Annotated in this window: 48 protein-coding genes (1 of these 48 running past the window's edge); 18 read left to right on the plus strand and 30 right to left on the minus strand. The window is 33.3% G+C overall.

The window, feature by feature from the left end; translation table 11 throughout:
• Positions 1-685 precede the first annotated feature (685 nt).
• The 3 genes from HM984_RS00005 to xerA all read right to left on the minus strand — a co-directional run bounded on the left by HM984_RS00005 (position 686) and on the right by xerA (position 3,352).
• Complete coding sequence (locus tag HM984_RS00005; protein ID WP_179347612.1) at positions 686-1,534, minus strand: hypothetical protein; 849 nt, start codon at positions 1,532-1,534, stop codon at positions 686-688.
• A 151-nt stretch (positions 1,535-1,685) separates the two neighbouring features.
• Positions 1,686-2,159: a hypothetical protein gene (locus HM984_RS00010; RefSeq protein ID WP_179347613.1), complete on the minus strand. Its 474-nt coding sequence runs from the start codon at positions 2,157-2,159 to the stop codon at positions 1,686-1,688.
• 65 nt (positions 2,160-2,224) lie between these two features.
• Positions 2,225-3,352: a site-specific tyrosine recombinase/integron integrase gene (gene xerA / locus HM984_RS00015; RefSeq protein WP_179347614.1), complete on the minus strand. Its 1,128-nt coding sequence runs from the start codon at positions 3,350-3,352 to the stop codon at positions 2,225-2,227.
• A gap of 83 nt (positions 3,353-3,435) precedes the next feature.
• Between xerA and HM984_RS00020 the strand changes: the two genes are divergently transcribed.
• The gene (locus tag HM984_RS00020; protein WP_179347615.1) at positions 3,436-3,816 is read left to right on the plus strand and encodes a hypothetical protein; all 381 of its coding nucleotides are present in this window, start codon (positions 3,436-3,438) and stop codon (positions 3,814-3,816) included.
• Between the two features lie 139 nt (positions 3,817-3,955).
• Here HM984_RS00020 and HM984_RS00025 read toward each other — a convergent pair whose 3' ends face one another.
• From HM984_RS00025 to HM984_RS00045, 5 genes are all read right to left on the minus strand, one after another.
• Positions 3,956-4,702, minus strand: coding sequence for a YebC/PmpR family DNA-binding transcriptional regulator (locus HM984_RS00025; RefSeq protein WP_179347616.1), 747 nt, complete (start codon positions 4,700-4,702; stop codon positions 3,956-3,958).
• A 360-nt stretch (positions 4,703-5,062) separates the two neighbouring features.
• Complete coding sequence (locus tag HM984_RS00030) at positions 5,063-5,350, minus strand: 4a-hydroxytetrahydrobiopterin dehydratase (protein WP_218844993.1); 288 nt, start codon at positions 5,348-5,350, stop codon at positions 5,063-5,065.
• Positions 5,351-5,524: 174 nt separating this feature from the next.
• The gene (locus HM984_RS00035) at positions 5,525-6,364 is read right to left on the minus strand and encodes a sugar nucleotide-binding protein (protein ID WP_179347617.1); all 840 of its coding nucleotides are present in this window, start codon (positions 6,362-6,364) and stop codon (positions 5,525-5,527) included.
• A 24-nt stretch (positions 6,365-6,388) separates the two neighbouring features.
• Positions 6,389-7,471: a glycine cleavage system aminomethyltransferase GcvT gene (gene gcvT, locus HM984_RS00040; protein ID WP_179347618.1), complete on the minus strand. Its 1,083-nt coding sequence runs from the start codon at positions 7,469-7,471 to the stop codon at positions 6,389-6,391.
• Between the two features lie 136 nt (positions 7,472-7,607).
• Complete coding sequence (locus HM984_RS00045; RefSeq protein ID WP_179347619.1) at positions 7,608-8,117, minus strand: DUF421 domain-containing protein; 510 nt, start codon at positions 8,115-8,117, stop codon at positions 7,608-7,610.
• A 187-nt stretch (positions 8,118-8,304) separates the two neighbouring features.
• Between HM984_RS00045 and HM984_RS00050 the strand changes: the two genes are divergently transcribed.
• The 4 genes from HM984_RS00050 (at position 8,305) to HM984_RS00065 (ending at position 10,820) form a co-directional block, all read left to right on the plus strand.
• Entirely contained in the window at positions 8,305-8,622 is a 318-nt protein-coding gene (locus tag HM984_RS00050) for a four-helix bundle copper-binding protein (RefSeq protein WP_179347620.1), read from the plus strand.
• Positions 8,623-8,650: 28 nt separating this feature from the next.
• Positions 8,651-10,177, plus strand: a complete 1,527-nt coding sequence (locus HM984_RS00055) for a GH3 family acyl-acid amido synthetase (RefSeq protein ID WP_179347621.1) — start codon at positions 8,651-8,653, stop codon at positions 10,175-10,177.
• 92 nt (positions 10,178-10,269) lie between these two features.
• Positions 10,270-10,503 (plus strand): hypothetical protein, encoded by a 234-nt coding sequence (locus HM984_RS00060; RefSeq protein WP_115808954.1) that lies wholly within the window; start codon positions 10,270-10,272, stop codon positions 10,501-10,503.
• Positions 10,503-10,820: a type II toxin-antitoxin system RelE/ParE family toxin gene (locus tag HM984_RS00065; RefSeq protein ID WP_179347622.1), complete on the plus strand. Its 318-nt coding sequence runs from the start codon at positions 10,503-10,505 to the stop codon at positions 10,818-10,820. Before HM984_RS00060 ends, HM984_RS00065 begins: the two co-directional genes overlap by 1 nt.
• 19 nt (positions 10,821-10,839) lie before the next feature.
• Here HM984_RS00065 and HM984_RS00070 read toward each other — a convergent pair whose 3' ends face one another.
• Positions 10,840-11,439: a hypothetical protein gene (locus HM984_RS00070; protein WP_371312038.1), complete on the minus strand. Its 600-nt coding sequence runs from the start codon at positions 11,437-11,439 to the stop codon at positions 10,840-10,842.
• A gap of 196 nt (positions 11,440-11,635) precedes the next feature.
• Between HM984_RS00070 and HM984_RS00075 the strand changes: the two genes are divergently transcribed.
• Together HM984_RS00075 and HM984_RS00080 are read left to right on the plus strand one after the other, a co-directional pair.
• Positions 11,636-12,898: a putative DNA modification/repair radical SAM protein gene (locus HM984_RS00075; RefSeq protein ID WP_179347623.1), complete on the plus strand. Its 1,263-nt coding sequence runs from the start codon at positions 11,636-11,638 to the stop codon at positions 12,896-12,898.
• Positions 12,899-13,672 (plus strand): TIGR03915 family putative DNA repair protein, encoded by a 774-nt coding sequence (locus HM984_RS00080; protein ID WP_179347624.1) that lies wholly within the window; start codon positions 12,899-12,901, stop codon positions 13,670-13,672.
• On the opposite strand, the gene HM984_RS00085 is transcribed toward HM984_RS00080, so the two are convergent.
• Together HM984_RS00085 and HM984_RS00090 are read right to left on the minus strand one after the other, a co-directional pair.
• Positions 13,665-15,386: an FAD/NAD(P)-binding protein gene (locus HM984_RS00085; RefSeq protein WP_179347625.1), complete on the minus strand. Its 1,722-nt coding sequence runs from the start codon at positions 15,384-15,386 to the stop codon at positions 13,665-13,667. The genes HM984_RS00080 and HM984_RS00085 overlap by 8 nt on opposite strands.
• A gap of 66 nt (positions 15,387-15,452) precedes the next feature.
• Complete coding sequence (locus tag HM984_RS00090) at positions 15,453-15,938, minus strand: hypothetical protein (RefSeq protein ID WP_115808949.1); 486 nt, start codon at positions 15,936-15,938, stop codon at positions 15,453-15,455.
• Positions 15,939-16,080: 142 nt separating this feature from the next.
• On the opposite strand from HM984_RS00090, the gene HM984_RS00095 reads away from it, so the two are divergent.
• The gene (locus HM984_RS00095; RefSeq protein ID WP_179347626.1) at positions 16,081-19,056 is read left to right on the plus strand and encodes an FAD-binding and (Fe-S)-binding domain-containing protein; all 2,976 of its coding nucleotides are present in this window, start codon (positions 16,081-16,083) and stop codon (positions 19,054-19,056) included.
• Here HM984_RS00095 and HM984_RS00100 read toward each other — a convergent pair.
• Positions 19,053-19,922, minus strand: coding sequence for a UDP-2,3-diacylglucosamine diphosphatase (locus HM984_RS00100; RefSeq protein ID WP_115808947.1), 870 nt, complete (start codon positions 19,920-19,922; stop codon positions 19,053-19,055). The two genes, HM984_RS00095 and HM984_RS00100, sit on opposite strands and share 4 nt — an antisense overlap.
• 209 nt (positions 19,923-20,131) lie before the next feature.
• On the opposite strand from HM984_RS00100, the gene aroC reads away from it, so the two are divergent.
• From aroC to HM984_RS00120, 4 genes are all read left to right on the plus strand, one after another.
• Positions 20,132-21,202: a chorismate synthase gene (gene aroC, locus HM984_RS00105; protein ID WP_179347627.1), complete on the plus strand. Its 1,071-nt coding sequence runs from the start codon at positions 20,132-20,134 to the stop codon at positions 21,200-21,202.
• A gap of 89 nt (positions 21,203-21,291) precedes the next feature.
• Positions 21,292-22,737, plus strand: coding sequence for a dicarboxylate/amino acid:cation symporter (locus HM984_RS00110; RefSeq protein WP_179347628.1), 1,446 nt, complete (start codon positions 21,292-21,294; stop codon positions 22,735-22,737).
• Positions 22,738-22,857: 120 nt separating this feature from the next.
• Positions 22,858-23,673 carry a sulfurtransferase gene (locus HM984_RS00115; protein ID WP_257018424.1) on the plus strand — a complete coding sequence of 272 codons (816 nt, stop codon included), beginning with the start codon at positions 22,858-22,860 and terminating at the stop codon, positions 23,671-23,673.
• A 4-nt stretch (positions 23,674-23,677) separates the two neighbouring features.
• On the plus strand, positions 23,678-24,010 hold the full coding sequence (locus tag HM984_RS00120; protein ID WP_179347630.1) for a hypothetical protein: 333 nt from the start codon (positions 23,678-23,680) through the stop codon (positions 24,008-24,010).
• A gap of 148 nt (positions 24,011-24,158) precedes the next feature.
• Here the strand turns inward: HM984_RS00120 and HM984_RS00125 are convergent, their stop codons facing one another.
• The 4 genes from HM984_RS00125 to HM984_RS00140 form a co-directional block, all read right to left on the minus strand.
• Positions 24,159-26,297, minus strand: a complete 2,139-nt coding sequence (locus HM984_RS00125; RefSeq protein ID WP_179347631.1) for a DUF4139 domain-containing protein — start codon at positions 26,295-26,297, stop codon at positions 24,159-24,161.
• A gap of 366 nt (positions 26,298-26,663) precedes the next feature.
• On the minus strand, positions 26,664-27,083 hold the full coding sequence (locus tag HM984_RS00130) for a thiol-disulfide oxidoreductase DCC family protein (protein WP_179347632.1): 420 nt from the start codon (positions 27,081-27,083) through the stop codon (positions 26,664-26,666).
• The gene (locus tag HM984_RS00135) at positions 27,080-29,248 is read right to left on the minus strand and encodes an endonuclease MutS2 (RefSeq protein WP_179347633.1); all 2,169 of its coding nucleotides are present in this window, start codon (positions 29,246-29,248) and stop codon (positions 27,080-27,082) included. Before HM984_RS00135 ends, HM984_RS00130 begins: the two co-directional genes overlap by 4 nt.
• Before the next feature lie 49 nt (positions 29,249-29,297).
• Positions 29,298-30,791, minus strand: coding sequence for a YfcC family protein (locus HM984_RS00140; RefSeq protein ID WP_179347634.1), 1,494 nt, complete (start codon positions 30,789-30,791; stop codon positions 29,298-29,300).
• Positions 30,792-30,847: 56 nt separating this feature from the next.
• Here HM984_RS00140 and HM984_RS00145 point away from each other — a divergent pair, with 56 nt between their 5' ends.
• Complete coding sequence (locus tag HM984_RS00145; protein ID WP_179347635.1) at positions 30,848-31,522, plus strand: uracil-DNA glycosylase; 675 nt, start codon at positions 30,848-30,850, stop codon at positions 31,520-31,522.
• Positions 31,523-31,847: 325 nt separating this feature from the next.
• Here HM984_RS00145 and HM984_RS00150 read toward each other — a convergent pair whose 3' ends face one another.
• From HM984_RS00150 to HM984_RS00170, 5 genes are all read right to left on the minus strand, one after another.
• Entirely contained in the window at positions 31,848-32,702 is an 855-nt protein-coding gene (locus tag HM984_RS00150) for a substrate-binding domain-containing protein (RefSeq protein WP_179347636.1), read from the minus strand.
• Positions 32,703-32,737: 35 nt separating this feature from the next.
• Positions 32,738-33,610 (minus strand): nucleoside phosphorylase, encoded by an 873-nt coding sequence (locus HM984_RS00155; RefSeq protein ID WP_115808934.1) that lies wholly within the window; start codon positions 33,608-33,610, stop codon positions 32,738-32,740.
• Positions 33,600-34,541, minus strand: coding sequence for a DUF1835 domain-containing protein (locus HM984_RS00160; RefSeq protein ID WP_179347637.1), 942 nt, complete (start codon positions 34,539-34,541; stop codon positions 33,600-33,602). Before HM984_RS00160 ends, HM984_RS00155 begins: the two co-directional genes overlap by 11 nt.
• A 5-nt stretch (positions 34,542-34,546) precedes the next feature.
• Positions 34,547-34,876 (minus strand): translation initiation factor, encoded by a 330-nt coding sequence (locus HM984_RS00165; protein WP_115808932.1) that lies wholly within the window; start codon positions 34,874-34,876, stop codon positions 34,547-34,549.
• A gap of 77 nt (positions 34,877-34,953) precedes the next feature.
• Positions 34,954-35,904, minus strand: a complete 951-nt coding sequence (locus HM984_RS00170; RefSeq protein ID WP_179347638.1) for an isopenicillin N synthase family dioxygenase — start codon at positions 35,902-35,904, stop codon at positions 34,954-34,956.
• A gap of 146 nt (positions 35,905-36,050) precedes the next feature.
• On the opposite strand from HM984_RS00170, the gene HM984_RS00175 reads away from it, so the two are divergent.
• A complete protein-coding gene (locus tag HM984_RS00175) occupies positions 36,051-38,051 on the plus strand; it encodes an alpha-ketoacid dehydrogenase subunit alpha/beta (protein ID WP_179347639.1) in 2,001 nt (666 codons plus the stop codon).
• Positions 38,052-38,136: 85 nt separating this feature from the next.
• On the opposite strand, the gene HM984_RS00180 is transcribed toward HM984_RS00175, so the two are convergent.
• On the minus strand, positions 38,137-39,429 hold the full coding sequence (locus HM984_RS00180; RefSeq protein WP_179347640.1) for a dipeptidase: 1,293 nt from the start codon (positions 39,427-39,429) through the stop codon (positions 38,137-38,139).
• Between the two features lie 108 nt (positions 39,430-39,537).
• Here HM984_RS00180 and HM984_RS00185 point away from each other — a divergent pair, with 108 nt between their 5' ends.
• A complete protein-coding gene (locus tag HM984_RS00185; protein ID WP_179347641.1) occupies positions 39,538-41,841 on the plus strand; it encodes a T9SS type A sorting domain-containing protein in 2,304 nt (767 codons plus the stop codon).
• Positions 41,842-42,276: 435 nt separating this feature from the next.
• On the plus strand, positions 42,277-42,648 hold the full coding sequence (locus tag HM984_RS00190) for a 3D domain-containing protein (protein ID WP_257018425.1): 372 nt from the start codon (positions 42,277-42,279) through the stop codon (positions 42,646-42,648).
• 16 nt (positions 42,649-42,664) lie between these two features.
• On the opposite strand, the gene HM984_RS00195 is transcribed toward HM984_RS00190, so the two are convergent.
• Positions 42,665-43,231: an ExbD/TolR family protein gene (locus HM984_RS00195; protein ID WP_179347643.1), complete on the minus strand. Its 567-nt coding sequence runs from the start codon at positions 43,229-43,231 to the stop codon at positions 42,665-42,667.
• A 136-nt stretch (positions 43,232-43,367) separates the two neighbouring features.
• On the opposite strand from HM984_RS00195, the gene HM984_RS00200 reads away from it, so the two are divergent.
• Positions 43,368-44,882, plus strand: a complete 1,515-nt coding sequence (locus tag HM984_RS00200) for a DEAD/DEAH box helicase (protein ID WP_115808926.1) — start codon at positions 43,368-43,370, stop codon at positions 44,880-44,882.
• A gap of 97 nt (positions 44,883-44,979) precedes the next feature.
• Positions 44,980-45,717: a hypothetical protein gene (locus HM984_RS00205; RefSeq protein WP_179347644.1), complete on the plus strand. Its 738-nt coding sequence runs from the start codon at positions 44,980-44,982 to the stop codon at positions 45,715-45,717.
• On the opposite strand, the gene HM984_RS00210 is transcribed toward HM984_RS00205, so the two are convergent.
• The 7 genes from HM984_RS00210 to HM984_RS00240 all read right to left on the minus strand — a co-directional run.
• A complete protein-coding gene (locus HM984_RS00210; RefSeq protein WP_257018426.1) occupies positions 45,707-46,294 on the minus strand; it encodes a pseudouridine synthase in 588 nt (195 codons plus the stop codon). The genes HM984_RS00205 and HM984_RS00210 overlap by 11 nt on opposite strands.
• The gene (locus HM984_RS00215; protein ID WP_179347645.1) at positions 46,273-47,082 is read right to left on the minus strand and encodes a DUF1853 family protein; all 810 of its coding nucleotides are present in this window, start codon (positions 47,080-47,082) and stop codon (positions 46,273-46,275) included. Before HM984_RS00215 ends, HM984_RS00210 begins: the two co-directional genes overlap by 22 nt.
• A 23-nt stretch (positions 47,083-47,105) precedes the next feature.
• Positions 47,106-47,564, minus strand: a complete 459-nt coding sequence (locus HM984_RS00220; RefSeq protein WP_115808923.1) for an arsenate reductase family protein — start codon at positions 47,562-47,564, stop codon at positions 47,106-47,108.
• Positions 47,565-47,567: 3 nt separating this feature from the next.
• A complete protein-coding gene (hpf, locus tag HM984_RS00225; RefSeq protein ID WP_179347646.1) occupies positions 47,568-47,870 on the minus strand; it encodes a ribosome hibernation-promoting factor, HPF/YfiA family in 303 nt (100 codons plus the stop codon).
• A 231-nt stretch (positions 47,871-48,101) separates the two neighbouring features.
• Positions 48,102-52,976: a PQQ-dependent sugar dehydrogenase gene (locus HM984_RS00230; RefSeq protein WP_179347647.1), complete on the minus strand. Its 4,875-nt coding sequence runs from the start codon at positions 52,974-52,976 to the stop codon at positions 48,102-48,104.
• Positions 52,977-53,176: 200 nt separating this feature from the next.
• Positions 53,177-54,160 (minus strand): PorP/SprF family type IX secretion system membrane protein, encoded by a 984-nt coding sequence (locus HM984_RS00235; RefSeq protein ID WP_115808920.1) that lies wholly within the window; start codon positions 54,158-54,160, stop codon positions 53,177-53,179.
• Between the two features lie 27 nt (positions 54,161-54,187).
• Positions 54,188-57,671 carry the 3' portion of a T9SS type B sorting domain-containing protein gene (locus HM984_RS00240; protein ID WP_179347648.1) on the minus strand. Its footprint extends 4,727 nt past the window's final position, so 3,484 of the gene's 8,211 nt are visible here — the last part of the coding sequence; its start codon lies beyond the right edge, outside the window; its stop codon occupies positions 54,188-54,190.

A 57,671-nucleotide genomic window follows, 5' to 3' on the forward strand; every position in this document is an offset into this window, starting at 1 on the left:
ATAAAGCAAACAACTCCTTAAAGTTCTCCATACAACCCAGAAAAAAGTGTCCGATCCGTATCGGTAATTGCAGACAACGTTGATGTGTATGGTTAGTTGCGTGGTTGAGCAACTAAGTTAACAAAAACCCACGAACCTGAGAATATTCCGCAGGAATATTCCAGATGATCAGAAACGAAGCAATTAATTATACACGGTGTTAGCAGCAGTTTTTTATTTTAAGTTTCAGAATTACACGTTCTGCTAGTCAGTCCGACGTAGTAGAGTAGATGAGTGACTTAGATCTCAACAGAACAGAATTTGGCGGATAAGAAACAAGTCCAAAGTCAAATGTGGTTTTTATAAGTCCAGTTTTTCATTTTAACGTTCAGAATTGCACGTTCTGCTTGTCAGTCCGACGTTGTTATGCTGATTAGCGATTACGATCTCACAGGCTTTAATTTGGCGGAAGAGAAACAAGTCCGACGTCAACTGAGTTTTAATAAGTTGAGTTTTTTTAATTTATCTGACTTAAAAGTCTAAAAAAAAATCTCCGAAAAATAAACTAGGCGAAAATGTACGAATTGCATTGCTGCTAACGGTTTTGTGTATGGTTAGTTGCGTGGTTTAGCAACTAAGTTAGCAAACATTTATGAACCCGTGAAAATTCCGCAGGAATTTTCGCAAGTAAGCAAGAACCTAGCAATTAATTATACACGGTGTTGTGCTTAGTACTTTTCGTTTTATATTCATAAATATATTTCCAACGTTTTTCTCCTAAATGATTAAAATGAATTTTTTCTTTGATAAGTCCATTTTCATAATAAATATATTCGGTCGAATTGTTGTTCACACTGTATGAAGTGTGTTTGTCTATTTTATGTTCATTGCTTTTTATCGTATGCTTTTTAATTCTATTGGGTTTGCTATATTCAAAATCTTCTATCTCGTATTTGTCTCCTAATTTTCGCTCAATTCGAGACAAGTTGTTGTCAGAGTTATATTCGTATTTTCCAATCCAAATAGTATCAGAATTGTGAGTTTCAAATTCCTTGATAATTTGATTGTCAAGATATTTATATTCTTTCCAAGTCTCAAAATATTTTCCCTTTACGTTCTTTCCGCTTTGAATTAGTTCCTTTTTAAGTAAGTTGTTTGAATTATAAAATTTTGTCTGTTCAAATGTGATTGTGTCTCTATCAACTATTGAGTCCGAAGTATAAAAATTCCCAATTAAGTTCTTGTTTTTGTCATAAAAATAAAGTTTTCGAGAACCAACATCACAATTATACATTCTACAACCGTATTCTTCTATTAATTTATTATTACTATCATAAATTAATTTATACCGATATTCAAATCCAATTGTTTCAATTAATAAACTGTCAATTGAGAAATATCTAATTCCGTTTAAATTTTTATCCGAAACTTTATCAGAATATTTAAGCTGTTTATATGCAAAATCAATTTGATTACTTACATCAGGAAATTCATTTCTTGTTTGACAACTTGAAATGATGATAAAAAGCAAGAAGATGGATTTCAGACTGTTCATTTTCGGTATTAAGCACAACGTGTTTGTGTATGGTTAGTTGCGTGGTTTAGCAACTAAGTTAGCAAACTTTTACGAACCCGTGAAAATTCCGAAGGAATTTTCCAAATAAGCACTTGCCAAAGCAATTAATTATACACGGTGTTGTAACACGTTATTTTTCCATTATATATTTTTCGAAAGTTTCAAATTCAACACTATCAATTTCTTTTTTTGAAGGATAACTGTGTCCATATAATCCTGCAAAGAGTGGAATCGGCTTTTCGGCTTTTTTTCCGTTTTCGGTAGTTTTTATACCGATTGGTAATAAAACTTCTCTTTCTACAGCAATGCTAAAATCCGACCAGCCAAAATTAAATTCAGATTTACACTTTTTACAAGTCCATTTTTCGTTTGAGTTTTCAGTACCTTTTTCCAGAGTTTCAACCTCAAAGTTCTTTTTGACTTTTGAGATTAATAATGTTGTTTCCCAAGCTTTAAAAGATTTTCCGAAGTCGACACAATTTATTCCAACTATTTGGATAAATCTCGGATGTTGGCAAGCACAAGAATCTCCTTGATAATATTTCTCAGTTACTTTTTCAAGCAATTCAGATGTTCTATTATACCTAATTTGGAAATCTTCCACTGGTTTTGTTTTAATGTGTTACAACAACTGGATATAGACTATTGATTATATCCACGTTATGTCTGCTAAGATAATAAATCTTTTATTTCCATAAACGATCTATTTGCAACATGAGTATAAATTTCAGTTGTCTTAGTAGAGTTATGCCCTAATAAAATCTGAATATGCCTAATATCAGTTCCGTTTTCTAAGAGATGAGTAGCAAAACTATGCCTAAGCATATGAGGCGAAACTTTTTTCAATATACCCGCTTTCTTTGCAGCTTTAGAAATAATACTTAGAACACTAGTCGCACTATATTTACCCCCTTTAATCCCTTCAAAAAGATAAGTTTTAGGTCTATATTCTTTATAATATTGTTGTAAATCTTTTAAAATAACTGGACTCAACAAAGAAATACGATCTTTGTTTCCTTTTGCATTATTTATTTTTATTACCATTCGCTTACTATCAATATCAGTTACATTCAAATTTAATAACTCACTTCTTCTAAGTCCAGCAGAATAGAGTAAACCTACAATACATTTATGTTTTAAATTATTTGTGCTTGCTATTATCTTTATAATTTCTTCCTTGGATAAAACCTCAGGTAGCTTTTTTTCTTTTCGTGGTCTTTCAATAGAATAAAACCTATTTGGCATTTCATGTACAACTTCATAAAAGAATTTTATGCTGTTAATAGTTAAATTTATATACGAATTAGATCTGTCTTCCTGAATCAATTTTTGTAAATATTCCCTAACATCATTCTCATTTAATGTGATTGGATCATATTCATAATAATGGTTTATAAATGCTTCAAAAGATGAAACATAATTACGTACTGTATTATCAGAATATCTTTTAAGTTCTAGTTTTAATAAATAATTTTCAGGACATTGTCTAACACCAGGTTTAGGAATTCGATTTCTGTAACGTTGTAAATTTAGCTCTGGATTATTTTCATTTACTACCTTATCTGAAAAAAAATAGTTTCCATTAACCCAAGCAATGCCATAAAAAGCTTTGAAAATTAAGTCTAAATTAGTTTTAGTATTAGGTAAATAATGCAAAAGTAAATTATCACTCCAAAGTACATTAGGAAGTGTTTTGACAAGAGATTCTATAATTTTACTTGAATTATATTGAAGTCCAATATATTTACGCCCATCTATAAATAAGTGCTTTAATGTGATACTTTTTTGTAGTGTCATGCCGTTTTTTAATAGCAAAATACTGACATTTAATTAATTAGTTGTATTTTATTCGGGTAATATTCGTATAAAATACGATTAATATGAAATTGATTAGAAAGTGTTTATACTGTGAAAGTGAACTAATTGGAAGAACTGATAAGAAATTTTGTGACCCACAGTGCAAAAGTGCTTATCAATATAAAAAATCAAAAGAAGAACCTGAACGATTCTATAATAAAGTAGACAATCAACTAAAATTAAATCGAAAAATATTAAAAAAATATAATAAAGGAGGAAAAGTTACAGTAAGAGTAAACTTACTTTTAGAAGAAGGATTTAATTCTAATTTTTTTACTCATTATTGGAAAAATAAAAAAGGAGATATATATCTATTTGCTTATGAATATGGTTTTCTGAAAATAAAAGAAAAAAATATAGATAAATTTGTCCTAATAACTTGGCAAGAATTTATGGCTTCCTGAGAAAATAAAACAATATTAAACACACAAAGCTCTCAAAATAATAGAAATTTGTGTGTTTGATCATTATTTGAATAACTCAAAAAATGCTACTAATTATAGCAAAATAGTTATTACCTACAGAGATAAAATACACTTCAAATTACTCAGCACTTTCTTCCATAGTATGATACACATTCTGAACGTCATCATCTTCTTCCAACTTTTCTAAAAGCTTTTCAACATCTTCCGCTTGTTCTGCTGTTATCTTTTTTGTGACTTGTGGAATACGTTCAAAACCAGAGGAAATAATTTCAATATTGTTTTCCTCTAAGTAAGCCTGAATTTTACCAAAACTCTCAAATGGCGCATAGACCATAACACTAGTATGTTCAACACCGTTTTCATCTTCATCCGTGTCTTCAAAAATTTCGTCAACCCCAGAATCAATCAACTCTAATTCTAACTCTTCTAAGTCTAAATCATCTCCTTTAATTTTAAAATTACAGGTATGATCAAACATAAAAACGACAGATCCAGAAGTCCCTAAACTCCCATCCGTTTTATTAAAATAAGAACGCACATTAGCCACCGTACGCGTGTTGTTATCTGTGGCAGTTTCTATAAGAACAGCAATACCGTGTTGCGCATAACCTTCAAAAAGGACTTCTTTAAAATCACCTAAACTCTTGTCTGAAGCTCGCTTTATGGCACGTTCTACATTGTCTTTAGGCATATTTACAGCCTTGGCATTTTGTATAACAGCTCTTAAACGCGAATTACTATCAGGATCTGAACCACCTTCTTTTACGGCCATTACAATATCTTTACCAATACGTGTAAAGGCTTTGCTCATGGCAGACCAACGTTTCATTTTCCTTGCTTTTCTAAACTCAAAAGCTCTTCCCATCTTAAATATATTTTTAGTTCCTGTAAAGCAGAAAACTGTTAACAATTATGTTTTAATGTCGAATTAATAAAATAACACTGTAATTATAAGTAGTGAAATTTTTATCATAGCAAATCTAAGAAATTATTGAAATTGTTCGAATAGGAATGAAGCTAAATGTAAAAAAATATAAGATTCATGATTAAAACGGTCTAAAACATGACATATGACGACTAATTAGAATAATGTCTATTAAAAACTTCATTTTATATAATAAAGTTAGATCAAAGGTATTTAACCACTGTAAAATTTTTAAATTCAACATTCAACATTCAACATTCAACATTCAACAATCAACATTCAACAATCAACCATCGACAACTATTCCTCAACCTCTACAATAGCCTCAATCGCTTCTGCTAATTTAAAATCTTTAAGCGTAACGCCATCTTCATCATGCGTGGATAAAGTGATTTTTAAAACATTATATGTATTAGACCAGTTAGGATGGTGATTTTGTGCTTCACACTCAAAAGCAATTCGGCTCATTGCACTAAAACAATCTTTAAAATTGTCGAACTCAAACTCTGCATGAATCGCATTGTCGTAATAATCCCAATCAGGTAAATGCAATAACTTCTTTTCTATGGTAGTTTCATCTAATTTCATAATATTGATTTTATAAGTTTAAATGTAATAAAATGATAAACCGTTTCAAGTAATTTTAATGAGATTATTTTAACTTTTCACACTTCACACTTCACACTTCACACTTCACACTTCACACTTCACCCTGAACACTGACTACTGACCACTCAATACTGACCACTGAACATTAACCACTCACTTCCCAAGCTCCTCTAAAATTTCCTGACTCGTAATCTGAAGATGTTTAGGCAATTTATTAAACTTCGGAAGCACGGCTAAATACCGATCTTCATTTGTAGTATAAACCTGCTTTAAGACTACTTTTTTGTCTGTTAGAATACCAATAATGTCTTTGGTGTATTCATCATGATGCACTAAATCTGTACTTCCTAAATGAAAAACGCCATATTTATTTCTGTTAATGATATAATGAATTTGTTGTGTTAGCTTTTTATCGAGCATCACATTCATAATTAAATTCGGGAATACTTCAACAGATTCATTTTCTAAAATCACTTGTCTTAATTCCTCAATTCTTGGAGAAGTCACCCCAAATATCATAGGAATCCTAATAACAGCAACTTGTTTTTCAGGAAGACGTAAGATTAAATTTTCAATTTTTATTTTAAAATGCCCATAAATGCTATGACTTAGTGTTTTATCTAATTCATAACTCGGGAATTTACTGTAAGCGTCAAATACATTTGCAGAGGATAGAAAAATAATTTTAGAACCAGAGCTTAGGGCGTATTCAGCAATGTGTTGGTGTGCAATGGTCTGCGCATTAAAATTACCACGGAGTGCAGAAATAATAATGGTAGGTTTAGTTGCCTCTAAAACCTCATAAACATCGTCTTCTTCCAAATTATAATGAAAGAATTGTTTATTTGCTTCAAACGCTTTTGTCGGTGTTCTATACGTTCCGAAGGTCTTAAAATAAGGTCCTAACTCCTTATAAATGGCATTACCAATGTAACCGCTAACTCCAAGTATTAAAATGCGATGCTTTTGAGGATCTAAATGTTTCTTCGTCATTAATCAATCTACACGCTTAGAAATTTAGCCTTTATAAAAAGGGGCTTTTACAACAGTAGCTGGAATGGCTTTTTTACGCACCTGAATAAATATTTTACTATCTACTTTAGAAAATACTGTCGGTACATAACCCATACCAATACCAATCCCTAAACTAGGACTCATAGTACCAGAAGTAACATTACCAATCGTTTTTCCGCTGCTATCTACAATATCATAACCATGACGCGGAATACCACGTTCATCTAATTTAAAGGCGACTAATTTATTTTCTGGAGTATGTTCTTTTTCGGCTTTTAAAGCTTCGCTATTAGTAAAGTCTTTGTTGAATTTGCAAACCCAACCTAAACCAGCTTCAATTGGCGAGGTGGTATCGTCAATATCATTACCATATAAACAGTAACCCATTTCTAAACGCAAGGTATCTCTTGCTGCTAAACCTATGGGCTTAATTCCGAAATCAGCTCCTGCTTCAAAAACGTTGTCCCAAACTTGTTTTACTTCGGTGTTTTTACAGTAAATCTCAAATCCACCACTACCAGTATAACCTGTAGCTGAAATGATCACATTTTCAACACCTGCAAAATCACCAACTACAAAATTGTAGAATTTTATGGCAGATAAATCATGACTCGTTATAGATTGCATCGCTTCAACAGCCTTTGGACCTTGAATCGCTAATAACGAATAATCTTCGCTTAAATCGCGCATCTCAGCACCAACATCATTTTTAGACGATATCCAGTTCCAATCCTTTTCAATATTACTCGCATTAACAACTAATAAATACGTTTCTTCTTTTAATTTGTAAATGATTAAATCATCTACAACACCACCGTCATCATTTGGTAAACAGCTGTATTGTGCTTTTCCTATTTCTAATTTAGAAGCATCGTTACTCGATACTTTTTGAATCAATTCTAAAGCATTTGGACCTTCAATTAAAAACTCACCCATATGAGAGACATCAAAAACTCCAACCGAAGTCCTAACTGTTTCGTGTTCTATGTTTACACCTTCGTATTGAACCGGCATGTTATAGCCAGCAAAAGGAACCATTTTAGCACCAAGTGCTTCGTGAGTAGAGGATAAAGCAGTATCTTTCATCGTGAATTGTTTTAATTTTTAGATGTGCAAAACTACATAATTTTTACGAAGAATTTCATAATTTGATACTAAGGAAATTGCCAATCTTTTAAAGAAATAAGTCTCAATATTTAAGGCTTAAATTATATCCTGAATTTTAAAAATCCATAATCCAATCGTCGATAGCTTTATCATCAGCACCGTGTAATACCGAAATATCACCTGTAGATTCAAAAACAACAGCCTTAACTTCTGATAGTTTAATTACATTCGCTTCACGTAATTTGGCCTTTACATCAGATTCAGTCACTTTACATTTCGTTAAATTATCTTTAAGTAGTTGACCGTTTTTCATCAATAAGGTCGGTTTGTTGTCGACTAAATTTCTTATGGGTTCCCAACGTCTTGCCGCTGCAACTATCATCTGTAAACTGTAGATAAGCACTAAACCAATAATACCATATTGAAGCGAAACAGATTTTGAAACAATAACCGTTGCCAATATGGAACCAATTGAAACCGTCATGGCAAAATCGAAACTAGACATCTTAGAAAAACTGCGTTTGCCACTAATCCGTGTTAAAATCACTAATGCGATGTAAATACCAATAGCGGTTAATATTATCGCAAAAAGTCCGTTTGAAGAAAATTTAAACCAGTCATTCATATCCTTAATGTTTTAAAATTATATAATCTTCAAGATGCTATGAATTATAACGATATTTTAACTCAAACAATTATTAGATTACTCTAATTGCATTTTTACCAAATGGGTTAATTCTTTTCCGAATCGCAGTAGTCACTTTGCAGCCAATATTGGATATTAGTAGAAATTAATTCTAAATACAATAATTATGAAAGCGACTTATAGAAATGCGATTGAAGCCTGTCAGAAATGTATAGTGGATTGTAGAATTTGCCTAACCGAAATGGCAGGAAAAGAAAGCATGAATGACTGTCCAAAATGTTGCATACAATGTGCAGATGCTTGTGATGCTTTACTTAAAATGATGACCTCAGATAGTGCATACGTTAAGCAATATGCTTTATTATGTGCCGAAATTTGCGAGTACTGTGCAGATCATTGTGAAGAACACAAACACGAACACTGTAAAGAATGTGCTAAATCGTGTAGAGCATGTGCTGAAGCTTGTAGAAAAATAGCAGCATAATCATAGGATCAAAAATTGAAATTACAAAATGGCCATACTAGGAAACATTATAAAAGGAGTGATTGAATTGAAGGATACGTTTACGTCTGAAGTTATTCATGAAGAAGCTCAAGAACAAGTGCTTAAGGAATTACTTGAATCAGCCAAGAGTACCCAGTTCGGAAAGTTTTATGATTTTGAAACCATACTTGAAGCAGCAAATTTGCATCATAGCTTCTCTAAGCATGTGCCGTATTTTGATTACAATAAAATAAACGAAAAATGGTGGCACAAGTATCACGAAGGAGAAAGTAACGTCACATGGCCAGGGAAGCCATCTTATTTTGCATTGAGTTCTGGTACCACAGGCAAAACAAGTAAACGCATTCCGGTAACAGATGCCATGATTGATGCCATTAGAAATGCAGGAATCAAACAAGTGTTTGCCTTAAAGAATTTTGATTTACCTGCGGATTTTTTCGAAAAGGAAATCATGATGCTCGGTAGTTCTACTGATTTAGAGGAAAACAACAATCATCTCGAAGGTGAAATTAGTGGTATTAGTGCGAGTAATATTCCGTCTTGGTTTAGAGGTTATTACAAACCAGGTGAAGAAATATCGCAAATTGAAGATTGGGACGAACGTGTGCAGCGTATTGCAGAACGTGCTAAAGATTGGGATATTGGAGCCTTAAGTGGTATTCCATCGTGGATAGAGTTGATGCTTCAAAAAGTGATAGACTATCACAATCTCAATAACATTCATGAAATTTGGCCTAACCTACAAGTCTACACCTCGGGAGGAGTCGCTTTTGGTCCGTATGAGAAAAGTTTTAATGCTCTATTAGGAAAGCCAATCACAGTTATCGATACCTATTTAGCGTCTGAAGGTTACATCGCAACCCAAGTACGACCTGAAACCGATGCTATGCAACTCAATACCGATAATGGTATTTATTTTGAATTTGTCCCCTTTAAACCCGAATATATTAACGAAGATGGTTCGCTAAAAAATGAAGCTCCAGCCTTAACTTTAGATCAAGTGGAGTTGAATCAAGATTACGTATTAATTATAAGTACCGTTAGTGGGGCTTGGCGTTATTTAATTGGTGATACCATTGAATTCACTAATATTGAACGCGCCGAAATTAAAATTACAGGACGTACAAAATTCTTTTTAAATACCGTAGGTTCGCAATTATCAGTGAATAAAATGGATGCAGCCATGCGCGAATTAGAGGAGCAATTCGATACTACAATTCCTGAATACACCATTTGCGCTAAACGTGGCGACGATGATGAATTTTATCACTATTGGTATTTAGGTTCGGACGTAGAAGGTGTTGATAATTCTACTATCGCAAAGGCCTTAGACAAAAGCTTAAAAACAGCCAATAAGAATTATAAAGTGGCTAGAAGTAAAGCGCTAAAAGGTGTGAAAGTAAAAGTGATTTCACCAAATCGTTTTTATGACTGGAACGAAAGAAACAAAAAGAAAGGTGGCCAAGTAAAAATGGAACGCGTTATGGGCGAGGAAAAATTCAAAGATTGGGAAGCTTTTGTGATTGAATCTTAAGTGTTTAGCTAAGCACACGCTATTATTCATTTACGTAAGAAAATAAAATTTTAAATTGGTAATTTTGTATCTTTGATAAAAAGCTGATTAAAATGAATTTAGAAGCTCGAAAAATAGAATTTGTACAGGAATTTTTAAAACTTCAAAGTGAAGAGGCTGTTTCACGTCTTGAAAAAATTTTAAGAAAAGAAAAACAGTCAGATAAAGAGCGAAACATTGAGCCGATGACTCAAGATGAATTGGATAACAGAATTGATAAGTCTGAATCTGATTTCATAAACAATCGATTTAAAACTAGTCCTGAGCTTTTAGCTAAATATGAGTAATGGCTTTTAAAATTATTTGGTCTGAATTTGCTGAAATTCAGCTTGATGAAATTTATAAGTTTTATGAAAATAAAGCAGGTTCTAATATTGCTAAAAAGCATCTAAAAGGTATAATCAACGAAACAAATAAGTTGATCCATGCACCACAAATAGGACAAGAAGAAGCGTTGCTAAAATATAGAAAAATTCTTTATCGCTATTTAATATTTAAAAACTACAAAGTGATTTATTCGTTGGATTTAGAAAACGGACTTATTAAAATAGCTGACGTTTTTGATACACGTCAAAATCCACCAAAAATTCAACGATCAAAATAAAACTTACATCCGATACTTTTTACTCCAAACCATCACGATGTTCTACCAATTCCATAATCTCTTCAGGCGATAAATAATACTTCTTAATCCGATCTTTATACGATTGGGTGATATCCGCATTATTCAGAATAAAATCTTTGGTTTTTAAAATGTAATCTTCCATACCATGTGCAACAGCAAATGAATCTGCGGCACGTTCGGCTTCAACAATATGATTCTGTGAAAACAAATACTTTAGTCCAAACCAAATGAGGTTGAGCTTGCTTCGATTTTGGTAATCCATAATATGTCCCAATTCATGACCAATCCAACCGATAAAAATAGCATCTGGAATATGACGTGTTAAAAATTCCTTATCTGCAATTTTAAATTTTTCACTAATAAGAATCACGTAATTTCGATTTTTCCTACTCTTAAAGAAACTGCCAAATGTAGGTCTAGCCTGCATAGTCGATTTCTTAATATTTTTCTTAAACCGAAATTCTATTTTGGTGTCCTTCAACTGCGGATAATACGCTAAAGCTTTAGTTACGTTCGTTTTTATATCGGCGGGTATCTTGTGCTGTGCACTCATAGTGTGGTTTAGGCTTAGAATAATGATGATTATGAAATGTTTCATATGCTAGAAAATTAAGGCTTAAAACTGAAGTCGTTTATATGATATCATCAAAATATTAACCCATTTGAATTACTAATAACTAACATCTTGAAATAAGCATTAATTTTTAGATTACTACAAATGGAAGCAGTCATAAGCTACTATATGTAGTATTTTTGCAGTTAAGATTTTAACTTAAGATTTAGGAGGAAATTATTTGTCTTTTCAACGTACCCAAGAAAAATTAAAAATACTAGCAGATGCTGCAAAGTATGACGTATCGTGTTCGTCTAGCGGAAGTAAACGCGCTAACACCAATAAAGGATTAGGAGATGCTACAGGCATGGGAATTTGTCATTCCTATACCGAAGATGGTCGCTGTGTATCTTTATTAAAAATTTTATTAACTAACCATTGTATTTTCGATTGTGCCTATTGTGTCACTAGAAAAAGTAATGATGTAAAACGTGCCGCTTTTAAAGTGCAAGAAGTGGTGGATTTAACCATTAATTTTTACCGCAGAAATTATATTGAAGGGCTTTTTCTAAGTTCTGGTATTTTTAAAAGTGCCGATTATACCATGGAACGTTTAGTAGCTGTAGCGAAGAAATTACGATTGGAAGAAAACTTTAACGGCTATATTCATCTAAAATCTATTCCTGGAGCGTCTGATGAATTGATGCGTGAAGCCGGACTCTACGCAGATCGGTTAAGTGTGAATATTGAAATTCCGACCGAAGCCGGACTAAAAAAATTAGCACCAGATAAAAAGCGTGAAGATTTTATTAAACCAATGCTGAAGGTGAAAAATGAAATCATTCAATATAATACCGAAAAGAAAATCATTAAAAGCACACCAAAGTTTGCTCCTGCTGGTCAGAGTACACAGATGATTATTGGAGCGAGTGGTGAGAATGATTTTCAGATTATGCAAACCTCAAATCACTTTTACAAAAGCTATAATTTAAAGCGTGTCTATTATTCAGGTTATGTGCCTATTAGTTATGATGATCGTTTACCACAAATTGGCAGTGCTGTGCCTATGCTTCGTGAAAATAGATTGTATCAAACCGATTGGTTAATGCGTTTTTATGGCTTTGATGTTAGTGAAATTTTAAACGAACAACATCAAAATCTAGATTTAGATGTAGATCCCAAATTGAGTTGGGCATTACGAAATCTTCATGAATTCCCTGTTGATGTGAACACAGCGGACCAGCGTATGTTAGCCAGAATTCCTGGTTTAGGGATGAAATCAGTGTTTAAAATTATAAATGCCAGACGCTTTAGAAAATTGAATTGGGAACATCTTAAAAAAATAGGAGTCGCGTTAAACAGAGCACAATACTTTATGGTGTGTGATAGCAATCAGTTTGAAAAACGGGATTTGACCTCAGAAAAGATCAAAGGCTTAATTCTTCAGAATTCAACGAGTAAGTATCAGAAAATGTTGAGTAATCAATTAAGCTTATTCGGATAGATGCAAGCCAAAAATCTCATATACGACGGCACTTTTGATGGTTTTCTTACCACTATTTTTTATGTATTTGAACATAAATTAAAAACGGTAACCATTCAAAATGAATTTACGGTACAGCAAGGTTTGTTTTCAGATAATGAATCAATTCTTACTGATGAAGTTAAGGCGAATCGTGTGTGGAAAGGCATCAAATCGAAGTTGTCATCTCACGGAAGTTACCAATTGTATTATGCTTTTTTAAGTGAAGACATAGGAGTAGAGGACTTACTTTTAGATTATATACAGTATGCGTTTTCGCAACAAAAGAAAGTAGATAAAGATTTTTCACATCCTTCCATTTTAAAAATTGCACAAATAGCAAAATCTGTAGGACGAGAAAAGCATCGTATGGAAGCTTTTGTGCGCTTTCGGTTGACTAAAGATGACATTTATTTCTCAAATATAGAACCCGATTTTAATGTGCTGCCTTTAATTGAAAAGCATTTTAAAAGACGTTATGCCGATCAAAAATGGGTGATTTATGATATAAAACGTGGTTATGGATTATTCTACGATTTGGAAACAGTAGAACTTATAAATATGGATTTTCCTGAGAATTTCAATTTTACTAAAACCGACGATGCATTTTTTGCCACTCAAGAATTTGAGTTTCAAAAGCTATGGCAAGATTACTTTAAAGCCACAAATATAGCATCTCGAAAAAACATGAAACTTCATATTAGACATGTCCCAAAACGGTATTGGAAGTATTTAAGTGAAAAGCAACCTAATTAGCGTTTAGTCGCTTCACGTAAGCTTTTGCCCAATGCTCAATACGTGGTCCAAAACATTCTAAAATAGCATCCACACCAATCACGCTGCCTTTAGCTAAACGACCTAAAACAGCAATAGGAACATCATCTTTATCTTTTGGAGTTATAACATATCCATCAGCAGTTGTTTCGATGCCTAATTTTGAATGGATTGGTTGTATCAAATCATTTTGAAGTAAATCTTTAATTAAAGGAGTGTTGACTTCAAGTAATTTTGGGGAGTCCAAAACACTATTAATCATTACAGAACAGGTGATGGATTTTTTATTAGAATTTTTTAAAGCCCAACCTTCCGCTGTTAAGTCTATATCAGGATCAGTGACAAAGTCTAGTGTCAATATATCAGCATCAACCAATGCTAAAATTTGTTGCATACTTTCTATTGGTGGTCCGTAAGAATAACGTTTACTGCGTTCGTCTAAGGCAATCACTTTTTCGATAACGTCATTATTTACTTTAGCATGCGAAAAAGCTTTGTATAAAGTTGGCTGACAATGACGCCAAACTTGCCCGATGCAATAATCGAGAGAAACAGGAATGGTACCTAAAGCCATTTCAATATAATTCTGAATCAGTTGATACGTTGAACTATTAGAATCTTGAATTAATGGATGGTTATAATGGTTATCATTTAACCAATTTAAGATTATGGCCTCTAATTCGGATGAACTTAAGGCATGTGCTAGGCTTTTATCTTTTAAGTCTAAATAGATACGCGATGTTATTTTAGCAAAAGGATGCGTTAAAAAATCTATGGTATCTGTTTCAGTGGTTTGGTGTGAAACGGCTTCTATTTCAGATTTAAAACTATCTAATTCTTCTTTCGTAGGCTGGTACCACGAATCAATTCTTTCGTTTAAAGGTTTCGGAACTAATGGTAAGCCGTCTAATGAAAACGGAATTAACTTTAGCTCTTGTGCTGTTGTTTTATAGTAAATGGTTTCAAAAGTGTCATTATTTATCACTTTAAAATTCCCAAAATCATTAATGGTAAGATAACGCATTACGTCAATCATAGCCAAGCCAAAACCTCTAATGCCAATATTAATATTTGTGTTGTTTTTTAGAGGTTTTAATTGTGTAATCGGGTAAGTATTTTCAAAAAGCGTTAAAGAATTATGCGAAACCACATGCGATTGCCATTTTTGTAATTGGTCAGAAAGTGTTGTAGGTTGGTGACCGATGGTTAGCAGTAAATCATCATAGTGTCTAGCATTGTCTTTAGTTGAAATTTCGAGTTTTTTATTTTTTAAATTGATGTTTCTAACTTCCGCTTTAATAAATTTAAAAGTATCTAATTCCTCTAGGATATTTTCAATGGATTTATAACGGGCATTAAGATAATTTCCGAGTTTATTTCGCGCCGGAAACGTATCAGGTTCATTACTATTTTGAGAGAATTGACACCACTCATGATAAGACGGGAATTCATCAATGATAACATTACTGTAGTCTATTTGAGGTCGCTTTTCTATTCCTATTAATGCACGTTCTGTTATATTAATCCAATTGGAATCGGGTTGCGATTTATCCCAAACATTTCCGGTGCCAGGACTGCTAGTCGCATCAAAAACATGAATGCCAATTTGTGCATCCGCTTTACTCAATTCAATGAGAAGGTTTTCTAAAGCGTATAAGCCGCGTGGTCCCATGCCTATGATTGCGAGTTGTTTCATATCAAATTAAACGAATAAAAAAACCACCTCGTTAAAGGTGGTTTTAGATATATAATTTTAAAAATTTTAGAATTGGTATCTTACACCTAATGCAATGTCAAAATCTAAATCATCGTTGACATCTCCAAAACCAATTTCAGGTCTAAAGTCTAAAGATAATAATAAAGGAAAATCAAAACTGTATTCGATACCAACATCACCTGCGATGAAAGCAAAAGTATCGTTATAATCTTTTTCATTATTATAGTTGTCAAAACTATAAGAACCAAGTCCACCACCGGCACCTGCGTACCAATTAAATCCACCTTCTATGTTCCAAACCCATTGGTAGATACCTGCTAATTTAAATCCATCATAATTATTTCCACTTCTCCAACCCAAATCTACTTCTAATCTGTTGTTGCCACCAAGCGCACGTTGATATGAAACCTCTGTTCCAAAACCATCGCTATCACCTAATCGTAGTCCAATTGCATTTTCTGCAATGTCTTGTGCGTTAGATAAACTTACAAATCCTATGGCGAATACACCTAATAAAAATAATTTCTTCATAATAATATTGAGTTTTAAATTCTTAGTTTTAGCAATTAATTACGTGCTAATTTTCTATAACGTCAAAATTAGAACTTAATTGGATGATTTGCTTCGTTTTTAAGATAAAATTATAACTCATTACAATAGATTATTAACCCTTATGCAAAACGAAATAGTTAAGGAATTAAAAGCCTTAAGGACAACATTAGAAGGTGATTTGCACAGTGATGACTTAATGCGAAAACTATATGCTACGGACGCATCAGTTTATAGAAAATTACCTTTAGCAGTGGCGTTGCCAAAGAATAATAATGATATTAAATTATTGATTGATTTTGCAAAAACACACCATACGTCCTTAATTCCAAGAACAGCGGGAACATCTTTAGCCGGACAATGCGTAGGTGAAGGGATTGTGGTAGATGTTTCTAAATATTTTACACGAATTTTAGATATAAATGAATCTGATAAAACGGTAACTGTTCAACCAGGAGTGGTACGTGATGAACTGAATAATTATTTAAAACCTTTTGGTTTATTTTTTGGACCAAACACGTCTACGTCTAACCGTTGCATGATAGGTGGTATGGTTGGAAACAACTCATCTGGAACCACATCTATTCAATATGGAGTAACTCGTGATAAGGTTTTAAAGATGAAAACCATTTTAAGCGATGGCAATGAGGCTGGGTTTTCAAGTTTAACCTCAGAAGAATTTCAACAAAAATTAAAACTAAATTCGCTTGAAGGCTCTATTTATAACACTATTTATAAGGAATTAAAACCTGAGTCGATTCAGAAACAAATTCAAGATCATTTTCCAAAACCTGAAATACATAGAAGAAACACAGGTTATGCGATTGATGAATTAATTAAATCTAATGTTTTTTCCACTTTGGATATTGATGCTAACCGAAGTGAAAACTTGGTTGCTGAACGTAGTCGAAGTGCCAATTTTAATATGTGTCAGCTTTTAGCAGGAAGCGAAGGCACCTTAGCATTTACAACAGAAATTACCTTACAGTTAGATAAACTACCACCCAGTGAAAGTGCGATTATCGCTTTGCATTTTGAAAGTGTTGCCAAATGTTTAAAATCCGTTGAAACCGTGATGCAGCACAATCTGCATACCTGTGAAATGATGGATGATACCATTTTAAACCTCACAAAACATAATAAAACGCAACAAGATAATAGACAGTTTATAGAAGGGAGTCCTGCTGCTATTTTAATGTGTGAGTTAAAAGCAGAAACTCCAGAGCAATTAGAACTCGCTATTGATAGATTCATTACTGCTGTAAATACACTCAATTTATCATATGCAGCTCCGATTTTAAGAGCTGAAGCTATTGATAAAGCAGTGGAATTGCGAAAAGCAGGTTTAGGTTTATTAGGAAATATAATTGGCGATAAAAAAGCAGTAGCTTGTATTGAAGATACCGCTGTAGCTTTGGAAGATTTAGATGCTTATATTTCAGAGTTCACTGCATTAATGACATCGTATAAACAAAATGCGGTCTATTATGCACATGCTGGAGCAGGGGAGTTGCATTTGCGTCCAATATTAGATTTAAAGCAATCTGAAGATGTGGTTTTATTCAGGAAAATCACCACTGATGTTGCAGAACTAGTAAAGAAATACAACGGCTCAATGTCTGGTGAACATGGTGATGGTATTGTGCGTGCAGAATTTATTCCTATGATGATTGGCGACACGAATTATCAAATTTTAAAACGGATTAAGTCGGCTTTTGATCCTCAAAATATTTTTAATCCCGGAAAGATTGTTGATGCTTATCCTATGGATAAAAGTTTTAGATATGAAGTTGACAGAGAAGAACCTCAAATTGAAACCTTACTTGACTTTTCTGCGTCTGAAGGTATTTTACGTGAAGCTGAAAAATGCAATGGTTCTGGGGATTGTAGAAAATTACCCGAATTTGGTGGCACCATGTGTCCGAGTTATAGAGCCACTAGAAACGAAAAAGATACCACGAGAGGACGCGCAAATACACTTCGAGAGTTTTTAACCAATTCTGAAAAGGCAAATCGATTTGATCATAAAGAATTGAAAGAGGTTTTCGATTTATGTCTCAGCTGTAAAGCATGCGCAAGTGAATGTCCGAGTAGTGTCGATGTAGCGAGTTTAAAAGCCGAATTTCAGTACCAATATCAGAAGGTAAATGGTGTGCCTTTTAGAACCAAACTATTCGCTTATAATAATAAAATAAATGGTTTCGCAAGTCGTGTTCCGAAGCTAACCAATTTTATGTTTTCTAATGGATTTACAAGTTCAGTTATAAAATCTGTTGGCGGTATTGCAAAAGAACGCAGTTTACCTTTGGTGTCAAGTAAAAGTTTATATAATGAATTTCAAAACCTTAAAAATAAAATAGTTACAAATAATTATATTAAAGAAGTGATTTTATTTAATGACGAATTTACAAATCATTTAGATACCGAAATAGGTGTCGATGCCATTGAGTTGTTGAGTCGTTTAAATTATAAAGTGACTATCATTTCGCATTCAGAATCAGGACGCTCAATGCTATCAAAAGGGATACTTGAAGATGCAAAAAAAGTAGCCAATGAAAACGTATCAAAATTCAAAAATATAATATCAGAAACCACTCCTTTAATAGGTATTGAACCGTCTGCAATATTGACTTTTAAAGATGAATATATCCGATTAGCAGATGACAAAGACAGCGCAAAATCTATTGCTCAACACACGTTTTTAATAGAAGAATTTATTCAACAAGAAGTTCAACTAGGACATATCACTTCAGAACAATTTACAAAAGAAGTGAAAATCATAAAGTTTCATGGGCATTGTCATCAAAAGGCATTATCGAATCAGAAATCGAGTTTTGATGTTTTAAATTTACCAGAGAATTACAGTGTCACCATTATTCCGAGTGGTTGTTGTGGAATGGCTGGTAGCTTTGGTTACGAAAAAGAACATTATGAGATCAGTATGACAATTGGGGAGCAAACCTTATTTCCTTCGGTTAGAAAGGCATCCAAAGGAACTATTATTTCAGCAAACGGAACAAGTTGTAGACATCAGATTAAAGACGGGACAGGGCGCGTAGCTAGGCATCCTATTAGTATATTGAAAGAAGCATTGCTCTAGTTTTTATCTTTGCTTTTTTTCTTTTTCTTAGATTTGGGTTGTTCTACAATGGTTATCGCCGCAATTAAATCTTTAAGTTCCATGTCCTTAATATCTTCGTCTGCACAAAACGCAGATAGTTTATCTTCGTTGTAATTGTAGATTTTCCAACGTTTAAATTGATACTCTAATGCTGTGAAGTTCTCAACCCAATCCCCAGAATTCAAATAGGTTGTTTTGCCATGTTTATTTTTTTTAATCAGCATTTTCGGTTGATGAATGTGACCGCAAATCACGTAATCATAACCATTTTCTATCGCTAAATCGGTAGCGACTTCTTCAAAATCATTAATGTATTTTACAGCTCCTTTAACGCTATTTTTTATACGCTTAGATAACGAATAACGTTCTTTACCCATCTTATCCGAAAACCAATTGGTCAATTGATTGATGAGAATAAGAAAATCATAACCCCAACCACCAAGTTTAGCTAACCATTTAGCATTTTGAATAGAAATATCAAAAACATCACCATGGAAAAACCAAGCACGTTTACCATCTAATTCTAAAACTAATTTATTGACAATAGAAACATTTCCAATTTCAGTATTTGCAAATTTTCGCAACATTTCGTCATGATTACCAGTGATATAAATGACTTCTGTACCGTTGGCAGCAAAATCCATTATTTTTTTTATAACACTAAGGTGCGACTTCGGAAAGTAGCGTTTTTTGAATTGCCAAATATCGACAATGTCTCCATTAAGAATTAATTTTTTGGGTTCAATGCTATTCAAATAAGTCAATAACTGCTTAGCATGGCAACCATAAGTGCCAAGATGCACATCCGAAATGACCGCTATTTCTATTTTTCGTCTTATTTTCACAATATTTTAAATCTGTATTACAAAGAACTTTAATATTTTAAAGATTCAGGTTATGCTATAATTAACTAACTATTAGTAAAGTGTTATCATTATATTACCTTAATATTATTAGATATTTAGAGTAATTATACAAGTGATTAGAAGCAAAATACTGTATGGCATTTTCGTTTTCATAATTTTACAATTACATTAGCGTAAAATAAATTGCAATGGCAGGAAATTCCTTCGGAAAATTATTTAAACTTACAACTTACGGTGAATCTCACGGTAAAGCAATTGGCGGCATTATAGATGGCTGTCCATCAGGTATAAAGCTCGATTTTGAAGCGATTCAAGAAGAGTTAAATCGTAGAAAACCAGGGCAATCTAAAATAGTTACACAACGTAAAGAACCAGACACGGTTGAATTTCATTCGGGTATTTTTGAAGGTGTAACTACAGGAACACCAATTGGGTTTGTAATTCATAACACCAATCAGAAATCTAAAGATTACTCGCATATAAAAGATGTATATCGTCCGAGCCATGCAGATTACACCTATGATAAAAAATATGGCGTAAGAGATTATAGAGGAGGAGGACGCAGTTCTGCACGTGAAACAGCATCGCGAGTTGTTGCAGGAGCGATAGCGAAACAAATGCTTAGCAACATTAAAATAAACGCATTTACCTCTTCGGTAGGTGAAATTTTTATAGATAAGCCTTATCAAGATTTAGATTTTAGTAAAATTGAATCGAATGTCATTCGTTGTCCTGATGAAGCCACAGCAGAAAAAATGATTTCTAAAATTGAAGAGATCAAAAAACAAGGAGATACCATTGGCGGGACCATAACTTGTGTTATTCAAAATGTGCCCGTTGGCTTAGGTGAACCTGTTTTTGATAAATTGCATGCAGAATTAGGAAAAGCCATGTTATCTATTAATGCTGTAAAAGGTTTTGAATATGGTAGTGGATTTTGTGGAGCCAAAATGAAAGGTAGCGAACACAACGATTTGTTTAATGTAAACGGCACTACAAAAACCAATTTATCTGGAGGTATACAAGGTGGAATTTCTAACGGCATGGATATTTATTTTAGGGTAGCTTTTAAACCTGTTGCCACAGTGATTCAAAAACAAGATGCTTTAAATAGTTCTGGTGAAATTGTAGAAATGCAAGGTAAAGGCAGACACGATCCTTGTGTGGTGCCAAGAGCTGTACCTATTGTTGAGGCTATGGCGGCCTTGGTTATTGCAGATAATGTACTCCTGAGAAGACAGGAGTCTCGAGATTGGTAAGAAGATTTTGAAAACCTTTGCGATCTGGAATGAGTTCGAAATATAATTAAGTTTAATTAAAAAGATTCCTGCTTTCGCAGGAAGTAAAGATGAAAAAACTAGCACTACATTGGAAAATTATAATAGGAATGGTTCTGGGTATCATTTGGGCTTTACTATCAAGCACAATGGGCTGGAGTCAATTTACTATAGATTGGATAGATCCTTTCGGGACTATATTTATCAATTTATTAAAGCTAATTGCTGTTCCTTTAGTATTATTTTCTATTATAAGCGGTGTTGCTAATATTGGTGACCCAAAGAGTTTAGGTAGAATGGGCGGTAAGACCTTAGGGATTTACTTACTCACAACAATAATGGCAATTTCATTAGGTTTAGTATTAGTCAATGTCATTAAACCAGGAGAGCTTATTGATGAACAAAGTAGAATTGATAACCGTATCAGTTATGAAATTTGGGCAGCAAGTGAAGGTCATGTCATTAAAGATGGTATCAACTATCTTCAAGATCCAGAATTTTTTGAACGTGCACAGGAGATTTCAGAATTATCTAAGAGCGAATTAAAAGAAGCTGCCGTTACTGATAAAATGGAAACGGTTAAAAGCCGAAAAGAAACCACCCCTTTACAGCCACTAGTAGATATTGTTCCTAGTAATTTTTTCCATTCGCTATCTAATAATGGGCTGATGCTTCAAATTATATTCTTTGCTATTTTCTTTGGTGTTTGTTTATTGTTTGTACCAACTGATAAGTCACAACCCGTACTAAATTTAGTAAATGGAGTTAATGAAGTTTTTTTAAAAATGGTTGATATTGTTATGCAAGGTGCTCCGTTTTTTGTGTTTGCATTGTTAGCGGGAGTGGTGAGTAAAATGGCAGGTGATGATATTGGTAAAGTTGTGGAGATTTTTAAAGGCTTGAGCTGGTACTCAATGACCGTTTTAGCCGGCTTGCTTCTAATGATATTTGTAATTTATCCTTTCATTTTAAAGATTTTTGTAAAGCAAATACCATATAAAGGCTTTTTTAAATCGATGAGTCCCGCTCAGACTTTAGCATTTTCAACATCGAGTAGTGCGGCTACACTTCCTGTAACGATGGAGTGTGTTGAAGAAAACTTAGGTGTAGATAAAAAAATAAGCAGTTTTGTACTTCCTATCGGAGCAACCGTTAATATGGATGGTACAAGTATGTATCAAGCTGTAGCGGTTATATTTTTAGCGCAAATGCATATGATAGATTTAACAATAGGGCAACAAATAACTGTAGTATTAACTGCAACTTTGGCATCTATTGGTTCGGCAGCTGTACCAAGTGCTGGTTTAGTAATGTTGATTATAGTATTGAGTTCTGTAGGATTAAACCCTGCGTGGATTGCTATTATTTTTCCGGTAGATAGGATATTAGATATGTTTAGAACTGTGGTTAATGTTACAGGTGATGCAACGGTATGTTCAATTATTGCAGATGGTGAAAACATGTTAGATTATCAGGGTGAAAAAAATCCAACGGAGACTTTTGATTTAGATTCTTAAGTTTCAGTATATTGAAATATGATAAATTATTTTAACTTTATACAATTCAAATTAACAAAGAAATAATGAAATGCAATTTAGCATGTCGTGTTCAATTCCATAGATTAAATGTATAATCAGTTGGAAATAAAAAAATTAAATTCAGATTTAGTTTCGGTTGAATGGCTTCATAAAAGCAGTGATGCCATTAATTTAATAGTGCTAGATGCCACAATTAACAAGGTGATTAGTCCTGATTCAATACGAATACCCAACGCTAGGTTTTTTGATATTAAACAAAAATTTAGTGATGTATCAGCCCCTTTCCCAAGTACCTTACCTTCAAAAGAACAATTTCAAACAGAAGCGCAATTATTAGGAATCAATAATGATTCTGTAATTGTGGTTTATGATGATAAAGGCATTTATTCAAGTGCAAGAGTATGGTGGTTATTTAAAGTTTTTGGTTTTAAAAACGTCGCAGTTTTAGATGGCGGCTTACCACAATGGCAACAAGATGGTTTTCCTATTGAAAATTATACAGATACAGTGTATGATTTGGGTGATTTTGTAGCAGAATTCCATGCCCGTTTAATGACCGACTTTAATGGCGTTAATGAATTCCGCAATGAGAAGGACACTTTAGTTGTTGATGCGCGTTCTGAAGATCGTTTTCTGTGTAAGGTAGACGAACCCAAAGAAGGGTTGCGACGTGGCAGTATTCCGAATTCGAAAAATTTACCATATACCGTACTATTTAATGGTTATAAAATGAAGTCAAAAGACGTACTTCAAACAATCTTTGATGATTTAGTAGAACATGAAACGCAAATAGTATTTAGTTGTGGCTCTGGTATTACAGCTTGTATTTTAGCTTTAGGAGCAACACTATGTAATTATAATAATTTAATTGTCTATGATGGTTCATGGACAGAATATGGAAGCCTAACACCTTAATTCAATGAACACAATCGACTGGACGCGAGATGAACTCGTAGCCTACATTCTACTTTTTGCTGCAAATTCTGATTTTAAAGAAAAAACCGAGGAAAGAAACATGATTCTTTCTAAAGTAGATAAGCAAACATTTCAAGATATACATGATGAGTTTAATCGTGATAACGATTACCAAGGTATCAAGAAAATTACGACGAGTTTAGAGCAGCATAATTATACTAAAGACGATATCGATATTCTACTCGAAGACATAAAAGTCTTATTTCTAATTGATGACGATTTTGATATTACAGAACAGAATATGTATCGTTTTTTAGAGCGCCTATTTAAGCTGTAAAAAAAGCCTCAAAACGAAAATAGTAATTCTATCAAAATTAGTGACACTTATAGAAAGTTAGACAAGCTTTCTACAAGAATTAAACTCGTTCCTAACTAACAGAAGTTAGGGTTTAATTGAAACTATTTTGTTTTGAGGCTATGTTAAGTTATAAGTTAACGCGTTTACCTTTCGGAAATTTTACCGTGTAGGAAATTTTAACATTTTCTGTGGCACTAGATTTTAAATTTAGTGTCCATTTTAAAATTCCTTTGTCTTCATCGTAGTTAGAGTTTCCTATTTCTATGTCATCGATTTTTATGGTTTTATCTTGACTTTTAGGAATGCGATCTAACAGTGTTAATTGAATATCAGAGGTTTTATTGTTTTTAATTTCAATTTCAAAAGCTTTTTGAATCACTCTGTTATTACCAATAAATGTGGTTTTCTTAAAATCATTTCGCTGTTTGCGTTTTACAATAATATTTGGGTCTACTCCAAGTGAAATTGTTAAACTATCTGTGGTTGCACTCGGATTAATATTGGTTTTACCTGAATAACTACCTTCAAAATAAACATTAGCTTCTGCAGGTAATAAATTGTACTGTTCCCAATTTCCGATTTTAGCCGTTAAGAATACGTTTTCATTTAAAACAGGTGCGGCAAAATAATTGTAAGTCGCAGGTACACTAAATTGATCGATTTCAATGACCGAAATATCTCCATCGGAAGGAATATTGTGTTTTTTATTAATCTCGAATCTTGTATTGGTGATACCTGATTCTACAGTAATTCCTAAATCGTTTACTTTTCTCTGCGAGCTGTTCTGAGTATGAATCACAATGACTCCGTTAGAACCGCGATTACCATAAATAGCAGTAGCATTTGAGTCTTTTAAAACCTCAATAGAAGAAACACTGTTTGGGTCTATTTTACTTGCTGCATTAGAATCAACAAGAACACCATCAACAATGTACAATAGGTTGTTTTTACTTTTAAGAGTACTAGCTCCTCTAATTGTTATACCTGACGCTTTTCCATAAAGATTACTTACAATTTCTTCAGATTTAATAGTTGTTACAGCTTTGGAAAATGACCTATTTGAACTAGTGCCATAACCAACCACAACAACTTCATCTAAAGTATTAATATCATCATCTAAAGTTACATTCATAATACTAGAATGAATAGGTAATTCTTCCGTTTTCATACCGACATAAGAATAACGAAGTGCATTTCCGGATGTTGTTTTTAAAGCATACCGACCATCAAAATCGGTGTGAACCCCATGAGTTGTTCCTTTTTCAATAACACTAACTCCAGGTAATGGTAGACCATCAGAAGATGATGTTACGACTCCAGATACATTTTTAACTAATGGATTATACTTGTAATTATAACTTCTGGTGGCGCGTTGCGATTGGTAATAACTGTATGCACTGATGAAATTTAAATACTTGGGATTTACTATTGGTTTTTCGTTATTGGTGTTTGGATCACTTGTTGAGAGGACCAAATTAACATCTGTCCAATCACAACCAGAATTTTGAAACACATGTGCCTTGTATTCCAAAGTTATAGGACTATTGATCTTTTCGGCTTTTAAATCGTAAACAGGAAACCAACCGGCGTTTTTAATATTGTATTTAAGTTTCAAGTCTAAGGACGTAGCGATGTCGCTATTTAGCTTTAATTTAATCTCGCCTGTTTGTACTTTTTCATCGACATTGAGTTCTGCAAGTTGCTTGTTTATGTCTGCCTGCAGATCGGTATGTACTTCTATTGCTTTGTGAGATTTGTTTGTAGCAATTTTTAACTCTGTAATTCGAGTTCTGTAATAGGTCGCAAAGGTTTTTAGTTTTTCTAAACTTACAACTTCAGTTTCATTTCCTAATTTTTTATTGCTCTGAATAAGACTTAATTCTTCATTATAACCAGCAATTAAATCGTACTGATTCTGAATTTTAGCATCTAATGTTTTTAATTCATTTTGTAATGCAGAAATAGAATCACTTTGCTTTTGCTTAGATAAATAGTTAATGCCATAATTAATGGATAGGATGGAAGCGTCCTTTAATCCTGAAATCTGAATACTGCTTTCTTCAATATGTGGAGACAAACCGTTAAATGTAATTTCGGATTTTCCAGAGTTGATTTTTATTGAAGATTCACGGTTAATTTCGGCTCCATCTAAATAGACAGTAACCATTTTAATTTTACTAGGTTGCTGAAAGGCATTGGTTAATTGTGTTCCGAGTAGAAATAGAAAAATAAGAAGTGTTTTTAAGGGTTTTGGTTGGGTTGTCATAATGTTAGAGTATTAATGTTTATCCAAAATTATGACACTACTAGCCATGTTATAATCCAAAATGAGTAACCCATATGGTATAGGAAGTAAACGCGTCTTATCAATTAGTAAGAGAAGTATTACTAAAATGTCATTGGTGGATATAATTGACACTTTTAAGACCAAAATCAATTATATATAGTCTTATATCGAGTTTTTTATGTGTAAACTAGAGATTGTACATACATTTGCAGTAACAAAATAATGTGCTATTAATCAACCTATTATTACCCTCAATATCGAGTTGAGATAAGTTTTTGTTTACATTAGTTTTAAGTAAGTTGTTAATTTAAAAAAGCCTTTTCATTGGTTGTGAAAAGGCTTTTTTTATGCTATAAATTTAGATTTTAACTCCAGAGTTGGAATCATACAAGATTCTTTTTTTCCATACCATTTATAACGATTCTTAGCGATATAATTGTAAATCCAATTTCTAATAAAGGTAGGTACAATTAAGAATATAGACAATATACATGTTGGAAAACCTAAGTCTTTAGCCACCAATAATGCTGCTGTAGATTTATAAGTTAAACGATCCTTTTTAGGATTATAGAGTAAAATAGAATCGGTGTTGACTGTATTTATATTGAATTTTTTAATGATTTCTTCTCCGACGTCACTTTGCAATGGTGCAAATACGAATTTATCTTTTTTATCCCGTTTAATAACATACAAAACACTAGAGTTGCACAGATTGCATACTCCATCAAAGAGAATTAATTGTTTGTTATTAGGAATGTCTATCATTTTTTTACGGCCTCAACGAGTTCCAATTGATCTAAACTAACATTAGTAGTAAACATGCCATAATTTACGATGGCTTTGTTTTTTTCAATGGTATCAATACTACCAACAGCTCTACCATCTTGCATGCGTACTCTGTCACCAATTCTTAAAATAGCCTTAGGTTTTTCTACAGGTTTAGCTTTCTTTTTAGCTTCTTTTTTCTTCTTACGGATAACTTCAACTTTCTTTTCTGCCTCTTGTTTTACTTGAGTTTCTTTATGCTTTTCCGCACGTTTTTGTTTCGCAGATACTTTTTTTCGTTTAGAGTTTTCAATCTGAACTAGCCTAAACAATTCAGCCATTAACTCCCGTTTTTTCTGATCTTCAAAGTACTTTTCGGAAATGTCATTAACTTTCTGCCCTAAGTAAATTAAGCGTTGGTTAGAATCATACAATTCTTGAAAGCTTTCTAATTTTTTCTGAACTTTTGCATTGACTTCTTCTAATTTATCAGCTTCAGAAATCTTCTTTTTTTCGTTTTCTTTTAATGAGCGTTCGGTCCGTTCTAATTTGCTTCGTTCTTTTTGAAGCTTTGCAATGGTCGCATCAAAACGAACTTTACCGCGTTCAATTTTCTTTTTCGATTTGTTGATTAAACTATAAGGAATACCATTTTTCTGTGCCACCTCAAACGTAAATGAGCTTCCGGCTTGCCCTACAACCAACTTATACATTGGCTCTAAGGTTTTCTCATTAAAAAGCATATTGGCATTTTTAATGTGTGGTAACTCGTTGGCTAACAATTTTAAATTGGAATAATGTGTCGTTATAATTCCGAATGCTTCACGTTCATAAAAGACTTCTAAAAATGTTTCAGCTAAAGCTCCACCTAATTCTGGATCACTTCCTGTTCCAAATTCGTCAATTAAGAAAAGCGTTTTATTATTACACTTCTTCAGAAAATAATTCATCTGTTTTAGGCGATAACTATACGTACTCAGATGATTTTCTATAGATTGATTATCTCCTATATCACTAAGAATGCGATCAAACAAACATACATGACTACGCTCGTGCACAGGAATTAACATGCCACTTTGTAGCATAACTTGAAGCAAGCCAACTGTTTTTAAAGTGATACTTTTTCCACCTGCATTTGGGCCCGAAATGACAATAATTCGACTGTCTTTTTCTAAACCAATAGATTGTGGAAACGTTTTCTCCCCTTTTTCTTTATTGTTTAAATAGAGTAGAGGGTGGTAGGCATCTCGCAAATTCATACTACGTTCTTCAGAAAATTCTGGAAGAATCGCATTCATACTCTGTGCATATTTTGCTTTTGCCGAAATCATATCAAGACTGATCAGAAATTCTTGGTAATCTCTAAGAAGTGGTAAAAACACGCGAATAAAATCCGTTAGTTCTTTAAGGATTTTAATAACCTCCTCCTTCTCTTCATATTCTAAATTGTTGAGCTCTCTGGTGTGTTGTAATGTGGTTTCGGGTTCAATGTAAACAATACTTCCGGTTTTACTACCTCCCATTATTGCCCCTTTCACTTTTCTGCGATACATAGCTTTTACAGCAAGCACACGTTTATTATCTACAACAGATTCTCTTATGTCATCTAAATAATCAAGATTGTGATAGGTGTGTAATGCTGAAGAAAAACTACTATTAATTTTACCTTTGAGCAGATTAATAGATTTTCGTAAGTTGGAAAGTAGAGGTGAAGCATCGTCTTTTATATCACCAAAACGGTCTACAACAGCATCTACTTGCTCAATAATAGTCGTATTTACCTGAATATGTTGACCAAATTGTTGAAGTTTGGGATAATACTCTTTAAATTTTTCTAAAAACTTTAAAATCGAATTAACGGTCAACGACATGCTGACTATTTTCTGCAAGCCAGCCACTTCGAGATACGTGTTTTCTATCTTAAGTAATTTTAATTCTTTGGCAATGGTGTCGAATCCGTGGTTTGGTATTCTGTTGTCATTTTCAAAGGACGATAAATATTCATTAACGTAAACAAGTTCGGTCATCAACACGTCTTTATTCTCAAAAGGAAGGATGGCCAAAACCGCTTCTTTACCCAAAGCTGTAAGTGTATGTGCGCTAATTTGATTTAAAACCGTAAAGAACTCAAGGTCGTTTAAGGTTTTTTCATGAATGTTTATCATGTAGTATTGTACGTTTTTTAGAATTGCAAATTTAGGATATTATGTAATACTATAAGTATGAAGATACCGCTAATACGATTAAGGTGACAATTATTAATACTATAAACAATGGCATTATAAATTTTAGCCATTTACTAAAGTTGATTTTGGCAACTGCTAAGGATGCTAAAATTAATCCTGTAGGATTTACAAGATAAAATAAGCCTAATCCGTATTGGTATGTATTAACCACAACTTCACGACCTACACCAACAGTATCAGCCAAAGGAGCCATAATTGGCATAGTTAAAACAGCCATTCCTGAAGAACTCGGAATAAAAAATGATAACCCAGAATAAATGATGGTCATAACACTCGCAAAAACTCCTTTATTCATTCCGGTGGTAATATCGCTAGCGTAATACAATAACGTATCGCTTATTAAACCGTCTGTCATTAACACAGTAACACCTCTTGCGATTCCGATAATAAGTGCAACGCCTAAAAGATCACCAGCTCCTTTTACAAAGGTGTCTATAAAATCTGTTTCACTAATTTGAATAATGAATCCGATAATTATAGCGCTAATTAAGAATACAGTCGTCATTTCTACAAACCACCAATCTAAAATTGAAACACCGATAATCATCAGAATGAAACTACTCGTAAAAACAAACAAAGCCAATTTTAATCTCCAATTAAAATTAACATGAGATACATCTTTTAAAGTAAACAATTGTGCAATTTGCTCTCTTTGGTCGTAAATAAGCGATTTACTTGGGTCGTTTTTAACACGCTTAGCGTACCGCATTATATAAGCAATGGTAATCGTTAAACATAAAAAGAGCATGAAGATACGACCATATAAACCGGTGGTCCAATTAATACCAGCGGCATCACTAGCAATAATTGTAGAAAAAGGATTGATCGTAGAGCACATGGTGCCAATTGCAGAACCCAAAAAAATACTAGCAACACCAACAAGAGCATCATATTTTGCCGCTAAAAAAACAGGAATTAAAATAGGGAAGAAGGCAATGGTTTCTTCTGCAAAACCAAAAGTGGTTCCTCCTATGGCAACCAAAGAAGTGACTAGTATAATTAGTAAGGGTTCTCTTCCTTTTAAAACAATAGCTAGTTGTGCAATAGCGGCGTCAAAAGCGCCTGATTTGTTTAAAACACCTATTAAACCACCAATAATTAATACAAGGAAAATAATATCTGCTGCTTCAATAATACCTTTAATTGGAGAGGTTACAAAATCAAAAAAACTTTGTGGTTTAGGCTCTAGTTTGTTGTAAGTCCCAGGAATATTAATAGGTTTATAAATGTCGCCGTTAGTAAACTTTTCTATAGGAATTTTAATATTCAAATCATCTAAAGACGCCTGGGTTGCTGTTAAGCTTATTTCCTTATCTAGACTTAAACGTGTAAATTTGTTTGTTGACTCATTATAACTTAAAGTATCATATTTTCCCGCAGGAACAAACCACGTTAAAAGTGTTACTAATCCTGCAATTATAAATAATATGGTCTGTGCAGAAGGGAATTTTAGATTTTTCATTCTGAGTTATTTAGTAGTGAATTTAGATCTTAATAGGATATAATCTGTTTTAATATATGAATGTAAATATAGACCAAAGCTGGAAAACTCATCTTAATCCAGAATTTGAAAAAGCTTATTTTAAAGATTTAATGGCCTTTATAGTGCACGAATATAAGACGCATACTTGTTTTCCTAAAGCATCTGATGTTTTTAATGCTTTTAACCATTGTACTTTTAATGATGTTAAGGTTGTAATTATTGGTCAAGATCCATATCATGATGTTGATCAAGCAAATGGCTTGTCTTTTTCTGTTAATGACGGTATAAAACATCCGCCTTCATTAGTAAATATATTTAAAGAACTAGAACAAGATCTTGGAATTTCGTATCCTACAAGTGGTAATTTAATGTCTTGGGCAGATCAAGGAGTCCTACTTTTAAATGCAACGTTAACGGTTAGAGCACATGAAGCAGGAAGTCATCAAAAGAAAGGTTGGGAGCAATTTACAGATGCAGTAATAAAAACAATTAGTGCAGAGAAAACAAATGTTGTCTTTCTGCTTTGGGGAGGATTTGCTAAAAAGAAAAAGAAACTAATCGACACGTCTAAACATATTGTTTTAGAAAGTGGACATCCATCTCCGTTAAGCGCTAATAGAGGCTATTGGTTTGGGAATAAACATTTCAGTAAAACTAACTACCAGTTGGAGAAAGTTGGCGCGTCTGTAATTGATTGGAAACTAAAGTAGGCGATTTCTCAGTTTTAATAGGGTGGGGTAACCTATTGTCTACTTTTTTAGAAGTTTTGTTGCAACTAAAGATTAATAATAAAAAGTTAATAGCAACTAAGAAGGATAAAATTAGTATAATGTTTACGATCATATTTATCTATTTGGGTTATCAACAATATGGATGTAGAGGAAAACAAATGTAATTAAATTTTTGAAATATTGAAAATTATAGACCAAAACACTTTAACTTTTAATAATTATCTATCTAAATATTATGCTTTTAAAACGTCTTAAATGTTAAAAATTCAGATTTTATTCTTAAGCTTAATACTTAAGAGTAACGTTAAATTTCATGTATCAATTTAGAATAATCTACTTTCTCTGAAATAATTTTTAAAACATAAAGTTGCTCTTGTACATTATCTAGAGTCTCTTTGTCCATAACGGTTTGTGACCATTCTGTTAGTGATAACCATTCTTGAACATCTTCTAATTCTTGTCCGTAACGATTAGCAATGGTTTTGTCTATACTTGGTATAGATTTAAACTCGGAAGTTGTTTCGTTAATGATATTTAAAATCATTTTTAAATCTTCCGGATTATTGTCAATAAATTCTTGTCTAACGGCAATTACAAAGCATGGCCATGGTGATGGACAATTGTCAATACGCCTAAAGACTCCTTCATCTACAATTGGTTTAGTGGTAAATTTTTCCCACATAAAATAATCAGCTTGGCCTTCTGTTAAACCTTTTATGGCTCCATCTAGGTTTTTAATGACTTCAAAATTTAAGTCATCTTCTATATCCCAATTATTATTTTTGGCGTTTATATAGGCCATAAGGTGTGATCCTGACCCATATCTGCTTATTGCAGCTCTACTTCCTTTTATATCATCAATAGTTTTGAATTGCGAATCTGCAGCAACATGAATTCCCCAAATTAGAGGAGTTTCAACAAAAGTTTGAACAATTTTAGAAGGATTTCCTTCTATAATATCTTTAACAATTCCTTCGGTTAATATAACAGCCATATCAATTTCTCCAGATCGTAATGCTTTTGTCATAGCGCCAGTGCCACCATAATAATCATGCCATCTTAAATTGATGTTTTGGTCCTTGTACTCACCATCTTTAAGTGTTAAATACCATGCTAAATTAAAGTGTTCTGGTACTCCACCAATGTTTACTTTTTTCATTTTTATACTGAGTCCCTTAAAAAGAAAGGGGTTAATTAAATATTTACAATTCGCTCTAAGGCATACATAATTAATCTATCTACAACTTTTTTAGGGTCTTTACTAAAATCACCATTGGCTCTATTTGCAATAATAGCATTTAGCGATAGTGCCTCATGTCCTAATAATTTGGAAAGTCCATAAATAACAGAGGTTTCCATTTCAAAATTTGTGATTCTAAAATCCTTATAACTAAAGTTATCTAATTTAGTATTAAGGTTAGCGTCTTGTAACGGTAAACGTAATACACGGCCTTGAGGTCCATAAAAGCCACCAGCTGTACCTGTCATGCCCTTGTGGATCTGATCACCTTCAAAATACTTTTCTAAAAACTTACTATTATCAATTACAATTGGTCGCGCTTTATTTGAGTCCCAATTGGTATGTTTAATAAATTCATCTTCTACTTCAGGATTACTGATACCTTCAATTTGATAGAAATGTAGCATGCCGTTAATGTCTAAGGCATGTGTACTGATCAAAAAAGCATCCACCGGAATATCATTCTGTAAAGATCCCGAAGTTCCAATTCTAATAATATTTAGGCTTGTTAGTTCTTCTTTTACCTCTCTAGTTTCTAAATTTATATTAACTAAAGCGTCTAGTTCATTTAAAACAATATCAATATTATCTGGACCAATTCCTGTTGAGATAACCGTTAATCTTTTATCTTGATAATATCCTGTTTGTGTTTTAAATTCTCGCTTTTGAGTGCTGAATTCAATACTGTCAAAATGTGCTGTGATTTTTTCTACACGATCTTGGTCGCCTACAAATATGATTGTATCTGAAATATTTTCGGGTTTTAAATTTAAATGGTAAACACTACCATCTGGATTTAAAATAAGTTCTGAGTCTTTAATTGCCATTAAATATGGTTTTTATAAGTTTATTTTGCTTTATGTTAAATTGAAAACCTAACCGATTCACACCTCCGTAAACCATATTGTTATTTATTTCTTTAGCAAAGTTATTTTGTCCTAAAAGCGCTTTATGTCCTTTTCTATTGAGTGTGATTCCATCTTCATCTTCGGTAAAAAATAAATCTAATTTATCGATGATACGTGCTAATTGTATGTCGCCAAACCCATAATAACCTTGATAATTAAGACTGTAGCCTAAAAGATGATTTTTAGATTTTATAAAATTATCCTTTACAATAGTTAGAATATTTGCTTCTATAACGCTAAGCCCGCTTTTTTGATAAGGAAAACGTTCTAAATGTGCTTTTAAGCAATTACTCATATATTTAAAACTAGAGTTTTTAACAATATAAGGTTTTAGAATATTATGGTCTTTACCACAGTAGGTTCTCCACAAGGCGATGGCGATATCAATATCTTCTTTGGTTAACAGTATCCTTTCTTTATAATGTGATTTTAGTTGCTTAGGATTAAGTTCGTTTAAAGCTTTTAAACGTTTCTCGCCTTCAACACGTCCACTACATATTAAATAAAGCGGTTTATTCACATTCTTTTGATGCAACAGATTAATAACCCCTAATAAATTGATATGACAAAATAAATCATACTCAAACCAAAGGTTAATTTCGGTGTACTTATCAGTGTCATCTAATTTAGATAATTCTGTTAGAATTTCTCTAGTATTAACTTCAATTTCGTAAAATTCTTTTAGAAAATCAACTCGAAGTTTTAAAAAAGCTCTCGAGTTTATTGCAGGAATAGTTGGCCCCTCGCAAAGCATCTCTTGCCAGGTTAAGATATCTTCTTTAAAATCTAAGTCTCTTAAATAATCCGTGAGGTTATTACCATTGGTAATATGTAAACAATTTTTAGTCATAAGTATTAACCTCCTACACGTTTAACATTAAAGCCTTTATCTTTTAAAATTGACATTATTTTATCGCGATAATCTCCTTGAATAATTATTTTATCATCCTTAAAACTACCACCAACACTAAGTTTTGTTTTTAGCTCTTTTGCTAATTTTTTAAAATCTTCAGTGGCTCCTGTATAGCCTTCAAGAATAGTGATAGGCTTCCCTTTTCGCTTTTCATATTTGCAAATTATGGGGTCATCTTGAAGCCATAAATTTTCCTTCGCCGAATCAGAATCATCCGTATGTTCTGGTTCATGATCTGGAAAGAGATTTTTTAATTGGTCTTGTAAATCCATTTGTTCAGTCTTAAGTTCTCAGTATTCAGTATTCAGTTCTCAGTAGTTACTTGTAAACTGAAGCTGCATACTGCCAACTACTTTTTAATAAGGCCTAGCTCAATTAAACGTTCGTTTAAAAATTCGCCAGCCGTAATATCCTCAAATCGTTTTGGATTATCTTCATCGATACAGCTTTCTAAAACATCTAATTTCATTTCGCTTACAGGATGCATAAAAAATGGCATAGAGTAGCGCGATGTTCCCCAAAGTTCTCTTGGTGGATTTATAACACGGTGAATTGTAGATTTTAATTTATTATTAGAATGACGCGATAACATATCACCAACATTTATCATTAATTCGTCTGGTTCTGCAATAGCATCAATCCATTCACCATCGTTACGCTGCACTTGTAAGCCTCTGCCTTGCGCTCCCATTAACAACGTAATAAGATTAATATCTCCATGAGCAGCAGCTCTTACTGCGTTTTCAGGCTCTTGTGTAATTGGCGGATAATGAATTGGTCTTAATATAGAATTTCCATTGTGTATGTAATTGTCAAAATAGGTTTCTTCTAAATTTAGATAAAGTGCTAGAGCACGCAACACATACTTTGCTGTTTTTTCGAGCATTTGGTAGGTTTGCTTGCCAACTTTATTAAAATCGTCTAACTCTTTTACTTCAACGTTTTCAGGGTATTCTTTTCTGCGTTCCGCATCATCTTCAACATATTGCCCAAAATGCCAGAACTCTTTTAAATCTCCTTCCTTTTTACCTTTAGCACTTTCTTTACCAAAAGACACATAGCCACGTTGACCTCCAATACCTGGAATCTCATAACTTTCTTTAACGTCTAAAGGTAAATCGAAAAAATTCTTGACTTCACCATATAAGTTATCTACTAAGGTGTCATCTAAAAAATGCCCTTTTAAAGCTACGAAACCTATGTCTTCATAAGCTTTTCCTATATCATTTATAAATTTTTGTTTTCGTTTAGGATCTTCAGAAATGAAATCTTTTAAATCTACACTAGGTATTCTATCCATGGGATTTATGTTTAAATTTTTGTCAATATACAAATGTAACGATAATAGTGCTAAAAATTGAGTCTGAATTATTGACAATTTGAAGTGTTTAATGGTTTATTGAAGCAATTTTATTTACATTTGAAACATAAGAGAAATAACATTTTATGCCAACAATTACAAAAAGTAACATAGCCTACGACAAACGAAGTTTAAATAACCAAACGTTATTAAAACTCTACTATAACATGCTAAAGCCACGACTAATAGAAGAGAAAATGCTCATTCTTTTACGTCAAGGTAAAATATCGAAGTGGTTTTCGGGAATAGGCCAAGAGGCGATCTCCGTTGGTGTAACAATGGCTTTAAAATCAAGCGAATATATTCTACCGATGCACAGAAATCTTGGTGTTTTTACATCGCGAGAAATTCCGTTACATCGTTTATTTTGCCAATGGCAAGGAAAAGCAAGTGGATTTACAAAAGGTAGAGATCGTTCATTTCATTTTGGGACTCAAGAGTTTAATATTGTAGGTATGATATCTCACTTAGGACCTCAATTAGGAGTTGCAGACGGCATTGCCTTGGGGAACCTTTTAAAGAAAAACGGCAATTTAACAGCTGTTTTTACAGGCGAAGGAGGTACTAGCGAAGGTGATTTTCACGAGGCACTAAACGTTGCTTCTGTTTGGAGTTTACCGGTTATTTTTTGTATTGAAAATAATGGCTACGGACTTTCTACACCAACCAACGAGCAATATAATTGCAAGCATTTAGCAGATAGAGGTAAAGGTTATGGTATTGAATCCTTTATTTTAGATGGTAATAATGTTATTGAAACCTATACAAAGGTTCAAAAATTAGCCGAAAGCATTAGAAAGAGACCGCGTCCGATTTTAATAGAGTTCAAAACCTTTCGACGTCGTGGACATGAAGAAGCTAGTGGTACTAAATATGTACCAAAAGAGTTAATGGACGAGTGGGAAGCTAAAGATCCTATAGAGAATTATAGAAGTTTTTTATTTAGCAAAAAGATTCTCACGCAACAAATGGATGAAGCTTATATAGAAGATATTAAATCTGAAATAGATCTGGCTTTAGAGTCCGCTTATGCTGAACCAAATATAATTCCCAGTGAAACAACAGAATTAAGTGATGTATATAAACCATTTGACTATAAGGAATATACGCCAAGTAAAGAAACTACAGAATTACGTTTTATAGATGCCATTTCAGATAGTTTAAAACAATCCATGCGAAAGCACAAAGATCTTGTTATTATGGGACAAGATATTGCAGAATATGGTGGTGTTTTTAAAATCACGGAAGGTTTTGTAGAAGAGTTTGGAAAAGAACGTGTTAGGAACACTCCTATTTGCGAATCAGCAATAGTTGAAACTGCGATGGGATTATCGATCTCAGGAATTAAATCGGTTGTAGAAATGCAATTTGCAGATTTTGTGACTTCTGGATTTAATCCGGTAGTGAATTATTTAGCAAAATCATATTACAGATGGCAGCAAGAAGCTGACGTTGTTGTTAGAATGCCTTGTGGTGCAGGTGTGGCTGCAGGTCCATTTCACTCACAAACCAACGAAGCTTGGTTTACTAAAACACCAGGCTTAAAAGTCGTTTATCCGGCGTTTCCTTATGATGCTAAAGGCTTATTAGCTACAGCAATTAACGATCCTAACCCTGTGTTATTCTTTGAGCACAAGGCTTTATATAGAAGTATCCGTCAAGATGTTCCTTCAGATTATTTTACAATTCCATTTGGAAAAGCGGCCTTTTTAAAAGAAGGTGAAGCGGTTACGATTATCACCTATGGGGCCGGAGTACATTGGGCTTTAGAAACTCTAGATAAAAATGCTGATATTTCGGCCGATTTAATTGACTTAAGAACCTTACAGCCTTTAGATAAAGAGGCTATTATAAATTCTGTTAAAAAGACTGGTCGCGCGATAATTTTACAAGAAGATTCTTTGTTTGGAGGTATTGCTAGTGACCTTTCTGCACTATTAATGGAGGAGTGCTTTGAACATTTAGATGCCCCTGTAAAACGCGTCGCAAGTATGGAAACTCCGATTCCTTTTATTGGTCAGTTAGAAGATCAATATTTGGCTAAAGGCAAGTTTGAGAATGCTTTATTAGAGTTATTAAACTATTAAGGTTTGCTTTTTGATTATATAAAATTTATACAAAACACAAGAGCCAGCAAATTGCTGGCTCTTGTGCTTTTTAGTTTAATCCACTTTAAGATTGCATGTTCTTAGCCACAGCCTCAACGTCATCTAAAACACGTAATAAATTCCCACTCCAGAGTTGCTCTATTTGTGCTTCTGTGTAACCGCGTTTTACTAATTCTAATGTAACATTAAATGTTTCAGAAGCATCAGACCAACCTTCAATTCCACCACCACCATCAAAATCACTACTAATTCCTACGTGATCAATGCCAATTTTTTCGACTAAATAATCGATATGGTTTACAAAATCGTCAACATTTACAGCTTCCGGAAAACCTTCTATTTGGTTCACTTTTTCATTGGTAATGTCCATAACCTTTTTCCTGTTTTCTATAAATTCCATTTGAGTTTGTTCATCTAACTTTTTAAACTCACCCCAGTTGTACCAAGTAATACCTAAAGAATCAGTAACGCTTTTTCGGATATCTTCCATAGCTGCATTGCGAGTATCATGTTTTTCAGTATTCAAATAAGACGTAAAAGCAACTGTTTGTACAACGCCGCCGTTTTCTTTTAGCCAGCTTAATTGTTCATCATCTAAATTTCTACTGTGATTACATAACGCTCTTGCCGAAGAATGAGAAGCAATAATTGGAGCTTTACTTAATTCAATCATTTGTTTCATGGATTCTTTTGATGGATGCGAAACGTCAATCATCATTCCTACACGATTCATTTCTGTAATGACTTCCTTACCTAAATCACTTAAGCCATTATGTAGCCAAACATCATCACTTTCTCCTGTATTACTGTCACATAGCTGGCTATGTCCATTGTGCGATAATGACATATAACGTGCACCAAGATTATAGAATTTTTCAACATTACTAATATCTAAACCGATAGGATAACCGTTTTCTATTCCGATCATGGCTACTTTTTTACCTTTGGCATTAATACGTCTTACATCGTCAGAAGTTACAGCTAACTCTATATCGTTAGGAGCAATTTCTTCAACTAATTTATGAATGGCTTTAAACTTAGACATTGCATTATCATAAGCCTTTTTATAGCCTGCGTCATTTAATGAATCCTGACCTGTATAAACAATGAACCACGCCACATCTAATCCTCCTGATTTCATTTTTGGAAGCGTAATTTGTGTATCTAAATCTTGAGTATAGTTAAGTGTGTCTGTAAAGTTTTTTACATTAATATCACAATGTGTATCTAAAGTAATGACACGTTTATGTATTTCTTTAGCTTTTGCTATGAGTTCGTCTTCTTTAGGCGTTTCTGATTTGCAACTTACTGTAAGCGTAAGAATTAATCCAAAATAGAGTATTGATTTTTTATACATGGTTGATTTTGTTTTTTTAAAAATAACTAGAAATTAGTCTTAAAACAAAAAGACTATCATTAAAAAATCATTAAAAACCTTACTTTTATACCTAAAAAATTAGCGACAATGAAATTTAAACTACTTTTTGTATTTGTATTTATAAGCCTTATATCTTTTGGGCAACACATTCCAGATAACATAAAACCACCGAGTTGGAGTCAAAATAATCTCTCTGACTTAGTAGCATTTAATTTGCCTGCTTTCGATTTAAAAAAATTGCAAGAAGAGGATGCTATTAATGACCAAAATAAATCTAAGCCCTGGAGATTTGGGCATGATATTTACGTAGACCATAACTTTAATGATGTTGGTGAGTGGACTACGTTAGAAAACGGAGACCGTATTTGGAGAATGGCATATACTTCTAAAGGAGCGCATTCATTAAATTTTATGTTTGATGTGTTTAAGATTCCTGAAGGTGCAAAACTTTACGTTTACAATGACGAAAAAACGGATTTATTAAGACCTTTTACACACCATAATAACAATACTGAGGAAGTTTTGGGAACCTGGTTAGTTGAAGGTAATGCGGCATATATAGAATACTATCAGCCTGCTAATGTTATTGGCGACGCTAAAATTACGGTAGGTTCAGTAGTACATGGTTACCGTACGGCAAAAGCCTTTGAAAAAAGTTTAGGAGATTCTGGTAATTGTAATTATGATGTGGATTGTGATATTACACCAGCAAGTGATCCTTATGGTTTAAATACAGTAAAAGAGAATATAAAAACGTCAGGCGCTTTAATATTAAGAGGTGGTACAGACTGGTGTTCTGGTACATTAATTAATAATACAAATAATGATGGAACACCATATATTATGACCGCTAATCACTGTGGCGGTAGCGAAAGTACTTGGTCCTTTAGATTTAACTGGAGAAGTCCAAATCCATCTTGCGGAACCACAACTAATAGTACTGACGGCACATATAATCAAACAGTTAGTGGTGCTATTTTAAGAGCAAGTAGCTCAAAATCGGATATGGAATTGGTTGAAGTAATTGATGCTAGTTTCTTTGAAAATAACTACGATTTAGTGTGGGTGGGCTGGAATAGATCTACGACACAAGTACCTGCTGTGAATTTCGGTTTTCATCACCCAAGTGGCGATATTCAAAAAGTGAGTAGAAAAGACGGAGGTGTTTATAGAACGATTAATAATGATGGTACAGATGTTTGGCGAATTGAAGATTGGGATTTAGGCGTTACAGAAGGAGGTTCTTCTGGGTCTGGTTTATTTAACGAGACAGGTCATTTAATTGGCACACTTTACGGTGGTAGTGCGGCATGTAGTGGTGCTAATGATAACGGTGGCTATGATGTCTATGGGCGTTTTGATGTTGCTTGGGATTATGGCAGTACTGTGTCATCAAGACTGAGTGATTGGTTGGATCCTTCAAATTCTGGAATTGAAATATTAGATCAATATCCAACGCTACAGACATATGATATTGATGCTAGAGCAAGCGCAGGTTCTGATAATACCGCAGAACTTTGTGGAGAAGATTTTACACCACAAGTCACACTAATAAACTCAGGAGTTTTACCTCTAACTTCTGCAACTGTATCCTATTCTATAGATTCTGAGACAAGTACCACAATAAATTGGATAGGAAATTTGCTTAACGGTGAAAGTATGGTAGTGGACACACCAACGTATTCTAATCTAGGACCAGGAAGCCATTCATTTAATATTAATGTCTCTAACCCTAATGGTAGTGCGGATGAAAATACAGCAAACGATAGTTTTACTTATAATTTTAACGTATCACCAGCGTATGCAACAGCAACCGTTGTTTTCAATTTATTAACGGATAATTATGGTAACGAAACTTCTTGGAGTCTTGTAAATAGCTCTGGTACGATAGTGGATAGTAGACCAATTAATACTTACGATGATGACACACCTTACCAAGAAACTATAACGATTCCGAGTTTTAATGAATGTTATACATTTACAATTAGCGACTCGCAGAGTGATGGAATCTGCTGCGGTCCTTTTGGTAATGGTTCATATAGTTTAAAAGATGAAAATGATAGCGACATCATCATTGGAGGTACATTTACTGATAATGAATCTATAACATTTAGTGTTCAAGATCCATTAAGCATTACTACATTTAGTTTAGAAAATTCTATCAATTTATATCCAAATCCTGTTACTGACAATTTAAATATTGAATTAACTCATGTTAATGAAAACGTAAGTTATCAATTATATAATACTTTAGGGCAACAAGTAAGTAGAGGTAGTTTGGTATCTAATCGATCTCATAATCTGAATATGTCAATTTATGAAACTGGAATATATTTTATTAAACTATCTACCAATACAAGTTCAATAACTAAAAAGATTATTAAAAAATAAATTTTAAATTATTGATTATAAAAAAAGTCAGTTTCTTTAATAGGAAACTGACTTTTTTATTAGACCTAAGTTGAACTAATTCAAGTTTAAGCTCTAATGGTTTTTAGGTCATCATCTAAACTGTTAGATGTGTTGACGATTTTTGATAAAACTCTCATAATAATTGATTGATTGATTGATTGATTGATTGATGAAATTTAGTGTTATTACCTGTAACGTCTTTTTAGGTTCCAAGCAAAGCTTTTAGTTTCAGTCGAAGTACTAGATAATTGATTGTTGTTTAAAGTTCTCATAATTGTTGTTTTTTAATTGGTTATACTTAATAGACGATGAAATTCTTAATTTGTTACAGTACTATGCATAACATAATTCATTTTAACAAAATTTAATGATTTTCAATGTATCTTTATAGGAATGAAAACTAGATTCTATTTTATGATGATAATCTGTATTAGCTTGCACACTTGCAAAACAAATACAGATTCTACTTGTTATAAAACCACTTTAAAAGTAACTGCTACTGCTTATAACTCTTTAGCATACCAAACGAATTCTAACCCAAGTATTACCGCTTTTGGCGATAGTTTAAAACCTGGATTACGATACATTGCTGTGTCTCGCGATTTATTAGATTCTGGTTTAGTTCACAATACCAAAGTAAAAATTCAAGGATTTGATAGTTTATATATCGTTAAAGATAAAATGAACCGTCGTTATAAAAAGCGCATCGATATTTATATGGGAAACGATGTGAAAAAAGCAAAAAAATGGGGCAAAAAGAAACTCAAGATTGAGTACTGTATTTAAGCAAAAGATTCAATTCCTAATTAGATCGTTTTAGCATAATTTCAGAAACTATAAAAGGGTAGGCTTTTTGTACGTCTGCTAATTCAGTTTTGGTTAATTGATCTGGTGTTTTGTTATAGATTTCTTTGGCATAGCGCGTTCTTAAATCATAATACGCTTTAGTAATTTCATCTTGTACGGAAATAAAGCGTTCATATTTAGTTAAAGAAGCATGTTGTAAAGAAATTACAGCAACTTTGGGATGATCGGATGACTCTTGGGATTGATTGCCTTCACAAAAATCACAACTTCCAATTCCATTATTATCAATAAACGTTTCAACTATTCTTTTAACATCAGACAATTGAACAATAGCATCTTCAATCATAATTTCTTGATTTTCGTTCATTGAAATTCGCAATAAATTTCGTTCGGGAATATTAGCTATACAGTCAGCTGTATCGCAAATAGGTGGTAGTTTTCGTAAAATACCTTTGTCTGCAGAAATAGTTGTAGTCACTAAAAAGAAAATTAGTAACAAAAAAGCAATGTCTGCCATGGATCCTGCATTGACCGATGCAGAATGTCTTCTAAATGATTTCATAATATTTGATTTAAATGTTAATGGTATGTTAATCACAATAACGATACCAATCTTGTGAAATCTTGTTAACAATTCATTCCATAAACCTTTACAATGTTCTATTTTTGCAAAATTAACTAAGTGCTAAAATTATTTTATGTCGTCAGAAAACGGAACCATTCAACAAAATGCTACTGAGAAAAGTCTATATGATTATCAGATCAAAGACCTTAATCGCATTTTTGATGTAATGCGAGATGAATCTGATGATTTTAACCTCCTATATCAGTTACCAACAGGCGGAGGAAAAACAGTTATTTTTTCTGAAATCGTTAGGCGTTACGTTGAGCAACATCAAAAAAAAGTAATGATTCTTACACATAGAATTGAGCTTTGTAAGCAGACTTCTAACGTGTTATCTGGTTTTAATGTTAAGAATAAAGTAATTAATAGTAAGGTTAAAACGCTTCCAGACCAAGATGATTATCAATGTTTTGTAGCGATGGTTGAAACCTTAAATAATCGCTTATCAGACAAAGATTTCGAATTAAAAAATGTGGGCTTAGTTATTATTGATGAAGCACATTACAATTCGTTTAGAAAACTATTTAAGTTTTTCGAAAACTGTTTTATCTTAGGTGTTACAGCAACGCCATTGAGTAGCAATATTAAACTACCAATGAAAGATAATTATAACAAACTAATTGTTGGTGACGATATTTCAACCTTAATAAAAAATGGATTTCTTGCGAATGCGGAAGTTTCTAATTATGATGTTGGACTTACATCTTTAAAGATTGGTATTAATGGTGATTATACGGTGAAATCTTCAGAAGCATTATATACTAATAGTTTAATGCAATCTAAACTGTTGATGGCTTATGAAGAGATGGCGAAGGGCAAAAAAACGCTGATTTTTAATAATGGAATTTACACCTCTAAAGAAGTTTATCATACCTTTAAAAAGGCAGGTTATAATGTGCAACATTTAGATAATACCACCACTAAGCAAGATCGTAAAGATATTTTAAAATGGTTTAAGCATACTCCAGATGCTGTATTGTCTTCTGTAAGTATCTTAACTACAGGTTTTGATGAACCGTCAGTAGAATCCATAATTTTGAATAGAGCGACACGTTCTTTAACTTTATACTTTCAAATGATTGGTCGTGGTAGCCGAATTTATAAGGATCGAAAATCGTTTCAGGTTATAGATCTAGGAAATAATGAAGCGCGTTTTGGACCTTGGAATCAGCCTGTAGATTGGCAGCACATTTTTAAGCATCCCGATTATTATTTAGAAAACATTGTAGATGATGATTTATTAGAGCGCGATTTTGTTTACACTATGCCAGATTCACTAAAAGTGAAATTTAAAAAATCGTACACCTTAAATTTTGATGTGAAGTCAGAGTATAAAGAGGTGATTAGTGAAGGTAAAAAATCTTTTACTGTAATTGAACGTTCTATTGCTCAACACTCGCAAATATGTATTGATAATAGTGAAGATGTTTATGATGCTAGAGAGTTAATTAAAGATCTTCAAGATGAAATTGCTTATCGAATAAAACAGTACTGTTATTGTATTATGAATAGTACACAAAACTATAAAGACTGGTTATTTGAAGAGTATAATAGAAAGTTAAGAATTAGCTTTAACGGGAAGTTTTAACTTTTTTTTGTAAAGATTTCTATTTTTATATCTTTAATTTGAAATAGGTACGGTTTTTGTAACTTACTACTCAAATATTTAAAACAAAAATATAATAGTGAAAACCATTAATATCATAGCATTTATCTTCTGCATTTTCTGCAGCACGACGGTTTTTGCCCAAGTTATTAAGGATAAAGAGAAGAAATCCATTCGTATTCCTGCAGAAGTATCTAAGAAGAAAACCGATTCTGCTTTAGTAAAAGTTAAGATAGCACCAATTCTAAATAAGGAAAATGAAAAGTCTAGTGGCAGCTCTAAGGAAGGTGAAGAAAAATTTGTAATTAGAGAAACCGAAAAACCATTTTCAATGACTGATGATGATGATGGTTTAAAAAGCCCGAGTGAAATTTATGAAAAGCGTTGGACAAAAGAAGCCGTTAAAGGTGGTATTATAAGAACAATGTCAGATCAATTTCTTGGGGAACATCGCGTAGATACTAAATTCGTAAATATAGTTTGTAGAGATCATCAATACCCTGATGGTGACCGCGTTCAGATTTTATTAAATGGTGCTGTTGTAAAAAGTAATTTATTACTGACCGGTAGTTATAGAAGGGTAGAAGTAAATTTAGTAGATGGTAAAAACACCGTCGATATTGTGGCTTTAAATCAAGGTGAATCTGGTCCAAATACGGCTGAATTTGTTGTATATGATGATAAAGGTAATATGATTTCTTCAAAAGAATGGAACCTTCTTACGGGTGTAAAAGCAACTATTATTTTCCAGAATGAAAAGGTGACTATTACAGAGAAAACAACAGCTCAAGAAACAGCAGAAGCTTCTAATAATTAATTGGTAAAATCTCTGCAGGTTTCATTACTCCTAATTTATAATCTCCAATCCTAACGCGCACTAAACGCAATGTTGGCAAACCTACTTTCGCTGTCATTTTTCGGATTTGTCTAAATTTACCTTCGGTAATTGTCATGGATAACCATGATGTTATTCCATGACGTTCATCACGTACAAAACGTTCTATAATATGTGATGTATCGGTTAGAATTTCAGCCTTACATGGTTTTGTTTTATACGCTTTTCCTTCAACAGAAATTTCAACACCTTTTCTTAATTCTGAAATTAGTTCTGGAGTAATTATACCATCAACCATAACGTGGTATTCTTTCTCAATAGCCGAACTCGTTATATAATTGCTAAACTTACCATCTGTAGTTAGTAATAGTAAACCTTCAGATTTTTCATCTAGCCTGCCAACAGCCATAACATCATTTGAGAGGTCGAATAATTCTCCTAAAAGTTTTTTAGATTTCCGCTTAGTCTGATGATTTACAAATTGACTTAAATATCCGTAAGGTTTGTATATTTTATAGTAGCTATGCGCTTTCATAATTACCAAAAAGTTATAAAGCATTTTACAAGTTTGGTCTCATTATATTTTAACCAAACCAATGGGGAACGTTTAGCTTCAACGTCCTCTTGAATTTTAATTTTAGCAGTTTCATAATCTTGCCAAGGGACATCATTATGGCAACCGACCAACCAATCTAATTTTTGAGGTATATAAAATTGTAAGGTATTAAAAGTTGAAATTTCTGAAAATGAGATATAGAAACCGCTAACACAAGCTTTGTTAAGCGGTTCTATAGCTATATCAGAATTCTTATAAGGTAAAAACAATTGTGCTTTAAAACATAGTTTTTGAGACACATCTGCGGTATTAATATTAAAGTCCTTAAGTTGAATACTGGTTACATCGTTAAAAAGAAGTGGGAATTGTTTAGACCTCAGCTTTTCTAATTTATAACACAGCGAATCTTTTCGGTTAGGGCCAATCCAGTAGGCGAGTGGCTCTTGATACTGATTTAAGGTGTCGTACAAATAGAATTTGTAAACCACTTCGAGATGGATGGGTTTATTCTCTTCAAAATAAAGCGCATCCAATTCTCCTATGGTTTTTCGTTCCTTTTGGATCTGTAAATTTTCTACAATCCATCTCACTGTAGTTTGTTGTTGTAATTGATAAAAAACAAACTCCTCTACAAGCTTACCTAAGCGCTGATTTTTAAACTGAAAATCATCATTTATCAAATCAGATACTGAACTGAGTTCAACTTGATCGATACCAGATAAGCCAAGATCCTTAAAGAGAGCAGGGGTTTCTGTGTAGCCTTTATATCTTAAATGTGTGCTTCTATTCATTAGGGAATAAAAGTATAACTATTTTATACAAAGTTATCCTTGTCGTTCGTTTTATTACTATCCATAGCATTGTTATGTGCTGTGTGTTTAATATTTGCACTATCTGCTTCAAAATACTTAAGGACTTCAGTTACTGCTGTAATATGTGCCGTTTTTTCACCATTTATAATAATTGCTCCTTGAAATGCTTTAGGGTTATTTTCTAAAATCGTAACATAATCATTGGCATCAAACTTAGAGTTGTTGTCTATGTCTTTAATTTTTGAAAAATCCAGAAAATTATCAATTCCAATATTGAGATCAGTTGCCAACTCTTGCCATTGGGTTGGAGTTGGCATTGTTTCATTAATATTAATCATTAAAATGTCTTTTCCTGAGGCTTTTAAATAGCCCTCAAGCTGTTTTCCAAAATCTGATTCATTGGCATATATACAGTTGATTTGATTTTTGTCTCTGCTAATTACTCCCATTATATCTCCCATTATTTAGTATGTTTTCATTTTATCTTTGCGCTTTTCCAATTGCTTCGATAATTCATTAACTGTTTTAGATACGGCATCATAAAAATTGTCAAATGAGGATTCTGAGAATAACCGAGGTCCTGGTGCACTTAATCGTATGCCACATATTTTTCCTGTGTTGTCATTAGTGGTGTTTTCTGTCTTAAAAAAGACATCAGCTCTAATCACAAAATCGTATCGTGTTACTAATGTTTCTAATTTTTCCTTTGCATGTGCTTCTAATCGATCGCTTGTTGCAACATCATGATATTCAAATAATATTTCCATTTTATAGTTTTTAAAAGTTTATTACAAGGTATCTATTGTTCTATTATAGATTTAGCTTAAATGGATTATTCATTGACGTAATCCCTCTTAGACTAGAATAACCATTTGCTTTTAATCTTTAAAATAGGCATTCACGCATCTTTAGATTTATAATTCAAAAACATTTTGAACAAAAAAAACGCAAAATCAATATGAGATTTTGTGTTTTTAAATTTAGATTGAAAATGGGGGTTATCTAATTATTAGTTTCTGTATGCGTATATCTCCTGAAACCGTTTCTAAAGCTACAATATAGACACCTGCGCTAAGATGACTTACAGCTATTGATTGGTGTGTAGACCTTATATCGAGAGCATTGGTTAACATAATTCGTCCATGAATATCATAAAGTATAAATGATGTCTGTTCCTCTAATTGTCCTGTAACTTCAATGGTTCGTTGCGCTTGATTTGTTGAAATTTTTAAAGCCTCAAGCAGCATCGAGTTATTTATACTTAACACGTCTGTTTCGAACCTAAGATAAAAACGGCCCGTACCAGATATGTCATCCGTTGCTGTAAATGTGTAGTTACCAGCGTTAAGCAGCGTAAATGTATTGTTAGAAGTATCCTCTAAATAAACATTAGTGGCTTCTGGAATATCCGTTTCAAAAACAGAAATTGTTATTTCTTCACCCTGATTGGCGTGAACACCTAATGCTATAATGCTATTATTTATTGCAGTGTCACCAAGAGCTTGAATCATAAATGGCACACCTGTATTGTCTTCTACCAAATGCGTATAGATTGAAAATTCGGAGATGTTGCTGTTATACAACGCGGCATCATAACCAGGATCTAAACCTGAGCTCGCATTGGTGTTAAAATAAATATCAGTAAAGTATTCTGAATCTGTAGCACTAGATTTTAGTTTTAAATAACCGACATGCGCAGAAGAAACTCCTCTGCCCAATATAAAGTCATCACTAGAACCACCGACACGCATTTCTGGCGTAAATTCGATAGAGCCGCCGCCAGATTTACTCTTTACGAAGAACCCTTGACCCGGTGCAATTAATTGTTGTGTCGTTAAATTGTTTAAAACGGTCCAACCATTTGATGCGTTTCCATCATAACCATAAATAGCTTGGTATGTGCCACCATTTAATTGGCTTTTGTTATGGTTAAAGAACGTATCAAAATCGATATAAGAAGTATAGGGATTACCGATTAAATTCCATCCATTAAATGAAGATCCCGATGTTGTAATATTTCTAATTACGGCATTAGTTTCTACACCTCCATAAAAGGTTAGGGTAGTGCCATATAACGCATCTTCTAAACTTTCTCTTGCTGCTCTATAACCGATACCTAAGTCTAAATTAGTAGCTACATTTGTGTCCGTTGCGTATATGATATATGTCCCAGAAGTTTCATCAAAAGGGCCAAACAATTTCTGAGAGTTATCATTTGGATTTTCAAATAAATTTGGATTGTTGTCTATTGCAAAATCACCAAAGGTTTGTCCGCTAACAGGCGTCGCTATTAAGTCGTTACCTGTAGTGCTGTTGTTTGCATTTACGTGCCGCTTATAAGTAATATTACCTATACTTGTACCTTCAACAATTAAACTTGAAAACTTGTTAGAGATAGAGTTTAAAATGACGTCTCCATTTATAGTTAAATTGCCAGTTATAGTTAAACTACCGCCTTCAGATATGTCTATTTTACCAACAGCAGAGACCGTATAATCTGCATCGATAATTACAGTTTCGTCAATACCAATGATTAAGTCTACACAATTTTCGGGCGCTGTAAATACTGTTCCACCGCTTGAATAAACACTTTGATAACCATCCGTAAAATCTGCTTTAATTTCTACATCTTCACCATCAGCTATTAGTCCGGTTAAAGTAATAGTTTGTGGGCTTGTTGTAATAGGAAAACTTTGACCGTTTACTTCTAAAAATCCTGTAGTAGGAGGGTTGGTATAAGTTACAATTAAGTCTTGTGAGTAGGTATTATTAGATACATCACATGTAGTTTGTTGAATTCCTGCAACTACGCTTTCTATAATCGTTTTAGTCTGATAAGGTATAAACTGAAACAATGATGCCTTCGTCTGTGTATTAACATCATTGTAATAAGGGTTTGAAGGGTTGTTATCTCCTACACCTGAATTTCCGCCCCTTCCTCTTAGATGGCTACTATATAGATCATTAATTCCATCGCTATAAAGAACGACTTTAATAGCTTCTGCAAAAATAGGTGTTTGAGTAGGACCTCCCCATTTATAAATTCCAGATTTTATCCAACCTCCTTTACCTTGGTCTAAAGTTATCCAATTCCCTTCTCTTAAGTAACTAACACGCCACATTGTATTTGTTTGTGGTTGACTACTGTAAGAACCTCCAATGGTTATATAATTCACAAATTTTGGATTTGGCCATTCAACATTTAAAAAGAATCCATTCGCTTCATCAACAGTACCAGCATTAAACTGATATGGCCATCCATACTCTGCATATTGCGAATATGTTTTGTAAGCTTTAATCATTGGATCGTACAGGATGTCGTTTGGTGTACCTCTGCCTGCATCTGCGTTAGGACCAACAGATCCAGATACTATCGCTGATGGCAAAAGGGCCAAGTTACTCATAGGATTCGGGTTATTGGTAATATCTGTTATATCGGTATCTAATTGATTTATCCATGCTTCAATTAAATCTACACCTGGTTCATCGATCTCGAACTTTGCCAATGGAGGCATCATAATCGATTGGTCTACACTATTAATTTTATGATATAATACCGATTTTGAAGCATCACCTGGGTAAATTATTTTTTCATCAGGATCAACCTCTAATGGAGTTAAGATACCTGTTGATAATATTCCTGTAGCTTCAAGACTATTATAATAACGTAAATCGAAACTAGTTCTTATCGGGTTATCTAGTCTATGACAATAAGCACAATTTAAGTCTAAATATGATCTTGCTCTTTCTTCTAACGAAGCTACCGGATCGTCAATTGATTTATTTGTTATTATATGTTCTGTATCCGTGTCAGTAATGGACTGGTCAATAACACCTAAATGGCTTAAAGTTACCAATTGGTTTCTTTCTAGTCCTGTTTCCTCATAGGTATAGTCTGTATTTAAATACCTAGTTTTTAGCCCTAGATTACCTTTATTTACCTCATTATGACAGGCTCTACACTCTGTATTTGAAGGGAAATGCCACATTTGCGTTCTCGTTCCTCCTAAATTATCTGTAGATATAGTAACAGGCTCATTTAGACTTGTGGTTTGTAATACAGCATCTGTTTGTGCATCATTCCAATTATAAGTTAAAAAATACCAACCCCCATCTTTATCGACAATAGAAAATCTGGTTTCAATTTTTTTAGTAATTGACGGGTCATTGTCATCTACCTGTAAATCGAATTGTTTAATAATCACTGTTCCTGGTGGGAATTCCCAATCACTATATTCAGAATATTTTATTTGTTCGTCAGGGCCACTATGTACTCCATCATTATTAGGTACAGCAATCCAACGTCTTTTTAAAGCACCATCAGACCAAAATGATTCATACAACTCATAAGGTACAATCCCATCTATAACTTCTAAAGTAGATAAGTTAGAAAACACTCCCGTATTAGAAAGCAATTGTGGCATTGGCACATAACCATTATCGATACCTTCTATTAATTTATGAATATTTCTATTATTACCATGTCGAAGTAAATACAATTCACCATCATTATCTTCACCAAATGAAATCACATTTTGTAAAATTGATACCTGTTCGTAATCTCCAGAAATCGTATTTACAGTAAAAATTCCATTTCTAGTATAATCTGCACAGACGTATTTTCCATATATATCAGGAATAGCGGTTCCTCTATACACAAATCCACCGGCTAAAGCCCTGGCATCATTTCTAGAAAACTCAGTTAAAGGTTTTTCGTGTGGCATGCCATCTAACATCGTAGCACAATTGGTATTACGAAACCCGAAACCTTCATATATTGGCCATCCATAATTGGCACCTTTTTTAAGTACGTTAACCTCTTCATGTGAGCTCAATCCAACATCACCAATATAAAATTCTCCAGTAACACGGTCTTTCGTCATTCTAAAGGGATTTCTTAATCCTATACTATAGTATTCTTCATAGCGAGAGCCATCTGGACTCAAAAATGGATTGTCGTTTGGAATCCAATAATTAATCCCTGAGGATTCCCCAGCATAGCCCACATCTTGTTTTTTTCGAATTGGAGCATGGCTTTTAGTAGGATCTTTATCTACATCTAATCGTAAAGCTCCGCCATTAAGGTTATCAGTTATGTCTTGAGCTCGTCTCCAAGACGCTTGATCTCCTATAGTTAAATATAAAAAACCGTCATCACCAAAGTCCATACCACCACCATAGTGCGTTGTTCCATACATTCTGATATCAAAAAGATTGAGTCTAGAGCCTGTAATAAAAGATAAATCTGTAGGGTTAACTTCAAAACGTTCTAATATTAATGAGTTCCCTTGGTATTCATTTCTATCTTCACTCCACGTACAACTTTGACCTGTGTGAGACCCCACTGGTGGACTATTTTGACCAGCACTATTTTTAGACGTATAATAAACGTAGATATAGTTTTTAGGATTTATAGCTGCATTAAAATCAGGATGTAAAGCTAATCCGAGAAATCCACCATCATGAACGATTCCCACATCACTTTTTAAATCCACCAAGAGGTTTTTGGTTAAGGTTGCTTCATCGTCATCAAACCAATAAATTTCACCATCTAGCTGCGCCAAAATAATTCGATTTTGGTTGGGTACGGTTTTAAAAACAATAGGAGAGTTAAATATTAAGTTAGGGTAAGCAATTCTATGGGATATGCTTAAATCAATATTAGCTTCGTCAGGAAACGCTAAATTTGCGTATGGCCCAATAGTTCCGTGGTCTTGTAATGTTAAACCAGGACCTTGTCCGCTGAAGTAAGGAAAGGCACCAAATAATAATAAAGATCCAAAAATTACTATAACAGATCTAATCTTAAACGATTTGGACCTGATGAAAAAAAGCACAGATCCAAACGTTTCCTTGTGGGAATAATTTTTCATTGTTAAGATAATATGATTAATAGCGTAATAAACGTACTAATTAATAATCTTAAAAATGAATAATTCCGATGTATGTGTTAGTTAATCGGTTAAAGCATAATTACAACATAATGAGGTGGTTATACTTATTAGGCATAAATTTGAAAACAGGTGTTTTATAAAAAATAATTGGTAATCAGTTTATATAAAAGAAATTGAATCTACCTGTAATAACTCTGACTCGTTCCTTTTGTACATGCACAATTACTAGCACCTTGTAGAAAATCTAAACCAATAGTTACCATATGTGTTCCTGAATTAAAACCAGACAAATCATTTAACGTTAACTGATATGAATACGCAAAAAAGAATTGATTAAATGTAATACCAGCCATTGGACCTACATTTAAAGGCTTAAAGAATTGATCGTTAAGGAAGCGATATGACCCTCCAACAAAATAATAATCTCCTTTTCTATTGAACTTTCTATATTTAAAATTGATATCAGTACTAGATCGTCTATCGCTATCAAACATTTGATAAAAAACAGAAGGTTCAAATTCTACATCTTTATTGTTTGGACTTTTAATAACGACACCAGAGTATAATTGGTAATTTAGTAATCTACTTGGTTCTAATCCAAGAAATCCATCGGTATCTTTTTTTATAATGTTATTGGCATTAAAACTTAAGTAAAATGCTTTCCATCGGTATAATAAGCCAGCATCAAAATTGTTATTAGATACGCCTCGATCGTCTGTAACAGCCGGATCAACAATAGGTATTTCATAAGTGGTGTTGAAATTTTCTATATCTATTCTAAAATTGTTGATGTTATAAGATAATCCAAAGGATAAAAATTGTTTCGTCTTATAGTCTAATGTCAAATGGTGCGCAAAAGAAAACTTAACTCCTTTCTGACGCGTATTTCCATTCTTATCGTTGTAAGCTGAGATACCAACTCCTGTTCGATTAGAGATTCTAAAATCAGCATAAACAGATTGATTATCTGGTGCATTTTTAATACCAACCCATTGCGTTAATCCATTTGCTCTAATTTTTAGATTATCTCCAATTCCGGCATAAGTAGGAGAAATTACAAAATCGTTATCTGCCAAATACTGTGTAAATACTGGTAGATTTAATTCTTGGCCATAACCGTTTGCGAAGACCAAAAAAAGAATATATAGTGCGAATTTTTTCATAATGTTATCTTTCTAATTTTATGTCTTTTATCTATATAATGTAAAATGTCCAACAAATTCTTTATCGTGTGTGGCGTCATTAGTTTGAACTACAAACCAATAATCACCAGAAGGTAATTCTCGACCTTTATATTTTCCATCCCAAACCTCACCAACATGGTATGTTGCTACTTTACGACCATAGCGGTCAAAAATATCGAAGGTTAGATTTGGATAATTCTCAGTACAACCTGGTGCCCAAGTATCAAATTCACCATCTCCATTAGGAGTAAACCAATTAGGAATACAGATTTCTTGAAACTCTAATTCTATTTGTAAAGAGGCATAACAACCACTACTATCCATTACTCTAATAGTATATAAGCCTGATTCAAAAATGAAGAATGAATTTTCATTTCCATAATCCTCATCGTTAATAGTGAATTGATAATCACCAGCACCTCCAGCGGCATTAATGATATATTCATTTAGTCCTCCCTCAGTAAGAGTTAAGGTTACGGGATCTGCCATTTCAATATCGAAGAATTCAGTTGTCTGAATACATCCATTTGTATGTCTAACATCTATAAAATGATCGATTCCTACTGGTACATTTATAAATGTATTACTCGATTGGTAAGGACCTCCGTTTAATGAATAATCTAGTTGCGTAAGATCTTCAATAGAGGCATCCACTGTTACTGTTACACGATTACCTTGTATATTGTTTTCACAAATACTTTCGATTATTATTTCTGGTAAAATGGTAACAGATTCTGGGAATGTAATATTCCATTCAGACTCACAGCCTGCAGCATCTCTAACAAATACAATATGATCACCACCTTCTAAATTTGTGAAATCAAATTCATTTTGTGCAGCACTTCCTGTTGTATAAACACCATCATAATCATCTAAACTCACGCTATAAGGAAGTGTTCCTCCTGAGATAGCAATACTAAATTCTCCATCTAAATTTCCTGAACATACTTCTGGGAAGAATGAACCTGGAACTATACTCAATACAACTTGCTCAGGCTCTGTGATGGTAACATCAAATCTTAAGTAACACCCTGACTCATCCATTACAATGATATCATAATCCCCAGGTGCTAAATTCTCAAAAGTATTAGTTTCAAAAAATTGGTTTGACTGTGGTGAGATAGCATACTTAATAACTCCGGTACCACCTGATGCAGTTACTTCAACCGAACCATTATTATTACCCGCACAGCTTACATTATTTACAACTAGAGTCGCTTCAATTGGTGTCGCAGGCTCTGTAATACTTATTGGAGTAGACGTCACATCACAATCACCGCTTTCAACAAGAACAACATAATCACCAGCAAAAAGTTCTGTAAAAAAGCCAGGACTTGTTTGCGGAGCCGTAACAGTGTTACCTAAATTATCTTGTAAAGTATAGGTGTAGTTTCCTAAGCCACCTGTTGCTGACGCTAAAATAGAACCGTTATTATCACCAAAACAATTAATAACTAAATTGGATGCTTCTAAAGTCACCTCTAAATCTGGTAAAGGATCAACTGTAATTTCATTAGACACGTTAGTAACACAACCGTTAGCATCTCTTACAAAATACGAGTACGTACCATCGGGAACCGAGAATGTTGTAGATGTTGTAAATGTTCCTATAATAGGTGCAAACGAAGCATTCTCACTATATGAATATAATCCTGTTCCTCCAGTTGCACTTAATGTTAATGTCGATTCTGTTAAACAAGTTTGTGTTGTTGTTCTTACTAAACTAGCTTCAACTGGTGTAGGCTCAGTAATAACGATATTTGCAGATGAAAATTCACAATGGAAACCATCTGTAATTCTTACAAAGTAAGTTCCAGGACCTAAGTTTTCAAATATATTAGACGTTTGTGGACCAGAAACACTCGGTGTTGGTAAAACAGTGTTTAAGGTATACGTATAATTTGCGCCTTGTCCACCAGTTACATTGGTAATCGTTATGCTCGCATCTTGATCTCCAAAACAAGATAAAACTGTAGTGTTTGGAGTAAATGTTGCTGCGATTGGATCTGGGGTTTCTAATGTAATTGTTTCAGAAACAATACAACCACTTGCATCTCTAGCGTTTACGGTATAAGTTCCGGCAGATAAACCTGTAAATGAACCATTGCTAGAATAAGCCACTGTCGCAGCGCCTGTTAATTCATATTCCAAATCTCCCCAACCACCAGTTGCGATTGCAGTTATTGTTCCTTCATTATCATTACAAGTTACATTTGAAGTTTCTGAAATATTTAATGAGATACCATTAGTTGGAGATGCAATAGTTACACTTGCTGTTGCAGAACATAGAGGAATATCTGTTTCAGTAATCTCTACTGTAAATGTTCCTGCACTCATACCTGTTACTATAACTGGATTAGTAGAGGTGTTTGCATTTATAATTCCTGTTACTGATGTACCTAAGCTATCAAAGACTTCATAGGTATAAGTTCCGGTATAATTTGCGATGTTAATTTCGAATGATCCTGAATTATCTCCAAAACATGTAATGTCCGTTGGAGTTAATGTTACTATAGGAAGTATCGCTTCTGCAACAGAAACAGACACCTCTTCAGTACAAGACGTTACTGTGTCTGTAATTGTAATAGTATACATTCCTGAAGGTACTCCCGAAAACACATCTCCTGCAAAACTAATCGAAGCAGGATTAGGTAAAATACTATACGTATAAGATCCAGATCCTCCAATAGTAGTCATTGTAATTTCACCATCATCATCATTACAAGTTGGTAAAGCTGTTACCTCTGGTATGATAGCTATTGGTGCAACAACATCTACTGAAACGGTGTTACCACAACCATTGACATCATTAATTCTTATAGTGTGTGTACCTGAATATAAATTTGAAAGTGTGAATGGAAATGTTTGTGTTTGAAACGCTCCGCCATTAATACTAATACTGTAAGGTGGTACACCAACAGTATCTAATGTTACATCGATTTCATAAGCACCTTCCGCTACTGTACATTGATTATTTAAACTTGCAGAAATAGCAGGAGTAGGATCTGTGTCTATCACTAAAACAGGACTTGTAACAATACAGTTATAAGCATCCTTCACATGAACATAATAGCTTCCGGCAGCGTTATTAAATGTACTTGAACTATTCCAAGCTGCATCTGTAACAAGTGGGGTAGTAGCAGTTGTTGTGATTTGATATTGATAAGGAGGTGTTCCGTTTGAAGCAATAGCGCTAATCACACCAGAATTAGGTTCACAATTTGCATTCTGATCCACTGAAGCTGCTAATTCTAATAGAAATGCAGATTCCGTAATATTAAATGGAACTGTTACAATACCACAACCTGCATTAGGTCCTGATGTTTCACGAATTGAAACAAAGTAATTACCAAATGGAAGTGGGCCAAATTCTAATATATTTAAAGAACCATTAGCAGGTAAAGCAGCAGAACCACTAATTCCTGTTGATGTTAAACTTAAAGTATTAAAGATTTCATAGGTGATAGAAACAGGACTTGCGTAAGAACTG

The sequence above is a fragment of the Winogradskyella pacifica genome, from assembly GCF_013403915.1.
Taxonomy (GTDB): domain Bacteria; phylum Bacteroidota; class Bacteroidia; order Flavobacteriales; family Flavobacteriaceae; genus Winogradskyella; species Winogradskyella pacifica.

Coding starts and splice junctions, on each gene's coding strand:
- HM984_RS00005 (WP_179347612.1), bottom strand. CDS start 1,534: ATGAACAGTCTGAAATCCATCTTCTTGCTTTTTATCATCATTTCAAGT.
- xerA (WP_179347614.1), bottom strand. CDS start 3,352: ATGACACTACAAAAAAGTATCACATTAAAGCACTTATTTATAGATGGG.
- HM984_RS00020 (WP_179347615.1), top strand. CDS start 3,436: ATGAAATTGATTAGAAAGTGTTTATACTGTGAAAGTGAACTAATTGGA.
- HM984_RS00025 (WP_179347616.1), bottom strand. CDS start 4,702: ATGGGAAGAGCTTTTGAGTTTAGAAAAGCAAGGAAAATGAAACGTTGG.
- HM984_RS00030 (WP_218844993.1), bottom strand. CDS start 5,350: ATGAAATTAGATGAAACTACCATAGAAAAGAAGTTATTGCATTTACCT.
- HM984_RS00035 (WP_179347617.1), bottom strand. CDS start 6,364: ATGACGAAGAAACATTTAGATCCTCAAAAGCATCGCATTTTAATACTT.
- gcvT (WP_179347618.1), bottom strand. CDS start 7,471: ATGAAAGATACTGCTTTATCCTCTACTCACGAAGCACTTGGTGCTAAA.
- HM984_RS00045 (WP_179347619.1), bottom strand. CDS start 8,117: ATGAATGACTGGTTTAAATTTTCTTCAAACGGACTTTTTGCGATAATA.
- HM984_RS00050 (WP_179347620.1), top strand. CDS start 8,305: ATGAAAGCGACTTATAGAAATGCGATTGAAGCCTGTCAGAAATGTATA.
- HM984_RS00055 (WP_179347621.1), top strand. CDS start 8,651: ATGGCCATACTAGGAAACATTATAAAAGGAGTGATTGAATTGAAGGAT.
- HM984_RS00060 (WP_115808954.1), top strand. CDS start 10,270: ATGAATTTAGAAGCTCGAAAAATAGAATTTGTACAGGAATTTTTAAAA.
- HM984_RS00065 (WP_179347622.1), top strand. CDS start 10,503: ATGGCTTTTAAAATTATTTGGTCTGAATTTGCTGAAATTCAGCTTGAT.
- HM984_RS00070 (WP_371312038.1), bottom strand. CDS start 11,439: ATGAAACATTTCATAATCATCATTATTCTAAGCCTAAACCACACTATG.
- HM984_RS00080 (WP_179347624.1), top strand. CDS start 12,899: ATGCAAGCCAAAAATCTCATATACGACGGCACTTTTGATGGTTTTCTT.
- HM984_RS00085 (WP_179347625.1), bottom strand. CDS start 15,386: ATGAAACAACTCGCAATCATAGGCATGGGACCACGCGGCTTATACGCT.
- HM984_RS00090 (WP_115808949.1), bottom strand. CDS start 15,938: ATGAAGAAATTATTTTTATTAGGTGTATTCGCCATAGGATTTGTAAGT.
- HM984_RS00095 (WP_179347626.1), top strand. CDS start 16,081: ATGCAAAACGAAATAGTTAAGGAATTAAAAGCCTTAAGGACAACATTA.
- aroC (WP_179347627.1), top strand. CDS start 20,132: ATGGCAGGAAATTCCTTCGGAAAATTATTTAAACTTACAACTTACGGT.
- HM984_RS00110 (WP_179347628.1), top strand. CDS start 21,292: ATGAAAAAACTAGCACTACATTGGAAAATTATAATAGGAATGGTTCTG.
- HM984_RS00120 (WP_179347630.1), top strand. CDS start 23,678: ATGAACACAATCGACTGGACGCGAGATGAACTCGTAGCCTACATTCTA.
- HM984_RS00125 (WP_179347631.1), bottom strand. CDS start 26,297: ATGACAACCCAACCAAAACCCTTAAAAACACTTCTTATTTTTCTATTT.
- HM984_RS00130 (WP_179347632.1), bottom strand. CDS start 27,083: ATGATAGACATTCCTAATAACAAACAATTAATTCTCTTTGATGGAGTA.
- HM984_RS00135 (WP_179347633.1), bottom strand. CDS start 29,248: ATGATAAACATTCATGAAAAAACCTTAAACGACCTTGAGTTCTTTACG.
- HM984_RS00140 (WP_179347634.1), bottom strand. CDS start 30,791: ATGAAAAATCTAAAATTCCCTTCTGCACAGACCATATTATTTATAATT.
- HM984_RS00145 (WP_179347635.1), top strand. CDS start 30,848: ATGAATGTAAATATAGACCAAAGCTGGAAAACTCATCTTAATCCAGAA.
- HM984_RS00150 (WP_179347636.1), bottom strand. CDS start 32,702: ATGAAAAAAGTAAACATTGGTGGAGTACCAGAACACTTTAATTTAGCA.
- HM984_RS00155 (WP_115808934.1), bottom strand. CDS start 33,610: ATGGCAATTAAAGACTCAGAACTTATTTTAAATCCAGATGGTAGTGTT.
- HM984_RS00160 (WP_179347637.1), bottom strand. CDS start 34,541: ATGACTAAAAATTGTTTACATATTACCAATGGTAATAACCTCACGGAT.
- HM984_RS00165 (WP_115808932.1), bottom strand. CDS start 34,876: ATGGATTTACAAGACCAATTAAAAAATCTCTTTCCAGATCATGAACCA.
- HM984_RS00170 (WP_179347638.1), bottom strand. CDS start 35,904: ATGGATAGAATACCTAGTGTAGATTTAAAAGATTTCATTTCTGAAGAT.
- HM984_RS00175 (WP_179347639.1), top strand. CDS start 36,051: ATGCCAACAATTACAAAAAGTAACATAGCCTACGACAAACGAAGTTTA.
- HM984_RS00180 (WP_179347640.1), bottom strand. CDS start 39,429: ATGTATAAAAAATCAATACTCTATTTTGGATTAATTCTTACGCTTACA.
- HM984_RS00185 (WP_179347641.1), top strand. CDS start 39,538: ATGAAATTTAAACTACTTTTTGTATTTGTATTTATAAGCCTTATATCT.
- HM984_RS00190 (WP_257018425.1), top strand. CDS start 42,277: ATGATGATAATCTGTATTAGCTTGCACACTTGCAAAACAAATACAGAT.
- HM984_RS00195 (WP_179347643.1), bottom strand. CDS start 43,231: ATGAAATCATTTAGAAGACATTCTGCATCGGTCAATGCAGGATCCATG.
- HM984_RS00200 (WP_115808926.1), top strand. CDS start 43,368: ATGTCGTCAGAAAACGGAACCATTCAACAAAATGCTACTGAGAAAAGT.
- HM984_RS00210 (WP_257018426.1), bottom strand. CDS start 46,294: ATGCTTTATAACTTTTTGGTAATTATGAAAGCGCATAGCTACTATAAA.
- HM984_RS00215 (WP_179347645.1), bottom strand. CDS start 47,082: ATGAATAGAAGCACACATTTAAGATATAAAGGCTACACAGAAACCCCT.
- HM984_RS00220 (WP_115808923.1), bottom strand. CDS start 47,564: ATGGGAGATATAATGGGAGTAATTAGCAGAGACAAAAATCAAATCAAC.
- hpf (WP_179347646.1), bottom strand. CDS start 47,870: ATGGAAATATTATTTGAATATCATGATGTTGCAACAAGCGATCGATTA.
- HM984_RS00230 (WP_179347647.1), bottom strand. CDS start 52,976: ATGAAAAATTATTCCCACAAGGAAACGTTTGGATCTGTGCTTTTTTTC.
- HM984_RS00235 (WP_115808920.1), bottom strand. CDS start 54,160: ATGAAAAAATTCGCACTATATATTCTTTTTTTGGTCTTCGCAAACGGT.